The 57,011-nt window shown below is 71.4% G+C and carries 51 protein-coding genes and 2 rRNA genes; 13 read left to right on the forward strand and 40 right to left on the reverse strand.

Going from position 1 to position 57,011, the window contains the following annotated elements; all coding sequences use genetic code 11:
• Positions 1-266: 266 nt before the first annotated feature.
• From LE548_RS20725 to LE548_RS20745, 5 genes are read right to left on the reverse strand one after another with little or no spacing between them, the layout of a single operon-like run.
• A complete protein-coding gene (locus LE548_RS20725; RefSeq protein WP_225098390.1) occupies positions 267-1,061 on the reverse strand; it encodes a DUF1684 domain-containing protein in 795 nt (264 codons plus the stop codon).
• Positions 1,062-1,101: 40 nt separating this feature from the next.
• Positions 1,102-1,938 (reverse strand): LLM class flavin-dependent oxidoreductase, encoded by an 837-nt coding sequence (locus tag LE548_RS20730; RefSeq protein ID WP_225098391.1) that lies wholly within the window; start codon positions 1,936-1,938, stop codon positions 1,102-1,104.
• 7 nt (positions 1,939-1,945) lie between these two features.
• A complete protein-coding gene (locus tag LE548_RS20735) occupies positions 1,946-2,707 on the reverse strand; it encodes an amino acid ABC transporter ATP-binding protein (protein ID WP_308030329.1) in 762 nt (253 codons plus the stop codon).
• Entirely contained in the window at positions 2,704-4,464 is a 1,761-nt protein-coding gene (locus LE548_RS20740; RefSeq protein ID WP_225098392.1) for an FAD/NAD(P)-binding domain-containing protein, read from the reverse strand. The genes LE548_RS20735 and LE548_RS20740 overlap by 4 nt, the downstream gene beginning before the upstream one ends.
• A complete protein-coding gene (locus LE548_RS20745) occupies positions 4,461-5,318 on the reverse strand; it encodes an amino acid ABC transporter permease (protein ID WP_225098393.1) in 858 nt (285 codons plus the stop codon). The genes LE548_RS20740 and LE548_RS20745 overlap by 4 nt, the downstream gene beginning before the upstream one ends.
• A gap of 426 nt (positions 5,319-5,744) precedes the next feature.
• On the opposite strand from LE548_RS20745, the gene LE548_RS20750 reads away from it, so the two are divergent.
• Positions 5,745-6,650 (forward strand): ABC transporter substrate-binding protein, encoded by a 906-nt coding sequence (locus LE548_RS20750; RefSeq protein ID WP_225098394.1) that lies wholly within the window; start codon positions 5,745-5,747, stop codon positions 6,648-6,650.
• A 33-nt stretch (positions 6,651-6,683) separates the two neighbouring features.
• Here the strand turns inward: LE548_RS20750 and LE548_RS20755 are convergent, their stop codons facing one another.
• Entirely contained in the window at positions 6,684-7,859 is a 1,176-nt protein-coding gene (locus LE548_RS20755) for a DUF5685 family protein (RefSeq protein ID WP_225098395.1), read from the reverse strand.
• A gap of 268 nt (positions 7,860-8,127) precedes the next feature.
• Between LE548_RS20755 and LE548_RS20760 the strand changes: the two genes are divergently transcribed.
• Positions 8,128-8,565 carry a cell division protein SepF gene (locus tag LE548_RS20760; RefSeq protein WP_225098396.1) on the forward strand — a complete coding sequence of 146 codons (438 nt, stop codon included), beginning with the start codon at positions 8,128-8,130 and terminating at the stop codon, positions 8,563-8,565.
• A 34-nt stretch (positions 8,566-8,599) separates the two neighbouring features.
• Here LE548_RS20760 and LE548_RS20765 read toward each other — a convergent pair whose 3' ends face one another.
• Positions 8,600-9,790, reverse strand: coding sequence for an acyl-CoA dehydrogenase family protein (locus tag LE548_RS20765; protein ID WP_225098397.1), 1,191 nt, complete (start codon positions 9,788-9,790; stop codon positions 8,600-8,602).
• A gap of 86 nt (positions 9,791-9,876) precedes the next feature.
• The gene (locus LE548_RS20770) at positions 9,877-11,517 is read right to left on the reverse strand and encodes an MFS transporter (protein ID WP_225098398.1); all 1,641 of its coding nucleotides are present in this window, start codon (positions 11,515-11,517) and stop codon (positions 9,877-9,879) included.
• A 260-nt stretch (positions 11,518-11,777) separates the two neighbouring features.
• Between LE548_RS20770 and LE548_RS20775 the strand changes: the two genes are divergently transcribed.
• The gene (locus LE548_RS20775) at positions 11,778-12,941 is read left to right on the forward strand and encodes a glycosyltransferase family 39 protein (protein WP_225098399.1); all 1,164 of its coding nucleotides are present in this window, start codon (positions 11,778-11,780) and stop codon (positions 12,939-12,941) included.
• Positions 12,942-13,178: 237 nt separating this feature from the next.
• A complete protein-coding gene (locus LE548_RS20780) occupies positions 13,179-14,210 on the forward strand; it encodes a phosphatase PAP2 family protein (protein ID WP_225098400.1) in 1,032 nt (343 codons plus the stop codon).
• 118 nt (positions 14,211-14,328) lie between these two features.
• Here the strand turns inward: LE548_RS20780 and LE548_RS20785 are convergent, their stop codons facing one another.
• Together LE548_RS20785 and LE548_RS20790 are read right to left on the reverse strand one after the other, a co-directional pair.
• Positions 14,329-14,544 carry an I78 family peptidase inhibitor gene (locus LE548_RS20785; protein ID WP_225098401.1) on the reverse strand — a complete coding sequence of 72 codons (216 nt, stop codon included), beginning with the start codon at positions 14,542-14,544 and terminating at the stop codon, positions 14,329-14,331.
• Between the two features lie 349 nt (positions 14,545-14,893).
• On the reverse strand, positions 14,894-15,586 hold the full coding sequence (locus LE548_RS20790; protein WP_225098402.1) for a transglycosylase family protein: 693 nt from the start codon (positions 15,584-15,586) through the stop codon (positions 14,894-14,896).
• 540 nt (positions 15,587-16,126) lie between these two features.
• On the opposite strand from LE548_RS20790, the gene LE548_RS20795 reads away from it, so the two are divergent.
• Both LE548_RS20795 and LE548_RS20800 read left to right on the forward strand, forming a co-directional pair.
• Entirely contained in the window at positions 16,127-16,921 is a 795-nt protein-coding gene (locus LE548_RS20795; protein ID WP_225098403.1) for a hypothetical protein, read from the forward strand.
• Positions 16,922-16,989: 68 nt separating this feature from the next.
• Complete coding sequence (locus LE548_RS20800; RefSeq protein ID WP_225098404.1) at positions 16,990-17,394, forward strand: hypothetical protein; 405 nt, start codon at positions 16,990-16,992, stop codon at positions 17,392-17,394.
• A gap of 60 nt (positions 17,395-17,454) precedes the next feature.
• On the opposite strand, the gene der is transcribed toward LE548_RS20800, so the two are convergent.
• The 5 genes from der to aroH all read right to left on the reverse strand — a co-directional run bounded on the left by der (position 17,455) and on the right by aroH (position 22,001).
• On the reverse strand, positions 17,455-18,939 hold the full coding sequence (der, locus tag LE548_RS20805; RefSeq protein WP_225098405.1) for a ribosome biogenesis GTPase Der: 1,485 nt from the start codon (positions 18,937-18,939) through the stop codon (positions 17,455-17,457).
• A 155-nt stretch (positions 18,940-19,094) separates the two neighbouring features.
• Positions 19,095-19,682 (reverse strand): 1-acyl-sn-glycerol-3-phosphate acyltransferase, encoded by a 588-nt coding sequence (locus LE548_RS20810; RefSeq protein WP_225098448.1) that lies wholly within the window; start codon positions 19,680-19,682, stop codon positions 19,095-19,097.
• Positions 19,683-19,744: 62 nt separating this feature from the next.
• The gene (gene cmk, locus LE548_RS20815) at positions 19,745-20,440 is read right to left on the reverse strand and encodes a (d)CMP kinase (RefSeq protein WP_225098406.1); all 696 of its coding nucleotides are present in this window, start codon (positions 20,438-20,440) and stop codon (positions 19,745-19,747) included.
• 116 nt (positions 20,441-20,556) lie between these two features.
• Entirely contained in the window at positions 20,557-21,642 is a 1,086-nt protein-coding gene (locus tag LE548_RS20820) for a prephenate dehydrogenase (RefSeq protein ID WP_225098407.1), read from the reverse strand.
• A complete protein-coding gene (gene aroH / locus LE548_RS20825; RefSeq protein ID WP_225098408.1) occupies positions 21,639-22,001 on the reverse strand; it encodes a chorismate mutase in 363 nt (120 codons plus the stop codon). Before aroH ends, LE548_RS20820 begins: the two co-directional genes overlap by 4 nt.
• Before the next feature lie 145 nt (positions 22,002-22,146).
• Here aroH and LE548_RS20830 point away from each other — a divergent pair, with 145 nt between their 5' ends.
• Both LE548_RS20830 and LE548_RS20835 read left to right on the forward strand, forming a co-directional pair.
• Entirely contained in the window at positions 22,147-22,608 is a 462-nt protein-coding gene (locus LE548_RS20830; RefSeq protein ID WP_225098409.1) for a Rieske (2Fe-2S) protein, read from the forward strand.
• Positions 22,609-22,629: 21 nt separating this feature from the next.
• Complete coding sequence (locus tag LE548_RS20835) at positions 22,630-23,373, forward strand: DNA polymerase beta superfamily protein (RefSeq protein ID WP_225098410.1); 744 nt, start codon at positions 22,630-22,632, stop codon at positions 23,371-23,373.
• Here LE548_RS20835 and LE548_RS20840 read toward each other — a convergent pair.
• The 11 genes from LE548_RS20840 to LE548_RS20890 all read right to left on the reverse strand — a co-directional run bounded on the left by LE548_RS20840 (position 23,299) and on the right by LE548_RS20890 (position 35,920).
• The gene (locus LE548_RS20840) at positions 23,299-24,042 is read right to left on the reverse strand and encodes a DNA polymerase beta superfamily protein (protein ID WP_225098411.1); all 744 of its coding nucleotides are present in this window, start codon (positions 24,040-24,042) and stop codon (positions 23,299-23,301) included. The two genes, LE548_RS20835 and LE548_RS20840, sit on opposite strands and share 75 nt — an antisense overlap.
• Positions 24,043-24,046: 4 nt before the next feature.
• Positions 24,047-25,054, reverse strand: coding sequence for an ADP-ribosylglycohydrolase family protein (locus LE548_RS20845; protein WP_225098412.1), 1,008 nt, complete (start codon positions 25,052-25,054; stop codon positions 24,047-24,049).
• Positions 25,055-25,119: 65 nt separating this feature from the next.
• Entirely contained in the window at positions 25,120-26,184 is a 1,065-nt protein-coding gene (locus LE548_RS20850) for a pseudouridine synthase (RefSeq protein WP_225098413.1), read from the reverse strand.
• Positions 26,185-26,196: 12 nt separating this feature from the next.
• On the reverse strand, positions 26,197-26,844 hold the full coding sequence (gene scpB, locus LE548_RS20855) for an SMC-Scp complex subunit ScpB (RefSeq protein WP_225098414.1): 648 nt from the start codon (positions 26,842-26,844) through the stop codon (positions 26,197-26,199).
• Positions 26,841-28,001, reverse strand: coding sequence for a ScpA family protein (locus LE548_RS20860; protein WP_225098415.1), 1,161 nt, complete (start codon positions 27,999-28,001; stop codon positions 26,841-26,843). Before LE548_RS20860 ends, scpB begins: the two co-directional genes overlap by 4 nt.
• 18 nt (positions 28,002-28,019) lie before the next feature.
• The gene (locus tag LE548_RS20865) at positions 28,020-28,571 is read right to left on the reverse strand and encodes a hypothetical protein (protein WP_225098416.1); all 552 of its coding nucleotides are present in this window, start codon (positions 28,569-28,571) and stop codon (positions 28,020-28,022) included.
• Complete coding sequence (locus LE548_RS20870) at positions 28,556-29,689, reverse strand: ParA family protein (RefSeq protein WP_225098417.1); 1,134 nt, start codon at positions 29,687-29,689, stop codon at positions 28,556-28,558. The genes LE548_RS20865 and LE548_RS20870 overlap by 16 nt, the downstream gene beginning before the upstream one ends.
• A gap of 379 nt (positions 29,690-30,068) precedes the next feature.
• Complete coding sequence (gene ald / locus LE548_RS20875) at positions 30,069-31,184, reverse strand: alanine dehydrogenase (protein ID WP_225098449.1); 1,116 nt, start codon at positions 31,182-31,184, stop codon at positions 30,069-30,071.
• A 147-nt stretch (positions 31,185-31,331) separates the two neighbouring features.
• Positions 31,332-33,398: a tetratricopeptide repeat protein gene (locus tag LE548_RS20880; protein ID WP_225098418.1), complete on the reverse strand. Its 2,067-nt coding sequence runs from the start codon at positions 33,396-33,398 to the stop codon at positions 31,332-31,334.
• Positions 33,399-33,560: 162 nt separating this feature from the next.
• Positions 33,561-34,187, reverse strand: a complete 627-nt coding sequence (locus tag LE548_RS20885; protein ID WP_225098419.1) for an NUDIX hydrolase — start codon at positions 34,185-34,187, stop codon at positions 33,561-33,563.
• 83 nt (positions 34,188-34,270) lie between these two features.
• Positions 34,271-35,920 (reverse strand): CTP synthase, encoded by a 1,650-nt coding sequence (locus LE548_RS20890; RefSeq protein ID WP_225098420.1) that lies wholly within the window; start codon positions 35,918-35,920, stop codon positions 34,271-34,273.
• Between the two features lie 575 nt (positions 35,921-36,495).
• Between LE548_RS20890 and LE548_RS20895 the strand changes: the two genes are divergently transcribed.
• Genes LE548_RS20895 through LE548_RS20905 form a run of 3 tightly spaced genes read left to right on the forward strand, consistent with a single transcriptional unit; the run spans position 36,496 to position 41,373 of the window.
• Complete coding sequence (locus tag LE548_RS20895; RefSeq protein WP_225098450.1) at positions 36,496-38,298, forward strand: glycoside hydrolase family 15 protein; 1,803 nt, start codon at positions 36,496-36,498, stop codon at positions 38,296-38,298.
• A gap of 49 nt (positions 38,299-38,347) precedes the next feature.
• Entirely contained in the window at positions 38,348-39,682 is a 1,335-nt protein-coding gene (locus LE548_RS20900; protein ID WP_225098421.1) for an FAD-binding oxidoreductase, read from the forward strand.
• Between the two features lie 44 nt (positions 39,683-39,726).
• On the forward strand, positions 39,727-41,373 hold the full coding sequence (locus LE548_RS20905) for a PucR family transcriptional regulator (RefSeq protein WP_225098422.1): 1,647 nt from the start codon (positions 39,727-39,729) through the stop codon (positions 41,371-41,373).
• A gap of 9 nt (positions 41,374-41,382) precedes the next feature.
• Here LE548_RS20905 and LE548_RS20910 read toward each other — a convergent pair whose 3' ends face one another.
• The 6 genes from LE548_RS20910 to LE548_RS20935 all read right to left on the reverse strand — a co-directional run bounded on the left by LE548_RS20910 (position 41,383) and on the right by LE548_RS20935 (position 47,443).
• Complete coding sequence (locus LE548_RS20910) at positions 41,383-42,519, reverse strand: glycosyltransferase family 4 protein (protein WP_225098423.1); 1,137 nt, start codon at positions 42,517-42,519, stop codon at positions 41,383-41,385.
• Between the two features lie 271 nt (positions 42,520-42,790).
• Positions 42,791-43,537: a hypothetical protein gene (locus LE548_RS20915; RefSeq protein ID WP_225098424.1), complete on the reverse strand. Its 747-nt coding sequence runs from the start codon at positions 43,535-43,537 to the stop codon at positions 42,791-42,793.
• Positions 43,538-43,579: 42 nt separating this feature from the next.
• Entirely contained in the window at positions 43,580-45,322 is a 1,743-nt protein-coding gene (gene recN / locus LE548_RS20920) for a DNA repair protein RecN (protein ID WP_225098425.1), read from the reverse strand.
• Between the two features lie 39 nt (positions 45,323-45,361).
• Positions 45,362-46,279, reverse strand: a complete 918-nt coding sequence (locus tag LE548_RS20925; protein WP_225098426.1) for an NAD kinase — start codon at positions 46,277-46,279, stop codon at positions 45,362-45,364.
• A complete protein-coding gene (locus tag LE548_RS20930) occupies positions 46,276-47,091 on the reverse strand; it encodes a TlyA family RNA methyltransferase (RefSeq protein WP_225098427.1) in 816 nt (271 codons plus the stop codon). Before LE548_RS20930 ends, LE548_RS20925 begins: the two co-directional genes overlap by 4 nt.
• A 64-nt stretch (positions 47,092-47,155) precedes the next feature.
• The gene (locus LE548_RS20935) at positions 47,156-47,443 is read right to left on the reverse strand and encodes a hypothetical protein (protein ID WP_225098428.1); all 288 of its coding nucleotides are present in this window, start codon (positions 47,441-47,443) and stop codon (positions 47,156-47,158) included.
• Positions 47,444-47,485: 42 nt separating this feature from the next.
• Here LE548_RS20935 and LE548_RS20940 point away from each other — a divergent pair, with 42 nt between their 5' ends.
• Positions 47,486-47,833 carry a sterol-binding protein gene (locus tag LE548_RS20940; protein ID WP_225098429.1) on the forward strand — a complete coding sequence of 116 codons (348 nt, stop codon included), beginning with the start codon at positions 47,486-47,488 and terminating at the stop codon, positions 47,831-47,833.
• 35 nt (positions 47,834-47,868) lie between these two features.
• Here the strand turns inward: LE548_RS20940 and LE548_RS20945 are convergent, their stop codons facing one another.
• The 4 genes from LE548_RS20945 to LE548_RS20960 all read right to left on the reverse strand — a co-directional run bounded on the left by LE548_RS20945 (position 47,869) and on the right by LE548_RS20960 (position 51,949).
• Entirely contained in the window at positions 47,869-48,726 is an 858-nt protein-coding gene (locus LE548_RS20945; protein ID WP_225098451.1) for an ABC transporter ATP-binding protein, read from the reverse strand.
• 5 nt (positions 48,727-48,731) lie between these two features.
• Positions 48,732-49,751, reverse strand: coding sequence for an iron chelate uptake ABC transporter family permease subunit (locus LE548_RS20950; protein WP_225098430.1), 1,020 nt, complete (start codon positions 49,749-49,751; stop codon positions 48,732-48,734).
• Positions 49,752-49,822: 71 nt separating this feature from the next.
• Positions 49,823-50,866, reverse strand: a complete 1,044-nt coding sequence (locus tag LE548_RS20955) for an iron ABC transporter permease (protein ID WP_225098431.1) — start codon at positions 50,864-50,866, stop codon at positions 49,823-49,825.
• Positions 50,867-50,920: 54 nt separating this feature from the next.
• Positions 50,921-51,949, reverse strand: coding sequence for an HAD-IIA family hydrolase (locus LE548_RS20960; protein WP_225098432.1), 1,029 nt, complete (start codon positions 51,947-51,949; stop codon positions 50,921-50,923).
• A gap of 73 nt (positions 51,950-52,022) precedes the next feature.
• On the opposite strand from LE548_RS20960, the gene LE548_RS20965 reads away from it, so the two are divergent.
• A complete protein-coding gene (locus LE548_RS20965) occupies positions 52,023-53,306 on the forward strand; it encodes a DUF1015 domain-containing protein (RefSeq protein WP_225098433.1) in 1,284 nt (427 codons plus the stop codon).
• An 82-nt stretch (positions 53,307-53,388) separates the two neighbouring features.
• Here LE548_RS20965 and LE548_RS20970 read toward each other — a convergent pair whose 3' ends face one another.
• From LE548_RS20970 to LE548_RS20985, 4 genes are all read right to left on the reverse strand, one after another.
• A complete protein-coding gene (locus LE548_RS20970; protein WP_225098452.1) occupies positions 53,389-54,168 on the reverse strand; it encodes a hypothetical protein in 780 nt (259 codons plus the stop codon).
• Entirely contained in the window at positions 54,060-55,130 is a 1,071-nt protein-coding gene (locus tag LE548_RS20975) for a hypothetical protein (RefSeq protein ID WP_225098453.1), read from the reverse strand. Before LE548_RS20975 ends, LE548_RS20970 begins: the two co-directional genes overlap by 109 nt.
• 189 nt (positions 55,131-55,319) lie before the next feature.
• A 5S ribosomal RNA gene (gene rrf / locus LE548_RS20980) occupies positions 55,320-55,436 on the reverse strand.
• A 183-nt stretch (positions 55,437-55,619) separates the two neighbouring features.
• Positions 55,620-57,011 (reverse strand): 23S ribosomal RNA (locus LE548_RS20985); the annotation flags it as partial.

The following is a 57,011-nucleotide window of genomic DNA, read 5'->3' on the forward strand; positions in this document are numbered from 1 at the left end:
CGCTTGATCCTCACTTTTCGTTCCCTCCCAGGGGAAGTCGGGGGCCCGCGTGGGGTCGGGGCCCGTGAGGCGCAGCCGGGGACAGGCACGGGAGCCCGAACACACATGCCCCTGACAAGCGCTGAGGGGGAGTATTCGGCCGAACGACCGGTTGCCACAAGGGCGCCTTTCGGCCGCGCAACTTTAACCCCCTTTTACCCAAACTTCCCTGACGCTGCGTCACACAACCTCTGGTCACACAACCTCTGCGTCACACAACCTCTGCGTCACACCACCGCACGCTCCCCCGCCTCCACGGCCGGCTCCAGCGTGTTGCCGGGCGGCGGGAAGGGGCAGAGGAAGTGCTCGGCGAAGGCGCACGGTGGAAGCTGGGCGCGATTGAAGTCGACGACCGTACGTCCCTCGGCGTCCGGCGCGGCCGGGTACAGAAAACGGAAACGGAAACTGCTGTCACCGCTGGTGGCGTCGGCGAACACGGCCCACAGCACCCCGTCACCCTGCTGAGCGACCTGAAGCGTCAGCTCCCGCCCGTCCAGGGTGAAGGCGAGCTCACCGGCGAGACCGAGCCCCCGCTCGCGCCCGTCGGCGTTGCCGACCCGCACGACCCGCGTGCCGTCGTACGGCGTGAACGTGCCCGGCACGGACCAGCGCGGATCATAAGAAGTAGCCTCGATCCCCCCGAAGGCACGCCGGCCCGCGGACTCGGGGTCGTAGACCCGCACCCCCCACACCCCTTCGCGCACCAGCACGACCAGCCGCTTCTCCCCGAACGCGACACGGGACTCGGCCTCCGGCCCGAGATCGGCGGTGAGCCGTACCTCACCCGCGAAGGCCCGGCCGTCCACGGTCAGACCGTCGGCGTCGGTCGCGGTGAGCACCACCCCGTCGGCATCCGCCACCCAGTCCCCGGGAATGTCCGGAAGTCGCCTCTCCGGATAGTCCTCGACCCAGTGCGTGCCGATCAGCGCGAGCGGCCCGTAGGGCGCCGAAACGGCCTCCACCCGGCGCTCGTGCCACTGCTTCCACGCATCGAAGGCGTCAGTCGAACCGCTGCCCGTCATACCCCTGTCCCTTTCACCACGTATCCCTCGGACACAGCACTCACAGCCGAGCCAGCCCCAGATGATCACGCAGGGTGCTGCCCGGATAGAACGTACGGAACAGCCCGCGATGCTGAAGCAACGCCACCGTTCCGTTGACGACCCGCTCCAGATCGCGCCGGGGCTCGACGGGAACGAGATGAAAACCGTCGGTGACCCCGTCGGCGTACCACCCGGCGACCAGCTCCGCCAGGTCGACCGGGCCGCCCCGGTACAGCGGACCCCGCGCGGTGGGCCGCGGCCCTCCCCCGCCGTATCCGGGCTCGGCCGCGTACTCCCCGTCGCCGAGGTCGATCAGCAGACTCACCAGGACCCGCAAGGCGTCCGGATCGCGCCCCGACTCGGCGGCCAGCGCCCGCAGTTCCTCGCGTACGGCGGCGGCCTCCCCCGGCCCGGCGGCACGCACCAGAGCCACATCGGCGCACCGGGCGGCGAGGATCCGGCCATGCCCCTCGGTGGCATCGACCACACGAACGGGCTGCCCCTGCGGCGAATCCCAGGCGTCCCCCGCCTCTCCGGACGCGTCGATCCGCCACCCGGCCCGCCCGCCACTGACCGAGTCCAGCGCCGCCACACCGGCCCGCGCCGGTAAGGACGTGACGTGGGCCTCGCCGACGGCCGGGACCAGGCCGATCCGCCGCGTGGCGGGCGCCACCTTGCACAACACCTCCAGGGCTCCGGGCCCGGCCCGGTCGAGCGAATCGTCCAGCGTCACGAAGTCCAGCCCGCCCCGCTCGGCGAGCAGCGCCAGCTCGATACAGAGATCGGCATCGCAGCCTCCCGCCTGATCGATGCCGGCGGCGAGATGCAGCAGCCCCCGCCGATACCGCCGGCTCATCCCCACCTCACAGCACCTTCGCCAGAAAGGCCCGCGTCCGCTCGTGCCGCGGCCGGTCCAGCACGTCACTCGGTGTCCCCTGCTCGACGATCCTGCCGTCGGCCATGAACACCACCGTGTCGGCGACCTCCCGGGCGAACGCGATCTCATGCGTGACGACGATCATCGTCGTGCCCCGGGCGGCCAAGTCCCGTATGACGTCGAGGACTTCACCGACGAGTTCGGGATCGAGCGCCGAGGTCGGTTCGTCGAACAGCAGCAGCTTCGGCTCCAGGGCGAGCGCCCGCGCGATGGCCACCCGCTGCTGCTGCCCGCCGGACAGCTGCCGCGGGTAGGCGTCGGCCTTCTCCCCGAGCCCCACCCGCTCCAGCAGCCGGCGTGCCTGTTCCACCGTCTCCTTCCGGGGCCGTCTCAGCGCGGACACCGGCGCCTCGACGACGTTGTCCAGCACTGTGAGATGCGGGAAGAGGTTGAAGTTCTGGAAGACGAACCCGATCCGGGTGCGCTGCCGGAGCACCTCGCGCTCGGGCAGCTCGTACAGCTTGTCCCCGGCGCGCCGGTACCCCATCAGCGAACCGTCGACACTGATCTCGCCCCGGTCGACCTTCTCCAGGTGGTTGATGGTGCGCAGCAGCGTGGACTTGCCGGAGCCGGAGGGGCCGAGCACGACGGTGACCTCACCGGCGCGCACCGTCAGGTCGATGCCTTTGAGGACGTCGAGCGAGCCGAAGCTCTTGTGCACGGAGCGGATGTCGACCATGACGGTCATCGTGTGAGTTCCTTTTCGAGTGAGGCGCTCAGAAAGCCCAGCACGGCACGGGCGGTGGCGTCGTTCTGCCGGAACGCGGGCCCGCCGGTGCGCGGCCGGGTGAAGGCGCCGGGCGTACGGGCATTCGTATACGGCCCGAGCGCGAAGCGCCGGGGATGCGGGCGCCCGGCGGCGTCGAGAACCCGACCGTCCTCGGGGTCGACCCGGAGCAGTCCCTCGGGGGTCTCGGCAGCGCCGTCGGCGTGCAGTTCGCGCAGCAGGCTGTCACGGGCCCGCCCGACGGTGGGCTCGGGCAGCCGGGCCTCGACCAGGGCCCGGGCCTCGACGGAGAATCCCGGCACGGTGGGACTGGTGGCCCGGAACACCCCGTCCTCGGCACGCACGGTCATGCCGGCGCCGACGAAGCGGAGCAGCCCGGCCCGGGACAGCGCGAGCATCTGCCGCAGCCGGGGTCCGGGCGGCCCGGACGCCAGATAGCTGAAGAACCCGTGCCACCAGGACCCGACGTTCCCGAGCCGCACGATCTGCCCGTACACGGAGAGCAGCCCGAGAAAGACGCCCAGATCCGCGCTGTGCGAAGGATCATGACGGCGCTTCAGGTCGCCCTCGACATACGCGCGCAGCCCCTCCTGGAACGCCTCGTGCGACGCGTACCGCGTCCCCTCCAGCGGATGGTCGAGCGCGGTGAGGTCGAGCCGGTCGGCCGGGTCCGGTACGGCGGCGGCGACCAGCGCCCGGAGCTCGTCGTGCCCGGCGGCCGCCGCGTACTTCTCCTCGAAGTCGGCCCAGGCCATCGCCGTACGCCCGGGGTGGGCGGTGAACAGCCGGTGGTAGTGGGCGAAGCCCAGCTCCTTCTCCACCAGCGGCCACACATCGCGCCGGAAGTCGAAGCCGGCCGGCCGGGCCAGCAGCCGCTCGACCTCGGCGGGACCGAAGAAGCGGGGCAGCGGGGGCCGGTCGCCGGTCCAGTCGTAGCCGATCTTCGAGTGGTACGGCACCCCGCGCCGCGAGCCGACGTACAGCACCGGCTCCCGTCCCGAGGGAACGTAGGTGTCCCCCTCGTACCGTCCGCCGCGCCCCTCGGTGAGGAGCACCATCAGGTCGACGAAGGCCAGCCCGAAGCCGCGCACGAGCACGGGTTCGCCGGGCCGCAGCGCGGTCAGGTCGGTGTCGGCGGTGAAGTCGGGCGGCAGGTGCGTCAGCTTGTGCTCGCGGGCATATGCGGCCAACTCGCCTTGTTCCTCGTCGAGTTCGGCGTCGAGATGGCCCAGGGCGAGGACCACCAGGTCGGCGAGGAGAGGCCGGGGCCGCCCCTCCAGCCACACCTCCTGGCGCCCCTCCCGCGGTCCGCTGACCCGCAGCGCACGCCGGGCGTGATGGTGAACGGTGACGCCCTCGGGCAGCTCCGCCAGCGCCTGCTCGTACACCCACCGCAGATACCGTCCCTGAAGCTGCCGGTCGGCGAAGGTGCTGCCGGCCAGCCCGGCCCACTCGTGCAGCGTGGGCCCCGCACGCACCGGGCCGTCCATGGTCACGGTGTCGTCGGTGAACATGGTGACGTCCTCGGCGTGCGAGTTCATCCACAGCAGCGGTGACTGCGCCTGCCGCCAGATCCGTCCGCCGCCCGGCGGATGGGGGTCGACGAGATGGATGTCGAGGCCTGAATCGCCGTACAGCTCGGGTGCGTTGGCGGCGATGCGTTCGAGCAGTCCGGTCCCCCGCGGCCCGGCTCCCACGATCACCAGCTGCGGCCTCATCGGGCGCTCTCCGTGCCGCGCGCGTAGTGCTTCTCCACGTAGTACTGGCCGATGCCGAGGAGCGAGGTGACAACGGCGTACCAGAGGGTCGCGACCATCAGCAGCGGGATGACCTGGTAGGTGCGGTGGTAGATCAACTGGGCCGAGAACAGCAGGTCGTTGACGGCGATGACGCTGACGATCGAGGTGCCTTTGAGGGTGCCGATCAGCATGTTGCCGGCGGGCGGCACGATGGCGCGCATCGCCTGCGGCAGCACGATCCGGCGCCAGCGCCGCCACCGGCTCAGACCGAGCGCCTGGGCGGCCTCGATCTGTCCGCGCTCCACGGAGAGGATGCCGGCCCGGACGACCTCGGCGGCGAAGGCGGCCTCGTGCAGGGTGAGTCCGACGATGGCGACGGCGGCCGGGGTGAGCAGGTCGACGGTCTTCACGCCGAACACCTGCGGGTACAGGGCGCCGATGTTGAACCACAGCAGCAGCTGCACCAGGATCGGGATCGACCGGAAGAGCCAGACGTACCCCCAGCTGACCGCGCGCAGCACGGGGTTGGCGGAGAGCCGGAAGGCGGCGAGCAGGGTGCCGAGGGCGAAGCCGAGGACCATCACCACGGCGGTCAGCCACAGCGTGAGCCACAGCCCGTGCAGGATGGCGGCCGAGGTGAAGGAGGAGGCGACGACGTCCCACTGGAACGCCTGGTTGTGCGCCACGGAGTTCACCGCGAGGCCGAGCAGGGCGAGGATGGCGACGGCGGCGGCCCACTGTCCGTACCGGCGTCGCGGGACGATGCGGGGGGCGTCCGCGGGCCCGGGTATCTCCGGCGCGGAGGGGGCTTTGGCGAGGGTTTCGGAAGACATGCGAAGGCTCCCTGACGTGGTGATCGTCAGAACGGGGTGATGCCTTCACACGGCCGAGCCCCTCAGCAGGGCCGTCCACCGAGAGTACGCGGGCGTTTCGGTGCACTGTCAAGGCTGTCCGAACTGTGAGCCGTACGTCTCAAGTCAGTTGACGCGGAACCGGATGCCTGTTCCACTTGGCCTATGCATCCACAGCAGTGGCTGGTCACCCGCTCCCACATCGACTTCGGTCGCGTGTGGTCCTGTTCCTGTTGAGCTGACCCCCTGCGCGCGCCTGCCCCGAGCAGGCGTCCACGCGTTCTCCCGCTCTTTTCTCGCTGCTCGGCCACGCCTTCACACGCGCACCCCTCCCCTCGCGCCTTCGCACCTTCTGCTCACAGGAGACCGCTACCGATGCGTTCGCGTCTTTTGCTACCTTTCGTCACGATGACGACGGCCACTTTGTTCCTCACCGCCTGCGGCTCCGGCTCCGGCGGCTCGGGCGGTACGGACGCCTCCGGAGTGGCGGCGAAATCCGACGAGGTGCCCACCACCGATGTCGTCTCCGCCGAGAAGAAGGACGACGCGGCGGCCGGGCTGCTGCCCGCCGGCACGACGCACCTCACCGTCGCGATCAGCGTCGGCGGCACCCCGCCCGGCACCACCTATCTCTCCGACGGCACGACGGTGACCGGCCAGGACGTCGACTTCACCAAGGCGGTCGCCAAGGTGCTCGGCATCAAGCTGACGGTCGAGCAGGCGAGTTTCGAGGCGATCCTGCCCGCCCTGGACAGCGGAAAGTACGACTTCGGCGCGAGCAACTTCGGCGTCACGGACGAGCGCCGCAAGATCATCGACTTCGTCACCTACATCAACGACGGCCAGGGCTTCGCCGTCCGCAAGGACAGCAAGCTGGCCAAGGTCACCGATCTGACGCAGTTGTGCGGCCTGAACGTCGCGACCGGTGCCGGCACGACCTTCGAGGCCACGCTGGAGAAGAACAAGCACCTGTGCACCGACGCGGGCAAGAAGGCGTACCAGGTGCAGACGTACGGCGAGTCGAGCGCGATCTGGTCCTCGGTGCAGCAGGGCCGCAGCGATGTCGTGATGTCCACGATCAACGGCCTGCGCTACGCCGTGGCCCACCAGCCCGGCCTGAAGTTCCTGGGCGAGTACCACCGCCTGGACGTGGGCTTCGCCTTCAAGAAGGGCACCAAGCTGGCCCCCGCTTTCCAGGCGGCGGTCAACAGGCTCATCGCCGACGGCACGTACGACAAGATCCTGAAGAAGTGGGGCACGACGGGCTCGGCGATCAAGAAGTCCCAGATCAGCCCGCCCGAGCTGAAGAACTGAGCGACGCCGAAGAGCGGAGCGACGCGGTCACCGTCAGCAGTCGCAGCCCGAGCAGCATTCACAGCACTCGCAGCATTCGCAGACCTCGCAGCACGACGAGTCGCAGTCGCAGTCGCAATTGGCGCAGCAGCCCTCGCGCCGCTTCCGCGACCAGGGTCCCTCGAACTCGTCGGCGCAGCACACCTTGCACGTGCAGCACAGGCCGAGGGCGGCCGCACAGCCGGCCCAGAAGCCCCGCTTGTCCGGGCGCGGCGGCTGCCCGCCGAAGGGGTCACCGTACGGGTGCCCCGGGGCTCCCGGCGCGTAGGGGCCCTGGGGCGGTCCGAAGGAGGCCTCCGGCCCGTGGCCGCACGCCTTCGTGCCGAACGCCCGGTCCACGGAGCGCTCCAGCTCGTGCACGAGCAGCCGGTGCGCCAGCGCGCCGTCGGCAAACTCCGCGTCCCTCAAGGCGAGCTGGATGCCGTGCAGGGCGTCGTCGGCGAGCCGGCGGGCCTCGGCGCGGGACGTGCCCGTGGCGGTGAGGGGGTTCCAGGCACCCGACGCGGCGTCGGCTTCCTGGTCCTCCACGGCGTCCAGCAGGTGGGCGAGCCGGCCGAAGAGGCGGCCGGCCTCCGTCAGGGGGCGTGCGTTGCCCGGCCGTCCGGCCAGCACCGCGGTGTGGGCGAAGGCGGCGGCCGTCGCGGTCTCGGTCGGCTCGGTGACCGTCAGGATCGGCGTGCCGTACCCGGCGAGGCTCTCCAGGCCGAGCTGCCGGTCGACGGCCTCGACGAGGACACCGGTGTCGAAGCCGACCGCCGCCCCGCTGCGGGCACCGGCCCGGCCCCAGCCCGCGGCGACCCGGCGGGCCGCGGCGGCCACGGGCCGGCGAGCCAGCAGCCCGTCCTGGTCGGCGACATGGTCGCGGACCTTCGCCGCGGCGAGCACCAGCGAGACGGCGGCGGCGAGCCGCGCACCCTCGCCCTGGGCGACCGACGCCGTGCGCATCCCGCGCAGCGCGCACGGCCCCGCCGTACGCCGGGCACCCGGGGCCGACCCGGCCTGAGCCTCCGTCAGAACCGATATGAGCAGCCCGTCGTAGTTCGTCACGACACGCGCGAGCTGCCCGTGGTCGCGGCGCAGCGCGAGGCACAGCCCGCACAAGTGCGCCATCCACTCGGCTTTGAGACGTTCACCGAGCCGGTGAGAGCAGGGCCTGACGATTCCGAACACTTCGATCCCCCGTGATGTGGTACGACGTTGGCAGTTCACCCGTACGCAGTGACGATCACCCGTCCGCCGCCGACGATCATATTTCACTCTCAGTCAGCAGCCATATGAGGCGGGACCCTTGGGACACAAGGGCTCTCGACGGATCGGCTGTGCACCAGTACCGTCACAAACCCCCCGCGCGGCGTCTATCCACTTGGCGCGCTGTCCGCATCATGGATGACCATAGGGGTGCTGAAAGCACGAAAGACCGCTGTGAGAGGAGGCGTCCATGGGATCGGTACGCAAGGCGAGTGCGTGGCTCGGCCTCGTCGACGACAACGATGACGAGCGTTACTACGACGACGAGTACTCCGAGGCCCCGGAGTCGCGAGACGCCTGGGTCACGGATCCCCGGGTCCAGGTGGCCACGGACACGGCCGAGGAGAAGGGCCGCCGGATCGGCACGGTCACCCCGGACAGCTTCCGGGACGCCCGGGCCATCGGCGAACTGTTCCGGGACGGCATCCCGGTCATCATGAACCTCACGGCGATGGAGCCCGCCGACGCCAAGCGCGTGGTGGACTTCGCGGCAGGGCTGACCTTCGGTCTGCACGGCACGATCGAGCGGGTGGCGACCCGGGTCTTCCTGCTGACGCCGGCCAACACCGAGATCGTCAGCGGTGAGCCGGCGGCGCGTCGCGAGGACGGCTTCTACAACCAGAGCTGAGGCAGGGCCGCACGCCGGCCCTGCCTCCTGGGACTCACCGGAAGGCGTCGAGCCCGGTGAGCGCCTTGCCCAGCACGAGCTGGTGCATCTCGACGGTGCCCTCGTAGGTGAGCACCGATTCCAGGTTGGTCGCGTGCCGCATCACGGGGTATTCGAGGGAGATCCCGTTGGCACCGAGGATCGTCCGCGCCGTACGGCAGATCTCGATGGCCTCGCGGACGTTGTTGAGCTTGCCGAAGCTGACCTGCTCGGGGCGCAGGCGGCCGGCGTCCATCCGCCGCCCGAGATGGTGGGCGAGCAGGATTCCCTTGTGCAGTTCGACCGCCATGTCGGCGAGTTTGGCCTGGGTGAGCTGGAAGCCGCCGATGGGCCGCCCGAACTGCTCGCGCGACCTGGCGTAGTCGAGGGCCGCCTCGAAACTGCTGCGCGCCGCGCCCATCGCGCCCCAGACGATGCCGTAGCGGGCATGGGACAGACAGCTGAGCGGGCCGCGCAGTCCGGTGACCTCCGGGAGTACGGCGTTTGCGGGCAGCCGTACGTCGTCCAGGACGAGTTCACTGGTGACGGAGGCGCGCAGCGACCACTTGTGCTTGATCTCCGGCGCCGAGAAGCCGGGGGTGTCGGTGGGGACGACGAAGCCGCGGATGCCGTCCTCGGTCTGCGCCCAGACGACGGCCACCCCGGCGACCGAGCCGTTGGTGATCCACATCTTGCGGCCGTTGAGGATCCAGTCGGCGCCGTCACGCTTGGCACGGGTACGCATGGCGGCGGGGTCGGAGCCATGGTCGGGCTCGGTCAGTCCGAAGCAGCCGATGACCTCGCCGGACGCCATGCGGGGCAGCCACTGGAGCTTCTGCTCCTCGCTGCCGAACCGGTGGATCGCGTACATGGCGAGCGAGCCTTGCACGGAGACCAGGGAGCGGATGCCGGAGTCGGCGGCCTCCAGCTCCAGACAGGCCAGGCCGTACTGCACGGCCGTCGCGCCGGCGCAGCCGTAGCCGGTCAGGGACATGCCGAGGGCGCCGATCCCGCCGAGTTCCTTCGCCAGCTCGCGAATGCCGGGCAGCTCCCCTGCCTCGTACCACTCGGCGATGTGCGGCAGCACACGGTCCGCCGCCCAGGCCCGCACGGTGTCCCGCACGGCCAGGTCTTCCGGTTCCAGCAGGTCGTCGATCCCGAGCGGGTCGGCGGGATCGAAGGGGGGCAACTTCGAGGACGCGGACATGGGACACCCTCCGGCACAGAAAACTAGCACTGCTAGTCACTTTTTGCGGCCGACGTTACGGTGCCGTGTCCCGCACGTCCAGTACGTCAGGCCGAGACGCGGGACTGCACCTCTTCCCTGGGCATCTCTTCCCTCGGCACCTCTTCCCTCGGCGCGGGCAGCTCCACCGGCGCCGCGGGCTCCCCGCACTGCATGATCCGCGGCAGCCGCAGCGCGATCACCGATCCCAGCAGCAACAGCCCAGCGCTGACCAGCAGCGTCACATGCAGGCCGTGCACGAAGGAGTCCCGTGCGGCCAGGCGCAGCGCGGCCCCGGTGTCGCCGCCGAGCCGCCCGGCGACGTCGTAGGCCTCGCCGATCGAGTGCCCGGCCGCGCGCGAGGCGTGCCGCGGAACACCCGGAACCGACCGCAGCCCGGGGGCGTAGGCCGCGTTCATCACGCTGCCGAGCAGCGCGATGCCGATGCCGGCGCCGAGTTGGTACGACGTCTCGCCGATCGCGGCCGCGCCGCCGGCCTGGTCCGCCGGAGCCTCGCTGAGCATCGACTCGTACGCCCCGAAGAGCGTGGTCTCCAGGCCGAAGCCGAGCAGCACGAAACCGGACAGCAGCAGCGGGGCGTTGTCGCCGCCGCCCATCGCGGTGAGCGTCAGCACCGCGGCGGCGGTCAGCAGGAAGCCGGCGCACACCATCCGGCGCGGCCCGAAGCGGCGCAGCATCCGTGCGCCCGCGAGGCCCGCTGCCATCGCCGCGACGGTCAGCGGCAGCAGCCTGAGGCCCGTCCGCAGCGGCGACAGGCCGAGCACCAGCTGCAGATACTGCGCGGCGATCAGCTCCAGGCCGACCAGCGCGAGCATCGCCAGCACGATGCAGCCCACCGAGGTGCTGAACGCGGGCCGGCGGAACATCCGCAGGTCCACCAGCGGATGCGGCAGCCGCCGCTGCCGCCGTACGAAGAAGAAGAGGAGGGCCGCGCCGATCAGCAGCGGCAGCACGGTGAAGGGGCTCGCCGGTGCCTCTCCGCCGCCCAGCCGCTTCACCCCGAGGACGACACCGAACAGACCGCCGGCCGCCATCAGGGCGCCGGACACGTCCCAGGGACCGGTGCGCTCGCCCCGGGACTCGGGCAGCAGGATCCGGCCGACCGGCAGACTGACCAGCATCAGCGGGATGTTGACGAGGAAGACCGCGCCCCACCAGAAGTGCTCCAGCAGAAAGCCGCCGAGCAGCGGGCCGACCGCCGCGCCGACGGCCGCGACCGCGCTCCAGACGCCGATGGCGAGCGCGCGCTCGCGCCGGTCGGGGAAGACCTGGCGGAGGATCGACAGCGTGGCCGGCATGATCATGGCGCCGCCGACGCCGAGCAGCGCGCGGGCCAGGATGAGTGTCTCGGCGGTCGGCGCGAAGGCGGCCACGGCGGAGGCGACACCGAAGAGGCCGTAGCCGAGCAGCAGGACGCGTCTGCGGCCGATCCGGTCGCCGAGCGTGCCGAAGAGGATCAGCAGCGAGGCGCAGACCAGTGGATAGACGTCGACGATCCAGAGCAGTTCTATGGCGCCGGGCCTGAGGTCCGCGGTGACGGCGGGGACCGCCACGTGCAGCACGGTCGCGTCGAGGGCGACGAGCAGCAGGCTGACGCAGAGGACGACGAGGACGACCCAGCGGTTGGCGCCGGCCCCGGCCGCCGCCCGGTGGCGCGGCCGCATGGCGGCCGTGGTCGTCCCGGACATGTGCGTACCTCCCAGCTGATCCCTCGCGTGCGGCGGACGACGGGGTGGGGACTTCCCTGTCGTACGGCCGGAGAGGAGCGGCGTCTCCGGCCCGCTCGAACCCACGCGGGTGACTCGTCAGCGTACGCGAGTCCGCCGCGCGCACACGTGGCGGACCTCTCACACGCTCGACGGAACCCGTGTGGCGTACGCCACTTCATCTCCCCTTGACCACGCCCCGGGGACGGTTCCGGTTCCCCGGCCGTTCGATAATCGAGCCCGTGACCGTTCTTGACCTGCGCGCGGCCGAGCTCCGCGCCCCTCTGCTGCGCCGGGCGACCCCGGCCCTGCTGGGCTATGCGGCGGTGCGCGCCCTGGGGCTGGTGGTGCTGGCGGTGTGGAGCGCCGCGCGCGGCACGAGCGCGTACACCTTGCTGACCGCGCGCTGGGACGCCCTCTGGTACACCCGGGTCGCCGAGCTGGGGTACGGCTACGAGGTACGGCTGCCGAACGGCGACGTCCACTCCAACCTGGCGTTCTTCCCGCTGCTGCCCTGGCTGGAGCGGCTGCTGCACGCGGTCACACCGCTGTCGTACGCGGACGCGGGTTTCACGGTCAGCCTGCTCGCGTCACTGGCCGCGGCGGCAGGGATCTTCGCGGTCGCGGACCGGGTGTACGGCACGCGGGCGGGGCTCTGCGCGGTACTGCTGTGGGCCGTGTTGCCCGTGGGGATCGTGCAGTCGATGGCGTACAGCGAGTCACTGTTCACGGCGCTCGCGGCCTGGGCGCTGTACGCGCTGCTGACCGGGCGGTGGGTGAGCGCCGGAGTGCTCACGGCGCTGGCCGGGCTGACCCGGCCGGTGGGGGCGGCGGTGGTCGCGGCGGTGTGGGTCACGGGCGCGCTCTCCTTCGTACGGGACCGCCGCACGCCCGGCGCGCGGGCGCCGGCCGGGCGCCGCGTCCTCGGCATGCTGCTCGCTCCGCTCGGGGCCGCCGGTTACGTCCTCTGGGTCGGGCACCGCACCGGCAAGGGTCCGCTCGGCTATCTGGACGTCCAGGCCGGCTGGCGCAACGGGTTCGACGGCGGCTATGCCTTCGCGCGTTTCGTGGCCGACAAGTTCACGTCATTTCCGTCCGCGCTCGCCGGTGCCGGCCTGATCGTCGGAGTCGCCCTGCTGCTGTGGCTCTATGTCACCGGCATCCGGCAGCGTCAGCCGGTCGCGCTGCTGGTGTACACGGGTGTCGTCCTCGCACTCGCCCTGTGCGCGTCGAGTTACTTCGGCTCCAAGCCCCGGCTGCTGCTGCCCGCCTTCCCGGTGCTGCTGCCGCTCGCCCGCGCCCTGGCCCGGTCGCGCACGCCGAAGTCCGTGCTGGTCACGGTGGTTCTGGCGGTCGTCGCGGCGGTCTACGGGGCGTTCTGGCTGAACGGCTCCGGTCCACCATGATCAACTTCTCCGGCCGGTGACGCCGTGGAGAATTCCGCGTCAGTACCGGGTTAACGCATTCATAAGCGCTATATAAACAACACCCGGCATGATCAAAGGAATTGATGGCGGCAAGGTCACAAGATTGCGGAATCCCCGGAATTCGAGCGATCCTTGAGAGCTTTGCCACATCACATCGTCATCACAAAGCCGCTGTTTCGACGGGGTTCACAGCTCACTCGCTGTAACGTCGATTGGGTGCGTACCGAACGAAACCTCACCCGTCGGCTGGACCGGGTGTTCGCCAGACTCGACCGTGAGCCGGAACGACCGGCCCACATCGATGTCCCGAGGATGAGCCGGCACCGGGTCGTTCTGTTCACGGCGACCCTGGCTTTCTACCTGGCGATCGTGTGGGCCGTCGTGATCACGTCCTGGCTGGTCCGGCTCGACTGGCAGGTCATGTTCTTCCGGCCGTACCAGCAGTGGCCGCAGATCCACGCCTTCCTCGACTACTACGTGGTGCTCGGCCAGCGCGGCCCCACCGCCGTGATGGTCGCGGCCTGGCTCGGCTGGCGCTCCTGGCGGCAGCACACGCTCCGCCCGCTGCTGACCCTGGCCGCCTCGCTGCTGCTGCTCAACATCACGGTCGGCGCCGCCAAGTACGGGATGGGGCGCCTCGGTCCGCACTACGCGACCGTGATCGGCTCGAACGAGATGGGCCTGGGCGGCGATATATTCCCCAGCGGCCACACCGCCAACGCGGTGGTGACCTGGGGAATCCTGGCGTATCTGGCCTCCACTCCGCGGGCGCGCCGCTGGCTGTCGGCGCTGTCGGCGATCACCGCGCTCGGCGTCGGCCTCACCACCGTCTACCTCGGTACGCACTGGCTGAGCGACGTGCTGCTGGGCTGGGCCGCGGGTCTGCTGATCCTGCTCGCGCTGCCGTGGTGCGAGCCGCTGATCGCCCGGACCGAGGACTGGCTGTTCGACCTGCGCGACCGCTGGCGGGCCCGCCGCGGCCGGCCCGTGGCCGAACCGGTCGTCCCGGTCACCCCGGTGGTGCTCAAGCCGCGCAGCGCAGCGCCGGCCGGGCAGCCGTCCCCGGAGCGCGAGCCGGTCGCCTCGACCCGGGCCTCGCGGGGGCTGGCGCACCTGGCTCCCGGACCGCACACGACCCGCTCGGAGCGCAGCCCGGTCACCCCGGTGGGCAGCCGCCGCCCGCCGCACACCGACCACCGCGTCCCACGCGGCACCTCCCAGCCGGCCCGCCCCCTGACGGGCGGCTGACACCCCCTCTCCCCGGCGACAGCGGGCCCCGGTACGCACCACCGCCCCGCAGTACGACGAAGGCCCCGTCTCCCGTTCAGGAGCGGGGCCTTCACCTTCTGTGCCGTCGGTGGGGCGTTCAGCCCTTCCAGGCGCGGGCCACCCGGCCGTCGCGCACCTCGAAGTTCAGCCGTCCCACCCGGTACTCCATGGTGATGATCGCGCCCGGCGGCAGCGACCGTACCGTCGACCAGCCCCGCTGCCGAGCGAGCCGCTCGGCGTCGGCGGCGTCGAGGCCGACGTAACCGTCCGGACTGTCCTGGGGCTCCGCCGGCGGAGTGGGGATCGATGCCATGCCACCAAGCTAGCAAGGTAAGAGGAACTTACGCACCGGGTCACACTTCTGTCACAGCTTCCCGGCCGGTGTTTCCGGCGAAACGGTTCACACGTACGAGGGTTTCCGCCGGGCTTGTCAGCGCAATCGAACGGAATTCACGCCCCCCGCGGAGCCGCTTCGAAATGCCCGGCGGAAAGCCGCCGCGGCGGGGATCGAGGCGCTTCCGGGACAGGATTCCCCCAGCAATCCGGCACGATGTCACGGCAGCTGACAGCGCATAGGAATATTCACGGATTCAGCACAACGGCACCGACGCGGACAGCCGCCGCCCTCGACGGGCGGCGGCTGTCCTGCGGGTGCTCGGCGCTCAGAGTGCCAGGCGCTGGCCCGGCAGGATCAGGTTCGGGTCGTCGCCGATGACCTTCTTGTTGGCGGCGTAGATCCGCTGCCAGGTGGTGCCGTGCCGTTCGGCGATGGCGCTCAGGGTGTCCCCCTCGCGGACGGTGTAGTCACCGCGCGCGGCGCTGCGGCCCTGGTGGTTCTCCGCGCGTTCCGGCGTCTTCGCCGGGGCGGGCCGCTCGGCCGGGGCGGACTTCGTCGTCACGCCCTTCGAGTCGGCTGTGGCGGACGCCGTACCGGAGGAGCCGGTGTGGTCGGCCGCCGGAGCCGCGCCATAGGCTCCGGCGCGGCCCGAACAGACGGGCCAGGCGCCCCAGCCCTGGGCCTGCTGGACCTTGGTGGCGACGGCGATCTGCGCGCTCCTGGAGGCCTGGTCGGCCGTCGGGGCGTAGGCGGTGCCGCCGTACGCGCGCCAGGTCGAGGCGGAGAACTGGAGTCCGCCGTAGTAGCCGTTGCCGGTGTTGATGTGCCAGTTGCCGCCGCTCTCGCACTGGGCGATGCGGTCCCACACCCCGTTGTCCGCCGCGGCCGCGTTGCCGGTCGCGGCCAGCAGCCCCAGTGGGGCCAGCAGCGCGGCTCCGGCGAGCGCGGCTGTCGTACGGCCCTTGCGGGCGCCGTCCTGACGGGCGGTGCTACGGGTGGTATCGGCACACTCGGACATGTAATTCCCTCTCCACGAACCCGGGATCCCCCAGGCGAGGCACGCCTCGCCGCGCATGAACGCGGTTCCTCGCGCCCGCCCCGTCCGCCGTGGACCGGTGCCGGCGTATCTGCTGCCGGTGCCGGGCGGTGGACGTACCCGAGCGGTGCTCGCTGCACACGGCGGAGGAATCTAGGGAGAGTGACCCGTCGGAATCAACCAACTCCCCGTCGGTCCAGGCCAGTTGGCGGTTACCGCAGGTAGCGGTGATTTTCGGCCACCCACTACATCCGCTGATTTCCTGATTTGTCGACCAGCCTCCACAGCAATCTGTGATTCTCTTCACCCGTCCAAGCTCCTTGACTGGACGGGGAGTTGACGATGAGTGGCCGATTCCGCACGACCGGTGACCGTGCGCGGCGGTTGGTGCGAACCGGTCCGCGTCGGGGCGTGACTCCCACCACAGGACGTCCGTTGTCTTCTTCATGAGCCCGGACACCCCGGGGCTCATCGGCCGGGAGCCACCCTGCCGACCCAGCACCACATCCCGAGGGAGCCACCGTGCCGCGCATGCTCGACGTGAGTGACGCCGTACGCGCCGAGATCGGCGACGAAGAAGCCGACCGGCTGCTCGCCGGAGAGAACGCCCCGGGCAGTTACGACTGCACCTCCTGCCGCACCCCGGGCGACTCCGAGCAGGAGCGCACCAGCACCGTTCTGTTCGTCGGCGACGAGACCGCCGTCCTCGCCTTCGCCCACGCCAGTTGCCTGCCCTCGCAGGTCGTCCAGGTCACCGAGGAGCAGTTGCAGGGTGCCGTGCGGTCCATCGGCGGTGTCGCCGGCGGGGCCGCAGCCGCCGGCGAGCCGCAGAAGTCCGTGCCCGAGCAGGCGGTGCTCGGCGTGACCAGCGGACTCGTCCTGATCGAGGGCGAGTTGCACCCCGCGCTCGTCGTCGAGCCGACCACGCCGATCGTGCGCCCGGGCACCAGCGGGCCCGGTGACGACTTCCTTCCGTTGCTCATCGAGCAGGGATACACGCCGATGACCGAGCTGACGTCCGTGCCGCCGGTGCTGCACGGCTGGTCGGTGCTGCTCGCCGTGGGCCAGCTGCACGCGGTGCTCCAGCCTTCGGCGAACGGCGGGCAGCCCGTGGCCTGGTGGCAGGCGCATCAGCCGCTGCAGGTGACCGACAGCTGGCGGGCCGCCGCCAACAAGCACCAGCAGGTGCTGATGTTCGCGGCACCTGTGGGGTCGATCGGGCGGCAGCCGAGGGAGGATCTGCTGCGGGAGTCTCTCGACAAGGCCGCGGCGGCCGGGAAGCTGGTGGCTGCGGCACTGCCTCTTGCGGGTACGTGACAGCCCCGCGCCCCCAAAAGCGGTTGCAGTGACCGCATCCCTTCAAAGGCGCCGTCGTTGGGACATACGTGCACGCATACGACACTCCCCCTCCACGCCGGTCCGCCTTCGCCTCCGTGCCGTCCGCCAGGGCCGCTCATGAGCCGTCGGGTGGGCTGTCGGCCACGCCGATCTACGACACGCTCTACGCGGAGTGGGTCAGGACCTTCCGTACGCTGCCGGGTGACCGCAGTGGTGAGGAGGAGCTGAGGTTCAGCGCCTTCGGGAATCTGCCGGGTGCGGGCTCCTACGGGGGCCCTCGCTCGGGGTCGTTCAGCAGCTCGTACAGCGCCTACAGCGCCGGGGCCTACAGCGCGCGGCAGCAGTCGCAGTGGCAGCGGGTCGGCACGGTCGGCCGGCCGCAGCCGCAGGAGACCGGGATGCACTACGTGGCCCCGGCAGCACTGCCGCCGGGGCCACGCCGGGGCGTGTGAGATGCGACAGGGCTGCCCCCGGCCTTTCGGTCGGGGGCAGCCCTGCGCGTCGTAGCAGTACTACTTCTTCTTCGCGCCGCGCTTCTCGCGCACCCGCACCGAGATGTGGATCGGGGTGCCCTCGAAACCGAACTCCTCGCGCAGCCGGCGCTCGATGAAGCGGCGGTAGCCCGCCTCGATGAAGCCGGAGGCGAAGAGGACGAAGCGCGGGGGCTTGGTGCCGGCCTGGGTGCCGAACAGGATGCGCGGCTGCTTGCCACCGCGGACCGGGTGCGGGTGGGCCGAGACCAGCTCGCCGAGGAAGGCGTTGAGGCGGCCGGTGGGAACGCGCGTCTCCCAGCCGGCCAGGGCGGTCTCGATCGCCGGGACCAGCTTCTCCATGTGGCGGCCGGTGCGCGCCGAGACGTTCACCCGGGGCGCCCAGGCGACCTGGCCGAGCTCGGTCTCGATCTCCCGCTCCAGGTAGTAGCGGCGCTCCTCGTCGAGGGTGTCCCACTTGTTGTAGGCGAGGACCAGGGCGCGGCCCGCCTCGACGGCCATCGTGACGATCCGCTGGTCCTGCACCGAGATGCTGTCGGCGGCGTCGATGAGGACGACCGCGACCTCGGCCTTCTCCACGGCCGCCGCGGTGCGCAGGGAGGCGTAGTAGTCGGCGCCCTGCTGGAGGTGGACGCGCTTGCGGATACCGGCGGTGTCCACGAACTTCCAGGTCTTGCCGCCGAGTTCGATCATCTCGTCGACCGGGTCGCGGGTGGTGCCCGCCAGTTCGTTGACGACGACGCGCTCCTCGCCGGCCACCTTGTTCAGCAGGGAGGACTTGCCGACGTTGGGGCGGCCGATGAGCGCGACACGGCGGGGGCCGCCGATGGCGCCGGCGCCGAAGGTCTGCTCGGGTGCCTCGGGCAGCGCCTCCAGGACGGCGTCCAGCATGTCGCCAGTGCCGCGGCCGTGCAGGGCGGAGACGGGGTGCGGCTCGCCGAGGCCCAGGTTCCACAGGTACGCCGCGTCGGCCTCGCCGCTCGGGCCGTCGACCTTGTTGGCGCACAGCACGACGGGCTTGCCGGCCTTGCGCAGCAGCCGGACGACCGCCTCGTCGGTGTCGGTCGCGCCGACCTTGGCGTCCACGACGAAGACGACCGCGTCGGCCGCCTCGATCGCGTACTCGGCCTGGGCGGCGACGGAGGCGTCGATGCCGAGGACGTCCTGCTCCCAGCCGCCGGTGTCGACGACCTTGAAGCGGCGGCCCGCCCACTCGGCCTCGTAGGTCACGCGGTCGCGGGTGACGCCCGGCTTGTCCTCGACGACCGCCTCGCGGCGGCCGATGATCCGGTTCACCAGGGTCGACTTGCCGACATTGGGGCGGCCGACGACGGCGAGCACGGGCAGCGGGCCGTGACCCGCCGCCTCGATGGCGCCCTCGACGTCCTCGATGTCGAAGCCCTCTTCCGCGGCGAGCTCCATGAACTCCGCGTACTCGGCGTCGCCGAGAGCCCCGTGGTCGTACTCGTGCTCAGCCGAGTCGCCGGGCTGGATGTCGTCGTTCATGTAGTCCGTACCTCGTCGTTCATCGTGGTGATCGGTGGATCGTCCCGGTTCGTACCGGCAGATCCACTACTCAAGTGTCGCTCGGGCCTGTCCGACGGATCAGGCCGGAGGAAATCAACGGTATCCGCTCAGCGGCATGATCCGCTGGGCAGGCCCTAACGCCCGGTCAGGCGCCTGGCGTTTTCCAGGTGGCTGGTGAGCTGCTTCTGGATGCGCTCGGTCGCCTCGTCCAGCGCCTTGCGCGTACGCCGCCCACTGCCGTCGCCCGCGTCGAAGGGGTCGCCGAAGACGACGTCGACCCGGGAGCGCAGCGGGGGCAGCGCCTTTATCAACCGCCCGGGCTGCTCCGCGCTTCCCAGCACCGCGATGGGCACGATCGGCGCCCCGCTGCGTACGGCGAAGTAGGCGAGCCCGGCCCGCAGCGCGGCGAAGTCGCCCTCGCCGCGGGTGCCCTCCGGGAAGATGCCCAGCACGCCGCCGGCCTCAAGGACGCCGAGGGCCTGGCTGATGGCGGTGCGGTCGGCGGAGGCGCGGTCCACCTTCAGCTGGCCGATGCCGGTCAGGAAGGAGCCCAGCGGGCCGACGAACGCCTCCTGCTTGATCAGGAAGTGCGTCGGCCGGGGTGCCACGCCCATGACCATCGGGCCGTCGATGTTGTGGGAGTGGTTCACCGCGAAGATCGCCGGGCCGGTGGCCGGCACCTTCCAGGCGCCGAGCACCCTCGGCTGCCACAGGCCGTACATCAGGCCGACGCCGATGCGCCGCCCGACCTCGGCGCCCTTCGCGGAGGGCACGGACGGCTGGGTCACTTCCCCGCCCGCTTCTCCTCGACCAGGGTGACGACGCACTCGATGACCTGGGCGAGGGTGAGCTCGGTGGTGTCCACCTCGACCGCGTCGTCCGCCTTGGCGAGCGGCGAGGTCGTGCGGGAGGAGTCGGCCGCGTCCCGCTTGATCAGGGCCTCGCGGGTGGCGTTGATGTCGGCGCCCTTCAGCTCGCCGTTGCGGCGGGCCGCGCGGGCCTCCGGGGAGGCGGTGAGGAAGATCTTCAGGTCGGCGTCCGGCAGGACGGTCGTACCGATGTCCCGGCCCTCGACCACGATGCCGTGCTCCGCGCCGGCGGCGATCGAGCGCTGCAGCTCGGTGATCAGCGCGCGCACCTCGGGCACCGCGCTGACCGCGCTGACCTTGGAGGTGACCTCCTGGGTGCGGATCGGGCCGGCCACGTCCACGCCGTCGACCGTGATGGTCGGCTTGTCGGGGTCGGTGCCGGAGACGATCTCCGGCTTGCCCGCGACGGCGGCGACGGCGGTCGGGTCCTCCAGGTCGATGCCGTTGGTCACCATCCACCAGGTGATCGCCCGGTACTGGGCGCCGGTGTCCAGGTAGCTCAGGCCGAGCTGCGCGGCCACGGCCTTCGACGTGCTCGACTTGCCCGTGCCGGAGGGGCCGTCGATCGCGACGATCACGGGCTTGGCGGTCGGGGCGGCGCCGTTTTCCACGGAGGGACACCTTCCTGGTGCGGTGTGGGCGGGGTGCGGGGAGCGAGAGCGCCCTGCACAAGGTTACTGGGTGCGGGTGACCCGAACGGACGACCGCCGTTCGGCGCAGGGTGCCCCTACTGCCGCAGCGCCCAGCCCCGCTCCCGCAGCGCCTCCTGCAGCACCGCCGCCGCCTTCGGCTCGACGGAGAGCTGGACCAGACCGGCCTGCTGCCCGGTGGCGTGCTCGATGCGGACGTCCTCGATGTTGACCCCGGCCCGCCCCGCGTCGGCGAAGATGCGGGCCAGCTGGCCGGGCTGGTCGTCGATGAGGACGACGACGGTCTCGTACACGCGTGGGGCGCTGCCGTGCTTGCCGGGTACCCGCACCTGGCCCGCGTTGCCGCGGCGCAGCATGTCCTCGATGCCGGTGCTGCCCTTGTGCCGCTCGGTCTCGTCGGCGGACTGCAGGGCGCGCAGGGCCCGTACGGTCTCGTCCAGGTCGGCTGCGACGTCGGAGAGCAGGTCGGCGACCGGGCCGGGGTTCGCGGACAGGATGTCGATCCACATGCGCGGGTCGGAGGCGGCGATCCGGGTCACGTCCCGGATGCCCTGCCCGCACAGCCGTACGGCGGCCTCCTCGGCGTGCTCCAGGCGCGCGGCGACCATGCTGGACACCAGGTGGGGCATGTGGGAGACGAGGGCCACGGCGCGGTCGTGGGCGTCGGCGTCCATGACGACCGGTACGGCCCGGCAGTGCGAGACCAGCTCCAGAGCGAGGTTCAGCACCTCGGTGTCGGTGTCCCGGGTCGGGGTCAGCACCCAGGGGCGGCCCTCGAAGAGGTCACCGGTCGCGGCCAGCGGGCCGGACTTCTCCCGGCCGGACATGGGGTGCGTGCCGATGTACGCCGACAGGTCCAGGCCGAGCGCCTCCAGCTCGCGGCGCGGGCCGCCCTTGACGCTGGCCACGTCCAGGTAGCCGCGGGCCACACCCCGGCGCATGGCGTCGGCGAGCACGCCGGCCACGAGCGCGGGCGGAGCGGCCACGAGCGCGAGGTCGACCGGTCCGTCGGGGGCCTCGTCGGTGCCGGCGCCCAGCGCGGCCGCCGTACGGGCCTGCTGGGGGTCGTGGTCGGCGAGGTGGACGGTGACGCCGCGCTGGACGAGGGCCAGGGCGGCGGAGGTGCCGATGAGGCCGGTGCCGATGACGAGTGCGGTTCTCACTGGGCGATGTCCTTGCGCAGGGCGGCCGCGGCGCCGAGGTAGACGTGGTTGATGTCGGCGCGGGGCCTGTCGGACTCGATGTGGGCGAGGATCCGTACGACCCGGGGCATGGCGCCCTCGATGTCGAGTTCCTGGGCGCAGATCAGCGGGACGTCCACGATGCCGAGCTTGCGGGCGGCGGCGGCCGGGAAGTCGCTGTGCAGGTCGGGGGTGGCCGTGAACCAGATACTGATGAGGTCGTCGGCGGTCAGTCCGTTGCGCTCCAGGACGGCGGTGAGCAGAGTGCCGACCTGCTCGTCCATGTGCCCGGCCTCGTCCCGCTCCAGTTGGACGGCCCCACGGACCGCTCGTACCGCCACGGTGCTGCTCCTCGCTGACATCCGGATCTGTCGTTGGTCCGTCCAGCGTAGTCAGCCCGTGCGGGCCGGGCGCACGGCGCCCGATCGCTGAGACGATGCCAAAAGTCCGGTATCGACCGATTGAGGCATCTGTACGGAGGCTGGCATGGCCGAGGACGTGAAGCGGCGGGCGGTTCTGGTGACGGGCGCGGCGGTGGCACTCGCCGTACCCGTGACGGCGTGCGGGAGCGGCAACAAGAGCGGCGGCAGCGTCAAGAGCCCCAGCAGCGCAGAGAGTGGAAACACGGTGAGCGGAAGCGGCGTCAAGACCGCCGGCACCGGAACGGACCTGGGCAAGACCAGCGACATCCCGGAGGGCGGCGGCAAGGTCTTCAAGGCCCAGAAGGTCGTCGTCACGCAGCCGTCCAAGGGCGACTTCAAGGCCTTCTCGGCGATCTGCACCCACCTGGGCTGCACGGTGAGCAGGGTCGCGGACGGCACGATCGACTGCCCGTGTCACGGCAGCAAGTTCCACATCGCCGACGGCACGGTGGCGCACGGTCCCGCGAAACGGCCGCTGCCCGGGAAGTCGATCAAGGTGCAGGGAAATTCGATCAAACTCGTGTGAGGGTCCGCGTACGCTCCGGGCATGGAGCCCGAAGCCCTGGTGCGCGACCACACGATCTACGCCTGTGTCATGGGCTCCCGTGCCTTCGGCCTGGCCACGGACGCGAGCGACACCGACCGGCGGGGCGTGTTCCTCGCCCCCACTCCCCTGTTCTGGCGGTTCGAGAAGCCGCCGACGCATGTGGAGGGGCCGGGCGAGGAGCAGTTCTCCTGGGAGCTGGAGCGGTTCTGCGAGCTGGCGCTACGCGGCAATCCGAACATCCTGGAATGCCTGCACTCGCCGCTGGTGGAGCACGTGGACGACACCGGCCGGGAGCTGCTGTCCCTGCGCGACGCCTTCCTCTCCCGGAAGGTCTACGACACCTTCACCCGCTACGCCGTCGGCCAGCGCCGCAAGCTGGACGCCGACGTACGCAGGACCGGCGCGCCGCGCTGGAAGCACGCCATGCATCTGCTGCGCCTGCTGCTGACCGCCCGCGATCTGCTGCGCACCGGCGAGCTGCGGATCGACGTCGGCGACCGGCGCGAGTGGCTGCTGGCGGTGAAGCGCGGCGAGGTCTCCTGGGCGGAGATCGAGTCCCGCATGGCCCGGCTGGCGGCACAGGCGGAGCAGGCCCTGCACCGCACCCCGCTGCCGGCGGAGCCGGACCACGCGCGCGTGGCGGGCTTTCTGTTCCGGGTGCGCCGGGACTCAGCCCTGCAGACGCACGCGGACCACGAGGTCGTGCAGGGCGTCGTACGCGGTGGGCGCGTCGGGGAGGGCTGAGGCGGCCTGGGCCTCGTCGAGCAGGGCGTGCAGCCGCTCCACATCGGCCTCCACGCGCGCGTGGGCGATCTCGGCGGTGCCGTGCTCCCGCTCCGCCTTGGCGGCTATCAGCTCGGGCAGATAGCCGGGGGCGTCGATCTCGCCCAGCAGCGTGGGCAGATGGGCCTGGATCTCGCCGCTGCGCATGAGGTGGATGCCGGTGAGCAGCACCCGGAACGTGTAGAGCAGCGGCTTGAGTTCGCCGGTCTTCTCGAACAGCCGCCACTGCGTCACCGCGAACCCGCGGTAGTGGTGGGCGTGGTGGCCGGTGAGGACACCGGGCGCCAGCGCGGCCAGCTCCTGGTGCGTGTCGCCGGTGTGCACGACCAGGGGCGACAGCAGCTGCTCCAGCACATAGCCGTTGCGCCGGAGCATCAGCCGGACGAACTTGCGCAGGTCGTGGGTGACGAGGTCCAGCTCGACACCGAACCGCACCCAGGCCCGTGAGCGGGTCTCCTCCGGCTCGCGCAGGCCGACGAGGTCGGCGGCGGGGAGCAGATGGACGCCGCGCAGGTCCACGTCGGAGTCCTGCGAGGGGAAGCCGTAGAGGTGGGCTCCGGAGACGGTCGCGAACAGCAGCGGGTCGGGCTGTTCGGCGACCACGGGCGCGAGGTCGAGGTCTTCGATCATGGACCTAAGCGTCCCAGAGCGCTCCGAGCGTCAACAGGTCCCCTCGGTACTCGATCCGCCCGGCCCAGTCGGCGGGCCAGGCGTCCGCGCCCAGCCAGGCTCCCGCGAAGGCGCCGGTGAGGCAGGCGATGGAGTCGGAGTCGCCGGAGGAGCAGGCGGCCCGGCGCAGGGCGGTGACGGGCTCGTCGGGGAAGAGCAGGAAGCACAGCAGCCCGGTGGCGAGGGCCTCCTCGGCGATCCAGCCGGCCCCGGTGGCCAGGCACGGGTCGGTCTCCGGGGAGGCGGTCCGCACGGCCTCCTGGAGCCGGTCGAGGACCGCGAGGCACTCGTCCCAGCCGCGCGCGATGAAGTGTTCGGCGCTGGGGTCCTGGGCGCGGGTCCACAGGTCGCCGAGCCAGGTGTGGTCGTAGTGGGTGCGGTGGTCGAGCGCGTACGAGCGCAGCTGTCCGACGAGCCCCGCCGGATCCGTCCCCCGGGCGAGCAGGTGGACGGCGTGGGCGGTGAGGTCGGAGGCGGCGAGCGCGGTGGGGTGGCCGTGGGTGAGCGCGGACTGCAACTGGGCGGCGCCGGAGCGCTGGGCGTCGCTCAGGCCGGGGGCGAGCCCGACCGGGGCGACGCGCATGTTGGCCCCGCAGCCCTTGGAGCCGGTCTGGCTGGCGTCCTGCCACGGCCGCCGCTCCTCGACGAGCAGGTTGCACGCGGTCAGGCAGGTGTTGCCCGGGGCCCGGTTGTTCTCGGGCGAGTGGAACCAGTCCACGAACTCCTCGCGCAGCGGCCGCTCCAGCCGCTTGGGCGCGAGGTAGCCGCGTTCCGTGGCCGTGCGCAGGGCCCGCCCGACGGCGAGGGTCATCTGGGTGTCGTCGGAGACGAAGGCCCGCTTCGGCAGCTCCATCTCCCGCCAGGGCCCGCACTTGGCGAGGATCGAGGGCACGTCGTTGAATTCGGTCGGGAAGCCGAGGGCGTCCCCGAGAGCGAGGCCGATCAGCGCCCCGGTGGCCGCGCGCTTGGACATAGAAACACCATCCCCCTTTATCGTCACGTTGACAGTAAAGGGGGATGGTGAGCAGGCGCAAGCGATCAGAGGTCGACTTCCTTCATCAGCATGCCGACCTCGGTGTTGGACAGCCGGCGCAGCCAGCCCGACTTCTGGTCGCCCAGGGTGATCGGACCGAAGGCGGTGCGCACCAGCTTCTCGACCGGGAAGCCGGCCTCGGCCAGCATGCGGCGGACGATGTGCTTGCGGCCCTCATGGAGGGTCACCTCGACCAGATAGTTCTTGCCGGTCTGCTCGACGACCCGGAAGTGGTCCGCGCGCGCGTACCCGTCCTCCAGCTGGATGCCGTCCTTGAGCTTCTTGCCCAGGTCGCGCGGGATCGGGCCGACGATCGCGGCGAGGTAGGTCTTCTTCACGCCGTACTTCGGGTGCGTGAGGCGATGCGCCAGCTCGCCGTGGTTGGTCAGCAGGATGACACCCTCGGTCTCGGTGTCCAGCCGGCCGACGTGGAAGAGCCGCGTCTCACGGTTGGTGACGTAGTCACCGAGGCACTGGCGCCCCTCCGGGTCCTCCATGGTGGAGACGACACCGGCGGGCTTGTTCAGCGAGAAGAACTGGTACGACTGCGTCGCGACCGTCAGGCCGTCGACCTTGACCTCGTCCTTCTCCGGGTCGACGCGGCGGCCCTGCTCGGTGACGATCTCGCCGTTCACCTCGACCCTGGCCTGCTCGATCAGCTCCTCGCAGGCCCGCCGGGAGCCGTAGCCCGCACGCGCGAGGACCTTCTGCAGCCGCTCGCCCTCCTGCTCGGCGCCCGGGAAGGTCTTGGGCAGCTTGATGTCCTTCTTGCCGGCGTAGCGCTCGCGGTTGCGCTCCTCGGCCCGCGCCTCGTACTCACGGGAGCGGCCGGGCGCCGTGCGGCCGCGCTGGGGCTGGGCCTGCTTGGGGCCGCCCTTGGCACCGCCGCGGGCCGCGCCGCCGCGCCCGGACTTGGGGCCGTCCTGGGAGGCGCCGGGGCCCACGTCGTAGCGGCGCTCCTCGGGGCGGGGCTTGCGGGGACGGCCCTGCCCCTGCCGCTCGTCCCGGTTGTTGCCGGCGCCGCGGTAGTTCCCGCGTCCGCCACTCTTGCCGCTGCCGCTGCTTCGCATCAAAGTTCCGTCTTAGTCGTCTGCGTCCTCTACGCCGGGCGCGTCGGGCGCGTCCGGGTCGAACGACGGGACTCCTTCCTGGGTCTCGGCCTCGATCGCCTCCGCCTCCGGGAGGAAGGGCGCGAGCTCCGGAAGCTCGTCCAGGCCGCGCAGGCCCATCCGCTCCAGGAAGTAGTTCGTCGTCGTGTACAGGATCGCACCTGTTTCGGGTTCCGTGCCCGCCTCCTCGACCAGACCGCGCTGGAGCAGGGTGCGCATCACACCGTCACAGTTGACCCCGCGTACGGCGGAGACGCGGCTGCGGCTGACCGGCTGGCGGTAGGCGACCACCGCGAGGGTCTCCAGCGCGGCCTGGGTGAGCCGGGCGGTCTGGCCGTCCAGGACGAGCCGTTCGACGGCGGGCGCGTAGGCGGCGCGGGTGTAGTAGCGCCAGCCGCCCGCGACGAACCGCAGCTCGAAGCCGCGGCCCTGTACGGCGTACTCGTCGGCCAGTTCCCGCAGCGCGTCCGCGACCTGCCGTCTGGGCCGCTCCAGCAGCTTCGCCAGATGCTCCTCGGTCGCGGGCTCGTCGACGACCATGAGCATGGCCTCCAGGGCGGGCTTGAGGCCGAGGTCGGCGACGGTCGCCGGTCCGGCCGGAAGCTCGGTGGTCTCACTCACGGCTTCTTCTCCTCTTTCGGCGTCTCGGGCGGCCGGTCGAACTCGTCGGTGACCATCGGCGCCGCGTCCGTGTCCCCGCCGGTCCAGCGCACCAGCAGCTCCCCGAGCGCGGCCTCCTGCTCCAGGGCGACGGCCTTCTCGCGGTACAGCTCCAGCAGCGCGAGGAACCGGGCGACGACGGTGAGGGTGTCGTCGGTGTCCTCGACCAGCGCCCGGAAGCTGGCCTCGCCCAGCTCCTTCAGCCTGGCGACCACGATCCCGGCCTGTTCCTGCACGCTGACCAGCGGGGCGTGGATGTGGTCGATGTAGACCTGCGGTTTGGGCTTGGGCTGCATGGCCTTGACCGCGAGCCGGGCGAAGCCCTCGGGGCCGATGCTGATGACGACTTCGGGCAGCAGCTCGGCGTGCTGGGGTTCCAGACCGACGGTACGGGGCCACCGGCGGGCTTCCTCGTCGAGCCGCTGGTTGAAGATGTCCGCGATCTGCTTGTACGCGCGGTACTGCAGCAGCCGCGCGAACAGCAGGTCCCGGGCCTCCAGCAGGGCAAGATCGGCCTCGTCCTCGACCTCGGCGGCGGGCAGCAGCCGGGCCGCCTTCAGATCGAGCAGCGTGGCGGCCACGACGAGGAACTCCGTCGTCTGGTCCAGGTCCCAGTCCGGCCCCATGGCCCGGATGTGCGCCATGAACTCGTCGGTGACCTTCGACAGGGCGACCTCGGTGACGTCCAGCTTGTGCTTGGAGATCAGCTGGAGGAGGAGGTCGAAGGGGCCCTCGAAGTTGGCAAGGCGGACCTTGAAGACACCGTCGCGGGGTTCTTCGGGTTCGGCGGCCGCGGCTTCTCCGGGTACGGCGGCCCCAGGCGCCTCGGACACCGCGGCCACGGGCTCTTCCGAAGCGACAGCCACAGACGCCTCAAGGCGGGCGGCTGCGAGCGTTTCCGGCTCGGCGGCCGTGGGGGCTTCGGGTGGGACGGCTCCGGCTCGCTCTTCCGGCACCCCGGCGTTGTGCCCAGCGGGCTCGGCACGAGCCACGGCCTCGGCCACCGGCTCGCTCGTCGGCGGGGCCGGCGTAGCCCCCGGCCCCCGCCCCAGCGCACGTCGGCGTCCGGCAGCAGGGCCGGAGGCGGGCGCGGAGGCGGGAACGTCGGACGAGGTCATGGCCCCCGCAGGCTACCGCTACCGCCCTCGCAGGCGTCGTACGAGGATGCTCGCGTCCCCGCGGGACTCCAGGTCGGCGAGGACCACGGCCACCGCCTCGCGGACGATGCGCCCGCGGTCCACCGCCAGCCCGTGCTCACCCCGGAGCACCAGGCGGGCGTGCTCCAGGTCCATCAGTTCCTCGGCGGAGACGTACACGGTGATCTTCTCGTCGTGCCGCTCGCGCCCGCTGGGCCGACGGGCCGCCGCCCGCCCCTTCTTGCGCGGCTGAGCGGCCGCGGCGGAGCCGTCCTGTGCCGCCTGCCGACGCGCCGGGCGGGTGCGGGACTCGCCGGCCCCGTCCTGCTCGGCCTCCGCGGCGACATGCTCCGCGCCCTCGCCGTCGCCGCCCTGGACGGGCACCGACTGCGGTGCGTCCTCGGCGGCGGCCACGTCGTCGCTCTCCCCCGCGGGAGACGGCACCCGGGCCTCACCGTTGGCCCCGCGGCGGGGAGTCGACGGCTGCAGCGCCGTCCCCCCTGTCGTACGGAAGAGTTCGTCGGCCCCGGGCAGACTCACTCGGCGTGACACCGGGCGAGCACCTCCCTGGCGAGCTGGCGATAGGCGGCGGCACCGACGGAGTTGGAGGCGTAGGTGGTGATGGGCTCACCGGCGACCGTGGTCTCCGGGAAGCGGACCGTGCGGCCGATGACCGTGTGGTAGACGTGGTCGTCGAACGCCTCGACGACACGGGCCAGGACCTCGCGGCTGTGGACCGTGCGCGAGTCGTACATCGTGGCGAGGATGCCGTCCAGCTCCAGCTCGGGGTTGAGCCGCTCCTGGACCTTCTCGATGGTCTCGGTCAGCAGCGCCACACCGCGCAGCGCGAAGAACTCGCACTCCAGCGGCACGATCACCTTGTGCGCGGCCGTGAGGGCGTTGACGGTGAGCAGGCCGAGCGAGGGCTGGCAGTCGATGACGATGTAGTCGTAGTCGTCCATCAGCGGCTTCAGGGCGCGCTGGAGGGTCGACTCGCGGGCGACCTCGGAGACCAGCTGGACCTCGGCGGCCGACAGGTCGATGTTGGAGGGCAGCAGGTCCATGTTGGGGACCGCCGTCTTCAGCAGGACCTCGTCCGCCGACATGCCCCGCTCCATGAGCAGGTTGTAGACGGTCAGGTCCAGCTCCATCGGGTTGACGCCGAGGCCCACCGACAGCGCGCCCTGCGGGTCGAAGTCCACGAGCAGCACGCGCCGGCCGTACTCCGCGAGCGCGGCACCCAGGTTGATGGTCGACGTCGTCTTGCCGACGCCGCCCTTCTGGTTGCACATCGCGATGATCTTCGCGGGGCCGTGGTCGGTCAGCGGGCCAGGGATCGGGAAGTACGGCAGCGGGCGTCCGGTCGGGCCGATGCGCTCGCGGCGCTGGCGGGCCGCGTCGGGTGCGAGCGTGGCCGCGTACTCCGGATCGGGCTCGTACTCGGCGTCGGGGTCGTAGAAGTGCCCCTCGGGCAGTTCGTCGTAGTCGGCGAAGTGGTTGTGGGGCGCGCCACTTCCGTCGCCGGCCATGGCGTTCACGTGATGGCCATCCATGCTCTGGTGTGCTGTCCGGGCGGTCTGCGGACCCGGACTCTGGTGGGCTGCGAAGGTGCGCACAGCTACGGAGCCGACAGCCTCGAATCCCGCGGAGCCCTGGCCCCGTACAGGCATTCCTGGTTGACCACCCCCGGGAGAAAATGTCGACTCATTCACAAGTCGTCTTACCTCCTTGGTGACCAGGAAACTTCTAGACAAGGTCAGCGTGGCACCATGCCGACGGTTGGCGACTCTATGGCGTGTCGGCGGTTCGCAGCAACACAATCCGCCGGACCCGGCACGATGTGTCGGCAATGAAACATCTCGCTGTCAAGGGCGTACGGCCGTCGCACAGCAGGTTTCACCGGTGTGCGAATCGGTCGAAGGGTTACGTTCGAGGCGAGTTGACCGAGAGCCGCAAAGTGACCATACACACATCCGGCCGGACCTTGTCGGGCAAGGTCCGGCCGGGTGCGCGCAGTTGACGAGCCGTGTTGACGAATCGCCTTTTGGGTCAGCCGAGCAGGGACTCCAGCTCGACGTGCTCCAGGCCGTGCGCCTCGGCGACCTCCTTGTAAACGACCTTGCCGTCATGGGTGTTGAGACCCTTGGCGAGCGCGGCGTCGCGGCGCAGCGCCTCGACCCAGCCGTTGTTGGCCAGGGAGACGATGTACGGCAGCGTCGCGTTGGTGAGGGCGTTGGTGGAGGTGTTGGGCACCGCGCCCGGCATGTTGGCGACGCAGTAGAAGACCGAGTTGTGCACCGTGAAGGTCGGCTCGGCGTGCGTGGTGGGGCGGGAGTCCTCGAAGCAGCCGCCCTGGTCGATCGCGATGTCGACAAGGACACTTCCGGGCTTCATGCGGGCCACCAGCTCGTTGGTGACGAGCTTCGGGGCCTTGGCGCCCGGGATGAGGACGGCGCCGATGACGAGGTCGGCCTCCAGGACGGCCTTCTCCAGCTCGAAGGAGTTGGACATGATCGCCTTGACCTTCGTACCGAAGATCTTGTCGGCCTCGCGCAGCTTGTTGATGTCGCGGTCGAGCAGGGTGACGTCGAAGCCCATGCCGACGGCGACCTGGGTGGCGTTCCAGCCGGAGACACCGCCACCGATGACGACGGCCTTGGCCGGGGTCACGCCCGGGACACCGCCCGGCAGCACGCCACGGCCGCCGGCCGCGCGCATCAGATGGTAGGCGCCGACCTGCGGGGCCAGCCGGCCCGCGACCTCGGACATCGGGGCGAGCAGCGGCAGGGCGCGGTTCGGCAGCTCGACGGTCTCGTAGGCGATGGCCGTGGTGCCGGACTCGATGAGCGCGTCCGTGCACTCCTTGGAGGCGGCCAGGTGCAGGTAGGTGAAGAGGATCTGGTCCTTGCGCAGGCGGTGGTACTCCTCCGCGATGGGCTCCTTGACCTTCAGCAGCAGGTCGGCGGTGGCCCAGACCTCGTCGGCGGTGCCGAGGATCGCGGCGCCGGCGGAGACGTACTCCTCGTCCGTGATCGAGGAACCGAGGCCGGCGCCCCGCTCGATGACGACCTGGTGGCCGTTGCGCACCAGCTCGTGCACACCGGCGGGGGTGATGGCCACCCGGAACTCGTTGTTCTTGACCTCGCGGGGGATGCCGACCTTCACGTCGATCACGGTCCTTGGCTCAGAGGGTATGGGGGGTGCATTACAAGACATACCCAGGCATGCAGGGCACACCGGGAGACACCGCAGGAGAACGTGCGGCAGAGCCAGTCTAATGAAGGCGTTCCGCGTGTCTAGCCTTTCATTGCATCAATCTTCACTGGATGTACTGCGGATTTCGCAGGCGTTCCTGTCCTGTTCCGCCCTTGTGTCGCCCTCCAGGGCCTCCGCACCCAGCATGCGCTCGGCCGCCGTGCGGTGCAGTCGAGCGGTGGTGGAGTCACCGAGGTGCTCCAGGGTGTCGGCGAGCCGGAGGTGCAGCGCGGCCTGCAGCCGGACGTCCTCCGCGCGCCGCGCGCACTCCACCGCCTCCTGACACGTACGCAGCGACTCCTCGAACCGTCCCGCGTACTCCTGCACCCGGGCCAGCTCGCTCAACGCCCGCGCGTGGGCGGCCACATCACCGCCCTTGCGGTAGCCGGCGACGGCCGCCCGCCAGTTCCTGACGGCCTCGCCGTAGCGGCCCGCGTAGGTGTGCGCGGTGGCGATCCGGCCGTACAGCCGGGCGGCCTGCTCACGCTCGCCCCGGGCCAGCCGGTCGGCCAGGGCCCGGCCGAACCAGTCGGCGGCCCGGTCGTGGTCCCCCAGCTCCTGGTACGCGCCGCCTACGGATTCCATCGCGCGGCCGGCCGCGTACGGGTCGTTCGCCTCGCGTCCGGCGTCCAGCGCCGCGCGATACCGGGCCAGCGCGTCCCGGGTGCGGCCGGTCTGGGCGTCCACGTCGCCCAGGTTCAGCAGGGCGGCGGCCTTCTCCCGGGGCAGCCCGCGCCGCTCGGCGACATCGAGGACGAGGCTGTGCACGCCGTACAGGTCGGCCGCGGCCGCCTGGGTGCCCTCGTGCGCCACCAGGGCCCTGACCAGCTGGGACATCAGCCGGCGGGCGAGCGTGTCCAGCTCGCCGTCGGCCACCGCGAGCCGCGCGGACGCCAGCAGGGCGGGCCGGCGGATGCGCAGCCAGTCGACGGCCGCCCGGGGGCTGGGGAAGCGTACCTCGCGGGGCATGGCGTTCAGCTTCTGGCGGGCCTCGGGGCTGTCGGTCTCGGTGATCGCCCGGCAGGCCTGCAGCAGCCGTACCGTCCGCTCCAGCATCCGGGCCCGCGCCAGCTGGCGCTCCGCGGGCCGCTCCTGGCTCTCCGCGAGGGCGCGCACCAGCGGGTGCAGACAGCCGGGGATCTCGTACTGGGGCAGCGGAGAGTCCACCGCGTGCAGCAGGCCGAGGGCGACGAGGTCGTCCAGGATCGTGCGGGCCGAGCCGACCGAGCAGCCCGCGAGGGCCGAGGCGGTGTGCGGGTCGGCCGGCCCGGCCGGGGCGAGCGCGAGCAGCCGCAGGATCCGGGCGGCCGTGGCGGGCAGCTCGTCGTACACCTGCCGGAAGACCCGGGCGAGCGGGCTGCCGTCCGTGCCGTCGTCGGCGGCCGCGTGCAGCCGTTTGGCGAGGTCGGAGACGGCGGCCTGGGGGCGGGCGGCGAGCCAGCCGCCTGCCAGGACCAGCGCGGCCGGATGGCCCTGGCAGGCCTCGGCCAGGCTCTCGGCGGAGCGCGGGTCGACGGTGATGCGGACCGAGCCGGTGTAGCGGGTGAGCAGCTCCACCGCGGACTTGGTGTCGAGGCCGCCGACGGTGCAGGGGCGGACGTCCGCGATGCCGGTGAGCGGGCCCGTGGAGACGGCCACCACCAGGCAGTCCGGGGTGTCCGGCAGCAGCGCGTCGACCTGCTCGGCGCCGGCCGCGTCGTCGAGCAGCAGCAGGGCACGCCGACCGGCGAGGGCGGTGCGCAGCGCCTCGGTCAGGTCGTCCTCGCCGGCTCCGGCCGGGGCGGGCAGGTCCAGCGCGGCGAGCAGCTCGCGGGCGGTGCGCTCGACCGGTACGGGGGTGCCGTCGGGCTCGGCGAGCCGGGCGCGCAGCACCCCGTCGGGGTAGCGGCCGGCGACCTGGCGTACGAGTTCCCCGGCGAGCGTGGTCCGGCCGGAGCCGGGGCGGCCCGCGATCAGCAGCACGCGCGCGCGGGGTGCCTTGCGGCCGGCGATCGTGTCCAGGCCCGCGCGCTCGATGTCGGCGCGGAGCTCCTTCAACTCCCTTGCACGGCCCAGGAAATGGTCTTCCACGGCCTCGCGCCCGGACAGCCCCGCGCCGTCTGTGTCCACCGCCTGATCCGTCACGGGCCACACTCCCGTCCCACCGCACGCGCAAGCCCGCCGGGTCTTCCGGTACGGGCGCTGAAGAGCCTAGTTCACGCTCTGCGACGTTCCGTGACGAGCGTGGCGGACAGATCCCCTGATCGGATCAGGCGATCGTCACACCACTGGGACGTACGGGTGAGCTCAGGACGCGAAGGGGCGGGCGGGCCACGGCGCGTCGGCCGGGCGCAGCGCGTCGAGGCCGTCCCCGGTCCGGGCCGCCACCAGCGAGAGCACGCCGACGACCAGGCAGTTGTTGTGCACGTCGCCGGCCAGGACGCGGCGCACCAGCTCGTCGACCGGCACGCGCGCGTACTCCATGTCGGTCTCCTCGTGCTCGGCCTCGAACCGCTCGCCCTCGGCCTCCGCCAGATCGCGGGCGAGGAAGATCCGTACGGCCTCGTCGCAGCCGCCGGGGGTGGTGTACACGTCGGTCAGCACCCGCCAGTCCTCGGCCTTGACGTGCGCCTCCTCGTACAGCTCGCGCTGGGCCGCGTGCAGCGGGTTCTCGCCGGGGACGTCGAGCAGGCCGGCCGGGATCTCCCACAGCTTCTGCCGGACGGGGTGGCGGTACTGGTTGATCAGCAGGACCCGGTCCTCCTCGTCCAGCGCGAGGACGGCGACCGAGCCGGGGTGGACCTGGTAGTCGCGGCGGACCACCGAGCCGTCGGGCATGACCACGTCATCGGTGCGCACGGAGGTCTTGTTGCCCACGAAGGGGGTGTCCGTGCCCCGGATCTCCCACTCCTGCGGGGTGTCCTTGATCGTCATGCCCTGTCCTTCCCCATGTGCACGAACGGCCGGGGCACGATCGTTGTGAACACGCGCGCCCCGGCCACCGTACAGCTCCTGTGTTACTTCGCGATCTTCCGCTCGACCGCGGCCTTCACCAGCCCGGCGAAGAGCGGGTGCGGGCGGGTCGGGCGGGAGCGCAGCTCCGGATGCGCCTGGGTGGCGACCAGATAGGGGTGGACGTCACGCGGGTACTCCACGTACTCCACGAGCTTGCCGTCGGGCGAGGTGCCGGAGAAGAGGATGCCGGCCTTCTTCTCCAGTTCCGCGCGGTAGGCGTTGTTGACCTCGTAGCGGTGGCGGTGGCGCTCCTCGATGTACTCCTTGCCGTCGTACACCTCGCGCACGATCGAGTCCTCGGCGAGCTTGGCCGGGTACATGCCCAGCCGCATGGTGCCGCCCATGTCGCCCTCGCCGGCGACGATGTCCATCTGCTCGGCCATGGTGGAGATGACCGGGTGGGCGGTGGCCGGGTCGAACTCGGTGGAGTTGGCGTCCGGGATGTCCGCGAGGTTGCGCGCGGCCTCGATCACGATGCACTGCAGGCCCAGGCACAGGCCGAGCAGCGGGATCTTGTTCTCGCGGGCGTAGCGGATCGCGCCGACCTTGCCGAGCACACCGCGGTCGCCGAAGCCGCCGGGGATGCAGATGCCGTCGACGTCCGCGAGCTGGGCCTTGGCGCCGGCCGGGGTCTTGCAGTCGTCGGAGGTGACCCACTTGATCTTCACGCGGGCCCGGTTGGCGAAGCCGCCGGCGCGCAGCGCCTCGGTGACCGACAGGTAGGCGTCGGGCAGGTCGATGTACTTGCCGACCAGCGCGAGGGTGATCTCGTGGTCGGGGTTGTGGACGCGGTCCAGCAGGTCGTCCCAGGTCGTCCAGTCCACGTCGCGGAACGGCAGGTCCAGCTTGCGGACGACATAGGCGTCCAGGCCCTCGGCGTGCACGACCTTCGGGATGTCGTAGATCGAGCGGGCGTCGGGGCAGGCGACGACGGCGGCCTCGTCCACGTCGCACATCAGGGAGATCTTGCGCTTGATGGCGGTGGGGACCTCACGGTCGCAGCGCAGCACGATCGCGTCGGGCTGGATACCGATGTTGCGCAGGGCGGCCACGGAGTGCTGGGTCGGCTTGGTCTTCAGCTCGCCGGAGGGGCCGATGTAGGGCAGCAGCGAGATGTGCACGACGAAGACGTTGTCCCGGCCGACCTCGTGGCGGACCTGGCGGACGGTCTCCAGGAACGGCAGCGACTCGATGTCGCCGACGGTACCGCCGACCTCGGTGATGACGACATCCACCTCGTCGGTGGCCATGCGCCGGATGCGGTGCTTGATCTCGTTGGTGATGTGCGGAATGACCTGCACGGTGTCGCCCAGGTACTCGCCGCGCCGCTCCTTGGCGATCACCGTGGAGTACACCTGACCTGTAGTGACATTGGCGGTGCCGTCCAAGTCACGGTCGAGGAAGCGCTCGTAGTGTCCGATGTCGAGGTCGGTCTCGGCGCCGTCGTTGGTGACGAAGACCTCACCGTGCTGGAAGGGGTTCATCGTGCCCGGATCGACGTTCAGATACGGATCCAGCTTCTGCATCACGACGCGCAGGCCGCGGGCCTTGAGCAGCATGCCCAGGCTGGAGGCGGTGAGGCCCTTGCCGAGCGAGGAGGCGACACCCCCGGTGACGAAGATGTGCTTGGTCGTCGTAGATTTCGGCGGCATGGCCAAGAGGGGGCTCCCGTGGTCGCTGGCTGTCGTGCTGTGCGGCTGCCGGCCCGAAAGCTTCGGGGGTGCCGTCGCTGCGGTTCGGAGGCTCCCTTCGTCTTACTCTGGGGCCCACCGGTCCACGGGCTACCAGGGTATCAGCGCGCGGACGAGATGGCTTACGGCCACGCTCCGCACCGGCGCGGACACCGTACGGTTCGCCACGCGCGTCACGATGGCCCTGTTCGCCACACGTGTCACCACAGATTCGCGCCGATCACATGGTCATCACCCGGTGATCACTCGTTCGGCCCACACGGGTTGCCGGGAGCGGCACGCAGATCATCGGGGTGCGTCGTATCCTGCTCGGACATTCGCTGCCGAGCCCGGCCGGAACGACGGCACACCCCCGCCGGTGACACCCGGAACAACGAGAGCGCGGCAGTTCGTTGAGCATGGACTGTCGTTTTGCCTCAGGGCTCGGCGGGCTGCTTTGCTTCACCGCTCAACAACGCACAACATCGACCCCTTGACCGCATCAGCGACAGCCCCCTGCGCGGGGGTGTGACGTGGCCGTTCGACTGGAGTTGCACGTGGCCGGGCGCATCGAAGACTACGCACTCATCGGAGACATGCAGACCGCCGCACTGGTCTGCCGGGACGGCACGGTGGACTGGCTGTGCCTGCCCCGCTTCGACTCGCATGCCGTCTTCGCCGGCCTGCTGGGCACCGAGGAGCACGGCTTCTGGCGGCTCGGCCCGGCGCACGCGGCCGACGCCAAGCCGCCGACGGCCTCCCGACGCGGCTACCGCGGCGACTCGCTGATCCTGGAGTCGGAGTGGGACACCCCGCGCGGCACGGTCCGGGTGACCGACTTCATGCCCCCGCGTGACGGCGCGCCGCAGCTGATCCGGATCGTCGAGGGTGTCACCGGCCGGGTCCCGATGCGCTCCGCGCTGCGGATGCGGTTCTCCTACGGCCGGGTGGTGCCCTGGGTGCACAAGCACGAGGGCCGTACGGTGGCCGTCGCCGGACCGGACTCGGTGTGGTTCGACACGGACACCGAGACCTACGGAAAGTCGCTGACGACGTACTCCGACTTCACGGTCGCCCCGGGTGACCGGATCGCGTTCACCATCTCGTGGCAGCCCTCGCACAAGGAGCCCCCGCCGCTGCCGGAGCCGGAGGCCTCGCTGGAGGCGACGGAGGAGTTCTGGCACGAATGGGTGGAGCACTGTACGTACCACGGGCCGTACCGCGAAGCGGTGATCCGCTCGCTGATCACCCTGAAGGCGCTGACGTACGCCCCCACCGGCGGCATCGTCGCCGCGCCCACGACCTCCCTGCCGGAGGACATCGGCGGCGTCCGTAACTGGGACTACCGCTACACCTGGCTGCGCGACGCCGCGATCACCCTGTCGTCGCTGCTGCGCACCGGCTACCGCGAGGAAGCCCGCGCCTGGCGCGAATGGCTGCTGCGCGCGGTCGCCGGCGACCCGGAGAACCTGCAGATCATGTACGGCATCGCCGGTGAGCGCGAGCTGGGCGAGGCCGAGCTGGACTGGCTGCCGGGCTACGAGAACTCGGCCCCGGTCCGGGTCGGCAACGGCGCCGCGCACCAGCTCCAGCTGGACGTGTACGGCGAGGTCACCGAGGCCCTGCACCTGGGGCACATGACGGGCCTGGCCCGCAGCGACTACGCCTCGCTGCTCCAGCTGAAGCTGATCCGCTATCTGGAGGACCACTGGCAGGAGCCGGACGAGGGCATCTGGGAGGTGCGCGGCCCGCGCCGGCACTTCGTGCACTCCAAGGTGATGGCCTGGGTCGCCGTCGACCGCACGATCAAGCTGATCGAGTCCGGGGACGCGGACGGCCCGCTGGAGCGCTGGAAGGAGCTGCGCGACGACATCCACCGGGACGTGTGCGAGAAGGGCTACGACAAGGAGCGCAACACCTTCACCCAGTCCTACGGCTCCCAGGAGCTGGACGCCTCGCTGCTGCTGATCCCCCAGATGGGCTTCCTGCCGCCGGACGACAAGCGGGTGATCGGCACGATCGAGGCCATCCAGCGCGAGCTGTCCACCGCGGACGGGTTCATCCTGCGCTACCCCACGGAGGGCGACAACGAGGGCGTCGACGGCCTGCCGGGCGACGAGGGCGCCTTCCTGGCCTGCTCGTTCTGGATGGCGGACGACCTGGCGATGATCGGCCGCGTGGACGAGGCGCGCAAGCTCTTCGAGAAGCTCCTCGACCTGCGCAACGACCTCGGCCTGCTCGCCGAGGAGTGGGACCCGCGCCTGCAGCGCCAGGTCGGCAACTTCCCGCAGGCGTTCAGCCACGTGCCACTGATCGACACGGCACTGCGGCTGACGGCTTCGGGAGCCTACGGCGGCTGAGCGATCCGCCTAGGCTGAACAGCAGCACCCTGCTCGGAAGGGGGCTGCCATGGCTTCCCGTTCCACAGCCCACAGAGCCCTCGCCGCGCTCCGCGAGGATCTGGCCGGCGAGGTGTTCGCCCCGGGCGACCCGGGCTACGACGAGGCCCGGGCCGTCGTCAACGCGAGGATCGACCGGCGTCCGGCCGTGATCGCGCAGTGCGCGGACGCGGCCGACGTGGTCCGGGCGGTGCGCTTCGCCCGTGGCCTGGACCTGCACATCGCGGTCCGCGGCGGCGGGCACGGGCTGGCGGGCACCCTGGTCGACGGCGCGCTGGTGGTGGATCTGCGCAGGATGCGCGCGGTCGTCGTCGACCCGGCGGCCGAGGCGGTCCGGGTCGAGGGCGGGGCCACGATGAGCGACCTGGACCGGGCGCTGCGGCCCTACGGCCTCGCGGCCTCCGGATGCCACGCCCCGGGCGCGGGAGTCGCCGGCTCCGTCCTCGGCGGCGGCACCGGCCGGCTGGACCGCGTCTTCGGGCTCGCCGTCGACGACCTCATCGGTGTGGAGCTGGTGACCGCCGACGCCGAGCGGGTGCACGCGAACGCCGACGAGAACCCGGAGCTGTTCTGGGCGCTGCACGGCGCGGGCGGCAACTTCGGGGTGGCGACGGCGCTCACCCTGGAGGTGCACGAACTGCCCGAGTTCTCGGTCGCGCTGCCGCTGTACCCGCTGGAGTCCGGCCCGGACGTGGTCCGCACCTTCCGCGAGCTGATCCGCACCGGTCCACACGAGCTGGGCGGGGCCGTGCTGTACCTGGCCGGTCCGCCGGCGCGGTGCGGTGCCCTGCTGACGTACGCGGGCGGTGAGCGCGGCCTGCGTGAGCTCGCCGCGCCCCTGCTGGCCCTGCCGCACGAGACGGAGCTGTGCGGTGCCCAGGCGCTGGAGCTGCCGTACCCGCCTGCCGGACTGCGCGGCGACGGGTCGGCGGAGTGCCTGGACGGTCTGCCCGACGCGGCCGTGGACGTCCTCTGCGCCCGCGCGGCGGACATGCCGGTGCCGAGCGCGGGCCGGCTCACGCTCCTTCCGCTCGGCGGCGCGATCGCCACCGGCCCCCGCGCCTACCCGGTGCCGTACCGGGACGCGCTGTGGACCGTGCACCCCTTCGCCTGCTGGGCGGACCCCGCCGCCGACGAACCGAACCGGGCCTGGGTGCGGGACGTGTGCGCCGGCGTACGGCCCTGGAGCACCGGGGACGTCTGCCTCACCCTCATCGGTGACGAGGGCCCCGAGCGGGTCCGGGCGGGCCTCGGCGCCGGGAACACGCTGCGCCTGGAGAAGGTCAAGCGGGCGTACGACCCCGACAACGTCTTCCGGTTCAACCACACCGTCAAGCCGGTGTGACCCGGAGCTGTCCTGAGAACGTTCCCGCAGGTAGCGTCCGCTGCATGGACAGCCGTACGGACCACCGACTCGACACCCAGGGCGCCGGTATCACCGTGCAGCGGGCCCTTGAGCTGCCCGGACTGCGCAGCGGACTGCCGGAGATCATGGCGGGTGCCGACCGGCTGGGGCGGACCGTGCGCTGGGTGCACGCGGGCGAAGTGCCGAACATCGCCTCGCTGCTCAAGGGCGGCGAACTGCTGCTCACCACGGGCTACGGCCTCGGCACCCGCCCGGCCGAGCAGCGGGCGTTCGTGCGCACGCTCGCCGAGCGCGGGATCGCCGCCCTGGTGGTGGAGCTGGGCCCGCGCTTCACCCGGCTGCCCGCGGCCCTCGTGGACACCGCCCGCGCCGCCGGGCTGCCGCTGGTCCAGCTGCACCGCGAAGTGCCGTTCGTGACGGTGACCGAGGAGATCCACACCGAGATCGTCAACGGCCACTACGCGCTTCTCCAGCGCGCCGAGGAGGTGCACCGCCGCTGCACCGAGGCCCTGCTGGGCGGTGGCGGGGTGCCGCAGGTGCTGGGCATTCTGGCGGACTTCAGCGGCAACCCGGTGTTCCTGGAGACCGCCGACGCCCGGCTGCTGTACGCCGCCGGGGAAGGGCCCGAGGGCGCGGATCCGCTCCAGGTGTGGGAGGGGCTGCGCGGCCCGCACAAGGAGGCACCGCCGCCCGCCGGTTCAGTGCTCGTGGACGTGCCCGGCGGCGGCCTGGGTACGGCGGGCTCGGTGCGCGCCCGGCTCGTGCTGCTGCCGGTGCGCTCACCGCTGGCGCCGGTGCACCGGATCGCCGCCGAGCGGGCCGCGGGCATCCTGGCCGTGGTGCTGATGCAGGCCCGGCAGGAGGAGGAGCTCGCGGCGCGCGGACGCGGTGACTTCCTCACCGATCTCGCCGAGGGCCGCATCTCGGCGCAGGACGCCCCGGCGCAGGCCCGGGTGCTCGGCTTCAAGCCCGGCGACAGCCCGCTGCTGCCGGTGGTGATGCGGATGGGCGACTCCCTTTCCCCGGGCGGGGGCTGGGCGGTGCTGGCGCGGGCGGTCTCGGAGGAGCTGGCCGCAGTGGGGGTGCCGGTGCTGTTGGGTGTGCGGCCGGTGGAGGGCCGGGTGCTGGTGCTGCTGGGGCTGCGCGCGGAGCCGGAGCGGGCGGCGGTCGCGGACCGGGTGGCGGCGGCGCTCCGGGCAGGGGTGGAGCGGGCCGGGATGCGCCGGCCGGGCTCGCCGCCGCCGGTCGTGGTGGTCGGCGTGGCGGGCGGCTGGGCGGCCGCGTCGGCGGGCCTGCGGCACGCGGCGGAGACGGCGACGGCGGCCCAGGGGCTCACGGACCGCCCCTGGTACGACGCCCGGCGCCTCGACATCGACCTCCTCCTGTGGCGGCTGCGCGACCACCCGGACCTCGCCGCGTTCGTGGACCGCGCGATCGGCCCGCTGCGCGACCACGACCGCCGCTCCAGGCCGCCGCTGCTGCCGACCCTGGAGACGTACCTGGCACACGCAGGGCGCAAGGCGGAGACGGCCCGCGAGCTGCATCTGAACCGGCAGACCCTCTACAACCGCCTCGCCCGCATCGGCGAGTTGCTCGGCACCGACCTCGACGACCCGCAGACGGTCCTGGCGTTGAGCCTCGCGCTGCGCGCCCGCCGCCACGTGCCGTAGGGGACCCGCTCAGGCCAGCGGCCGGGGCTGCGTCAACTCGTCGTAGACGCTGAGCACTTGGGCGACCGTCTCGTCCTCGGTCGGCCAGCCGGCCGCCTGCCGCACCCCCGCCTCCCGCAGCTCCTGGCACCGCTCCGGGTCGGCGAGGAGGTGGACGACGGTGCCGGCGAGCGCCTCCGGGTCGCCGTACGGAACGAGTGCGGCCGCGTCGCCGACGAGGTCGGGGATGCCGCCGACCCGGGTCGCGACGAGCGGCACGCGCGCGTAGAGCGCCTCCTGGGCGAGGACGGAGCGCGACTCCCAACTGCTCGTCAGCAGCGCCAGATCGGCGGCGGCGAGCAGTTCGGGCACGTCCTCGCGGCGGCCGATGAGCCGCACCGGAAGCTCCTCGTCCTCGATCCGCCGCGTCAGCTGCGGGCGCAGCGGCCCCTCCCCCGCGATCACGACCTGCGGGACGGGATCCAGCTGCCGCCAGGCGCGGGCGGCGTCGAGCAGGACGTCGTAGCCGCGGTGCCGGTCGAGGGAGCCGACCGCGATGAGCAACGGGCGTCCGGTGGCACCGAGTTCGGCCCGGATCTTGGCACGCAGCCGGTCGGGGTCGTCGCGGTCGGCGGGCGTGCTCGGTCCGGGCAGGCCGGCGGCGGCCAGCCGGGCGTCCCGCGCCCCCGTCCGCCGGGCCCGGTCCACCAGATCGGAGCTGGTGCCGAGGACGACGGCCGCGGTGCGCACCACGCGCCGTTCCAGCAGCCGCAGCATGTGCGCCCGCGGGCCCTCCGCGCGGGCCCGGTCGTGCCAGGTGACCACCAGCGGGGTGCGCCGGCCGCTGAGCGCGAGCACCGCCCGGAAGGAGGCGTGCAGCCCGTGCGCGTGCACCAGGTCGGCGCCCGCGCAGGCGGCCCGGAGCGCGGCCACCGAGACGGGGTCGCTGCTGCGCGGCACGTGCACGTGCTCGGCTCCGGCGCCGGTGAAGTCGTAGATGCGGTCGGCCTCGACGGGGGCGCACACCGTGACCCGCACGCCCCGCGCGACCAGCCCCTCGGCCAGGGAGCGCACGTGCGCGCTGCTGCCGGCGTTGCCTCCGCCCAGCACCTGCACGGTGCGCAGCGGCGACTGGCCGTGCGGCGCGTTGCTGCTCAGGGGGCTCACGGGGCCGGGGCTCCTGGTTCGACGTGGGCGGTCACGAGGAAACGTACAGAAGGTAGCGGGCTCAGGGGGGTGGAAGGACGTACTCCCCGCACCCCTCCCGCACGGACCGGGTGCCCTCAAGCATGCCAGGCGGAACGGCCGTTACGGGAAATCCGGCGGGCGCACAGCGCGGTGAGCCGGGGGCAATACGCCGGAGCACGTCACCCACAAGGGTGAAGGAAACCCCGGCACGGCCGAGCCCCGTGCGAGCGCATACGGGGAGGTCAGACGCTCACAGCGCCCGCGCCCAAGCGCTCACCCGGTCCCCGTGCACGGCGGCGGCCACGACCGCGACGGCGTGCGCGAGCAGCCCCGCGCGCCGGTTGCCCGCCACGACGGCCGCCCCCAGCGCGGCACCGAGGGCGTGCGCCCCCGTGTCCCCGATCATGGCGCGCTCGCCGAGGTCGTCGGGCAGCACGGCCGCAGCGCCGCCCATCGCGACGGCGGCCAGCTCACCGCCCGGCCCCTCGCGCAGCAGCCCCGGCGCCCCGAGCGCCAGCACCGCGCCGAGCGCCCGTCCCGGCCGTACATCGACCAGGTTGACGAAGTGGGCGGTCCCCGCGATCACGATCCCGGCGAGCACCTTGTCCGGCGGCCGCTCCTTCAGCAGCGCGCCCGCGACGAGCCCGGCGGCCGATATCCCGAACAACTTGACGGCACCGCTGGTGACTTCGCCGTCCCGCAGGGCCTTCAGGTGCGCCCGGAACCCACGCCGATGATCCCCCGCGACATCGTCGTACGCCCCGCACACCCCGGCGGCCAGCACGGCGAGCCCGGCCCCGGGATGCACCCGCGCGGCAGCGACGGCCGTACCCAGCGCCGAGGCGGGCCCGGCATACAGGTCGACCGTCCGCCCGGCGTAGTTCTTCCGCTCCCAACGCACGGCTCTCCCGGGCAGGCCGGTGCGCAGGAACGCGAAACCGGCCCGGGTGAGCGCGGCGGACAGCAGGAAGGAGCGGGACTTTCGGGTGCCGGTCATCCCGCCACCCTAGTTCCCGTCAGAGATCCGCCCGTGTTCCCGTCAGAGATCCGCCCGTGCCGTCGCCAGCAGTTCCTCGGCGTGGGCGCGGGCCGTCTCGGAGTCCTCCTGGCCGGCCAGCATGCGGGACAGTTCCCGGATCCGTTCCTCGCCCTCCAGGACCTTCACGCCGGACCGGGTGACGGACCCGTCGTTGGTCTTCTCGACCAGCAGCTGCCGGTCGGCGAACGCGGCGACCTGGGGCAGGTGGGTGACGACGACGACCTGCGCGGACTTGGCGAGCTTCGCCAGCCGCCGCCCGATCTCGACCGCGGCCTTGCCGCCGACACCGGCGTCGACCTCGTCGAAGAGGTACGTCGGCACCGGGTCGGTGCCCGCGAAGACGACCTCCACCGCCAGCATCACGCGGGACAGCTCACCACCGGAGGCGCCCTTGGCGATGGGCCGCGGCGGGGCACCCGGGTGCGGGGCGAGGAGCAGTTCGACCTCGTCCGCGCCCGACGGACCGTAGGCGACCGGCCGGCCGCCGACCTCGACGCCGTCGGGGTCCTCGGTCTGCCGGATGTCGAAGGACACGCGCGCGTGGGGCATCGCCAGCGAGGCCAGCTCGGCGGTCACCGCGGCGGCGAACCGCTCGGCCGCCTCCGTCCGCGCGTCCGTCAGCGCCTGTGCGAGACCGCCCAGTTCGGTACGGAGCGCGTCCCGCTCGGCGGCCAGCTCCCCGATCCGCTCGTCGTCGCCGTCCAGCTCGGTCAGCCGCGCGGCGCTCCGCTCGGCCCACGCCAGCACGGCGTCGATGTCGTCGCCGTACTTGCGCGTGAGGGCGTTGAGAGCCGCCCGGCGCTCCTCCACGACCGCCAGCCGCAGCGGGTCGGCGTCGAGATCGTCGGCGTACCCCGCCAGCTCACCGGCGACGTCCCCGAGCAGGATCCCGATCTCCCCGATCCGGTCGGCCAGCGCGGCCAGCGCGGGATCGTGGGCGCGTACGGCCTCCAGGGCCCGGTGCGCGCCCGCGACGAGGGTCGAGGCGTCGATTCCCTCGGGGTCCTCGGGATTGCCCGCGAGAGCGGCGTGCGCGGCCGTCGCGGCGGACGACAGCGCCTCGGCGTGCCCCAGCCGCTCGGCCTCCTCGGCCAGCTCCACGTCCTCCCCGGCCCGCGGCTCGACGCCGGCGATCTCATCGAGGCCGTAGCGCAGCATGTCGGCTTCCTGCGCCCGCTCACGCGCGCGCGTGGTGATCTCCTCCAGCTCGGCGGCAACGGCCCGCAGCCGCCGGTAGGCCTCGGCATACTTCGCCAGCGGTACGGCGACGGCGTCCCCCGCGTACCGGTCCAGCGCCTGCCGCTGCCGGGACAGCTTCAGCAGCCCCTGCTGATCGGTCTGCCCGTGCACGGCCACCAGCTCGTCGGCCAGCTCGGCGAGCAGCCCCACGGGCACGCTGCGCCCGCCGACGTGCGCCCGCGAGCGGCCCTCGGCGGAAACGGTACGGCTGATCAGCAGCGCCCCGTCGTCGAGCTCGGCGCCGGCCTCCTCGGCCCGTACGACGACCGGCGCGCCCGAGGGGACGGTGATCCGCCCCTCCACGACCGCCTTCCCGGCCCCGATCCGCACGAGCGCCGGATCCGCCCGCCCGCCGAGCAGCAGCCCCAGGCTGGTGACCACCATGGTCTTGCCCGCACCCGTCTCACCGGTGACGGCGGTGAACCCGGGCGACAGCTCGACGACGGCGTCGTCGATGACCCCGAGCGACCGTATCCGCATCTCCTCCAACACGGAACAGACCATACGAGGTCCGGGGCGGGGAGTGCACACAGGCTGCCTGTCTCACTCCGTCGAGTGGTGAGGCGCCCCCCGCCATCCCGTCGTCGGCAACGCGAATTTCGCCACCAACCGGTCCGTGAACGACGAGTGGTGCAGCCGGGCCAGCCGCACCGGCACCGCCCCCCGCCGCACCTCCACCCGCGCCCCGGGCGGCAGCTCCACGGTCCGCCGCCCGTCGCACCACAGCACCCCCGGCGGGATGTGCGGCAGAACCTCCACGGCCAGCACGGAGTCCGGCGAGGTCACCAGCGGCTTGGCGAACAGCGCGTGCGCGCTGATCGGCACCATCAGCAGCGCCTCCACCTCCGGCCACACCACCGGCCCGCCGGCGGAGAAGGCGTACGCCGTGGACCCGGTCGGCGTGGACAGCACGACACCGTCGCAGCCGAACCCCGTCACCGGGCGCCCGTCGATCTCCAGCACGACTTCCAGCAGCTTCTCGGCGCCGGCCTTCTGCACGGCCGCCTCGTTCAGCGCCCAGTCGGTGTGCACGATGTCCCCGTTGCGGTGCACCACGACGTCGACGGTCATCCGCTCCTCGACCTCGTACGACCGCGCCACCACCCGGTCGACCACCCGATCGAGGTCGTCGCGCTCGGCCTCCGCGAGGAATCCCACCCGTCCGAGGTTGACGCCGAGCATCGGCACCCCGGACGCCCGGGCGAACTCGGCGCCCCGCAGCAGCGTTCCGTCGCCGCCGAGGACGATCAGCAGCTCGCACCCGTCGAGGCAGTCCGGTGTCGCCTCCTTGACCAGCCCCACCTCCTCGGGCAGCGGCAGGTCGCGCGCCTCCTCCTCCAGCACCCGCACCCCGATGCCATGCCGGAGCAGCCCCTTGACGACGAGTTCCGCACTGCGGATCGCCGCGGGCCGCCCGGTGTGGGCGAGCAGGAAAACAGTACGCGCCAGGTTCTGTGTCAACGCGGCCCCTCCGCCACTGCACGGTCGACGTCGGCCGGGTCCAGGCGGGGAGCCCCGGACCGCAGCCAGAGAAAGTACTCGACATTGCCCGAGGGCCCGGGCAGCGGACTCGCGGTGACACCACGCACCCCGAGCCCCAGCTCCCAGGCCTTCTCGGCCACTGCCCGCACGGCCTCCGCCCGCAGCTGCGGACTCCGTACGACACCCCCGCTACCGAGCCGTTCCTTGCCCACTTCGAACTGCGGCTTGACCATCATCACCAGGTCGGCGTCCGGCTTCACGCACCGCTTGAGGGCCGGCAGCACCAGCCCGAGCGGGATGAAGGACAGATCACCCACGACAAGATCCACAGCTTCCCCATCGATCGCGTCGAGCGTCAACTCCCTTACGTTCGTACGATCCTTGACGGTGACGCGTTCATCGTTCTGCAGAGACCAGGCGAGCTGGCCGTAGCCGACGTCCACGGCGACGACGTGCGCGGCGCCCGCGCGCAGCAGCACGTCGGTGAAGCCGCCGGTGGACGCACCGGCGTCCAGCGCGCGCCGGCCCTCGACCACGAGCCCCTGCGGGACGAAGGCCTTGAACGCGCCGGCGAGCTTGTGGCCGCCCCGGGAAACGTAGTCGGGGTCGCTGTCGTCGGCCTGGACGACGATCGCCGCGGCCGTCTCCACCTGCGTGGCCGGCTTGGTCGCCACGGTCCTGCCGACGGTGACCCGCCCGGCGGCGATCAGCTGGCTGGCGTGCTCGCGCGAGCGCGCGAGCTTCCGGCGGACCAGCTCCGCGTCCAGACGACGGCGTGCGACTCCTGCCACGTTCGGTTCAGCTCCTGCTTTTGTTCTCTGTTACGGCCATTCAAAAGGTGTGACCCGAAGGGTCTCATTGGGGGGCGGCGGTCGGGTGACGGGTGGGAGCCGGAGGTCCCGGGCGGGCGTCGAGCGCGGTGAGCGCGTCGCGCAGCCCCCCATGTACATCCTCGTACACCTCGACGTGTCCGTCGGTGGCGAGGTGGTCGGTGTCGGCGAGCCGGTCGAGCTGGGCGTCGACCTCGGCGTTGCCGGTGGGGGCGCGCGGGACGTTCAGGGGGGCGGGCGCGGCCGGATCGTACGCCTCCGCCGCTTCCCGCGCCTCCGCGGGGATCTCCGTCTCCGGTACCGAGTCGCTCATGCCCCGACGCTATCGCGAACCGCTGGGGTACCGTCGGGGGCGATGGCCACGATCGAGGAGTGCCGCGCCGCACTGGGCAAGCTTTCGGACAACATGCAGGGCGCCGAGGGCGACGTCCGGGCGGCCGCCGCCCTGGACCGCTCGGTGACCTGTCACATCACCGACCTGGACGTCACCTTCGTCGGCCGGATGACCAACGGCCGGATCGAGGTGGACGACACCCACCCCGGCCCGCCGCACGACAAGGCGCAGATCAGGCTCGCCATGGCCGGGGACGACCTGGTGGCCCTGGTGGGCGGCGAGCTGAACTTCGCGACCGCCTGGGGCAGAGGCCGGGTGCGGCTGGAGGCGAGCCTGCTGGACCTGTTCCGGCTCAGGAAGCTGCTGTGACCTTCCGGCTCAAGTAGCTGCTGTGACCTTCCGGCTCAGGTAGCTGCTGTGACCCGCGCCTTCCTGGCCGCCGGGACGACGAGCGGGGTGCCCGTCTCCGGGTCGTCGATGATCTGGCAGCGCAGTCCGAAGACCTCCTCGACCAGCTCGGCCGTGACGATGTCGTTCGGGGCACCCTCGGCGACGACCTCGCCGCCGCGCAGGGCGATCAGGTGGGTGGCGTAGCGGGCCGCGTGGTTGAGGTCGTGCAGCACGGCCACCAGCGTGCGCCCCTGCTCCTCGTGCAGCTCGGCGCACAGGTCGAGGACGTCGATCTGGTGCTGGATGTCGAGGTAGGTGGTCGGCTCGTCCAGGAGCAGCAGCGGGGTCTGCTGGGCCAGCGCCATGGCGATCCACACCCGCTGGCGCTGCCCGCCGGACAGCTCGTCGACGTACCGGTCGGCCAGCCCGTCGACCCCGGTCTGCCGCATGGACTCCTGTACGACCCGCTCGTCCTCGGCCGACCACTGGCGCAGCAGGCCCTGGCGCGGGTAGCGGCCGCGGCCCACGAGGTCGGCGACGGTGATGCCGTCGGGCGCGATGGACGACTGCGGCAGCAGGCCGAGGGTCCGGGCGACTTTCTTCGCGGGCATCGACTGGATGACCTGCCCGTCGAGCAGTACCCGGCCCTCGCTGGGCCTGAGCATCCGCGACAGCGCCCGCAGCAGCGTCGACTTGCCGCATGCGTTCGGGCCGACGATCACCGTGAAGGAGTTGTCGGGGATCTCCACCGACAGCTGTTCGGCGATGACGCGCTGGTCGTAGGCGAGGGTGACGTTCTCGGCGGACAGGCGGTTCACAGTGCTCCTCGGGGTGTTCGGGTTCGTGCCGCGCGCATCCGACCCGCCGTGCATGCGCTTCATATCCGGCCCGCCCTGCGCTCGGTGACCAGCAGCCACAGCAGATAGCCGCCGCCGAGGACGCCGGTGACCACGCCGACGGGCAGCTGGTCGGCGCCGAAGAGGCGCTGGGAGGCCCAGTCGGCGGCGACCAGCAGGGCGGCGCCCATGCAGAGGGAGGGCACGAGGTTCGGGCCCGGCGAGCGGGTCAGGCGCCGGGCGAGCTGCGGTGCGGTGAGCGCGACGAAACTGACGGGGCCGGCGGCCGCGGTGGCGGCGGCGGTGAGCAGCACGGCGGAGACCATCAGCACCAGCCGGACGCGCTGCACACGCACCCCGAGGGCGTTCGCGACGTCGTCGCCCATCTCCATCATCCGAAGGCCGCGCGCGTTGGCGAGGACCAGCGGGACGAGGACCGCGCACAGGGCGAGCAGTGGCCAGACCTGGTCCCAGTCCCGGCCGTTGAGGGAGCCTGTCATCCACACGACCGCGCGGGCCGCGTCGACCAGGTCGGCCTTGGTGAGCAGATAGCCGTTGACCGCGGTCGCGATCGTGGAGACACCGATACCGACCAGGACCAGTCGGTATCCGTGCACGCCCTGCTTCCAGGCGAGCAGATAGATGGCGCACCCGGTCACCAGGCCGCCGACCAGCGCACCGAAGGTGACCTGAGCGGAGGTGCCGGACATCAGCACGATCACGACCAGCGCACCGGCCGTCGACCCCTGTGACAGACCGAGGACGTCCGGACTGCCCAGCGGATTGCGGGAGACGGACTGGAACAGCGCACCGCCGAGACCGAGCGAGGCGCCGACCAGCAGACCGACCAGCACGCGCGGCAGCCGCAGCTCGTTCACGATGAAGTCCTGGTACGCGGTGCCGCTCCCGGCGAGGGTCTTCAGCACGTCGGCCGCCGGAATCCCCGCGTCGCCGGTGCCGATCAGCGCGACACCGGCCGCGCAGGCGGCGGCCAGCAGCAGGACGACGACGATCAGGGCACGCGGGTCCACGCGAAGGGAGAACCCGCCGGGAGTGCGCACGGCACGGCTCGCGGTCCGGCTTGTGGACCGGCTCGTGGACCGGCTCGTGGACCGGCTCGTGGAGTGGGTCTTCACAGCTGGGCCGTCCTCCGCCGTCGTACGAGAAAGATGAAGACCGGGCCACCGATCAGAGCGGTGACGATGCCGACCTGGAGCTCCGAGGGACGGGCCACGACCCGGCCGAGGACATCGGCGCCGAGCAGCAGAACGGGCGACAGAACCGTGGCGTACGGCAGGATCCAGCGCAGGTCGGGGCCGGTGAAGGAGCGCACGACGTGCGGCACCATCAGGCCGACGAACACGATCGGGCCGCAGGCGGCGGTCGCGGCACCGCAGAGCACGGTGGCGGCCAGCATGGCGAGCGCACGGGTGCGGCCCAGGTGGGCGCCGAGGGCGCGGGCCGTGTCGTCGCCCATCGCCACGGCGTTCAGCGGCCGGGCCAGCCCGAGCGCGAGGAGCATGCCGGCCGCGAGGAAGGGCAGCACCTGCAGGATGGTGGAGTTCGTGGCCGAGGCCAGCGAACCCACCGTCCAGAAGCGCATCTTGCCCAGGGCCGCGTCGTCCATGATCATCACGGCCTGGAGATAGCCGTACAGGGCCGCGCTGATGGCCGTACCGGCGAGCGCCAGCCGGACCGGGGTGGCGCCCCGGCTGCCGCCGAGGAACCACACCAGCGCGCCGACCGCCGCCGCGCCGAGGAAGGCGAACCACACGTAGCCGGTCAGGCTGGTGACGCCGAGATAGGTGATGGCGGTGACGACGGCGGCCGAGGCACCGGCGTTGATCCCGAGCAGCCCGGGATCGGCCAGCGGATTACGGGTGAGCGCCTGGAGCACGGCACCGGACAGACCGAGCGCGGCACCGGCCAGCAGACCGAGCACCGTGCGCGAGAGCCGCTCGTCCACGACGACGTCGCCGTACGTCCCCCTGTCATGGAACAGGCCGTGCCAGACCTGGTCCGGCGAGAGCGCCTTCGCCCCGATCGCGATGCTCGCCAGGGCGACGAGCACCAGGACCGCGACGGAGAGCAGGAGCCCAAGGGCCCGTACCGCCTTGCGACTTGGGGGCGCGGGGGCGGTCTCCGCGCGCTGTTCCGGAGGACTGTCGACCAACACGAGGTTAGGTTAGCCTACCCTCGCTACCGATCTCGATCCCTGGGTGCGTAAGCGTCACAGTCCGAGACGTGCCAGCGCCTTCCCCCCGTCCAGCTCGCAGGAACCCTCGCCCGCCGCCGTCCAGGCCGCCGCGCACAGCGCCCGCAGGCCGTCCAGCGGCTCGCCGTCACCCTCCAGCTCCAGTCGGTCCGCGCCGGCCGTCGCCGTCCAGCCACCGCAGTGGAAGCCCGCCGTGAGCGGGCCGACCTCCGGCTGCCCGGTGAGCAGCCCGCGCAGATCCGCGTCCACGTACGTCGGCCGGTGCTGCGGCGGCGCGGCCAGCAGCTGGGCGCCGTCGGTGACGCCGGTCAGCACGAGCAGCGAATCGACCCCGCCGTTGAACGCCCCCTCGATGTCCGTGTCCAGCCGGTCCCCGACCACCAGCGGCCGCTTCGCACCGGTACGGATGATCGTCTCCTTGTGCATCGGCGGCAGCGGCTTGCCCGCGACCTGCGGCTCCTTGCCCGTCGCGATCCGCACGACCTCCACCGCCGCCCCGTTGCCCGGCGCGATGCCCCGCCCGCTCGGAATCGTCAGATCCGTGTTGGACGCGAACCACGGCACCCCGCGCGCCACCGCGTACGACGCCTCCGCGAACCGCCCCCAGGTCAGCTCGGGCCCGCCGAACCCCTGCACCACTGCCGCCGGATCGTCGTCCGCCGACTCCACGGGCGTGAGCCCCCGCTCGCGCAGCGCCACCCGCAGCCCCTCACCGCCGATCACCAGCACCCGCGCCCCGGCCGGCACCTGTTCGCTGATCAGGCGCGCCACCGCCTGCGCGGACGTGATGACATCGTCAGCGCCTGTCGGTATGCCCAGCTCCGTGAGGTGCTCGGCCACCGTGTCCGGCGTCCGCAGCGCGTTGTTCGTGATGTACGCCAGATGCATCCCGCCCGCACGCGCCACCGTCAGCGAGTCGACCGCGTGCACGATCGCGTTCCCGCCCGCGTACACCACCCCGTCCAGATCGAGCAGCGCCGTGTCGTACGCCTCGCTCAGGGGCTGCCCACTGCCCTCGGGCCTCGTCCTGACCGCCTGGCTCATTCCACATCGCTCCTCGTTCGATCGCCTTTCCCCCGATCATCCCGCACGCCACTGACACACGTACGATGCCGGGATGAATACCGCAGGTCACTCGGAAGCAAGGGCGCCCCGAGGCCTGGAACTCACGCCGTTCCGAGGCCTTCGCTACGACCCCGAACGGGTCGGCAGCCTCGCCGCCGTCACCTCCCCGCCGTACGACGTCGTCGTACGGCCCGACGGGGTGCACCACCTCCAGTCCGCCGACCCGCACAACATCGTCCGGCTGATCCTGCCCCAGGCCGGCACCCCGAGCGCCGGCACCGAACAGGCGGCCGACACCCTGCGCCGCTGGCTGGCCGAGGGCATCCTCACCGCGGACCCCGAACCCTGCCTGTACGTCTACGAACAGCGGGACGGAGGCGGCATGCTCCAGCGCGGTGTCATCGGCACCCTGCGGATCTCGGAGCCGGCCGAGGGCGTGGTGCTGCCGCACGAGGACGTCATGCCCCCCGTGGTCGCCGACCGCGCGGCTCTGATGCGCGCCACGCGCGCGAACCTGGAACCGCTGCTGCTGACCTACCGCGGCAACGGCACCACCGCCGAGGTGATCGAGCGTACGGCGGAGAAGCCTCCGCTGCTCTCGACGACCACCGAGGACGGCTTCCACCACAGCCTGTGGTCGGTCACCGACCCGGCCGACCTGAGCCGTATCCAGACGGACCTCGCCCGGCACCAGGCCCTCATCGCCGACGGCCACCACCGCTGGGCCACCTACCGGCTCCTCCGCGCGGAACAGCCCTCCCCCGGCCCCTGGGACTACGGCCTGGTGCTCCTCGTCGACACCGCCCGCTACCCGCTGCGCGTCCGCGCCATCCACCGCCTGCTGCACCGCCTGCCGGTCGCGGACGCGCTGACCGCCGTGGAGGGCCTGTTCCGGATACGCCGCCTCGACGTGCCTCTGGCCGACGCCCTGGAGGTGCTCGCGGACGCGACCTGCACGGGCAACGCCTTCCTGCTCGCCGGCGACGGCGCCTTCCACCTGCTCGACCGCCCGGACCCGGACCTGCTGGCCCGCACGATCCCGGCCGACCGCCCCACCGCCTGGCGCTCCCTGGACGCCACGGTCCTGCACGCCACGCTCCTCGACCACGTCTGGCACATCCCCGAGGACTCACCCGCCGACATCGCCTACATCCACGACACGGCCGCGACGGTCACCAAGGCGGAACGCGACGGCGGAACGGCCGTCCTGATGCACCCCGTCCGCGAGGAGGTCGTACGCGACCTGGCCCGCCAGGGCGTGACCATGCCCCGCAAATCGACGTCGTTCGGCCCCAAGCCGGCGTCGGGACTGGTGCTTCGGGCGCTGGAGATCTGAGCCGACGGCATACAGGCATGCAGCGGCATACAAAAAGAGGGCAGGCTCCGTGAGGAGCCTGCCCTCTTCTCAGTGACGGACGTCAGTCCTTGTCGTCGTCCTTGTCAGCGTCGTCAGCGTCGTTGTCGTCGTCCTCCTCGGAGACGTGCGCGGACGACTCGGTGCCACCCTCGGTCCCGGTCTCGTCCAGGGCGTCGACGAACTCCACGCCGTCCAGCTCGGCAAGCCGGTCCGAGGCGTCCGTACTGCCGTCCCGGTCGGCCTCGACGGCCTTGGCGAACCAGTCCCGCGCCTCGCCTTCCCGGCCGGCGGCCAGCAGAGCGTCGGCGTACGCGTAGCGCAGGCGCGCGGTCCACGGCTGCACCGAGTTGGACGCCAGCTCGGGGCTCTGCAGGGTCACGATGGCCGCGTCCAGCTGGTCCATGTCACGCCGGGCGCCGGCCGCGACGAGCCGCATCTCGACCTGACCGGCCTTGTCCAGCTTGTGCACCTCCGGGGCGCCGGCCATGTCCAGCGCCTTCTCCGGCCGCCCGAGCCCACGCTCGCAGTCGGCCATCACCGGCCACAGCTCCACGCTGCCGGTCATCCGGCGCGCGGCACGGAACTCGGCCAGGGCCTCGCTGTACTTCTGGTTGGCGTACGCGGCGAACCCGGCCGCCTCGCGTACGGCGGCCACGCGGGACGCCAGGCGCAGGGCCACCCTGGAGTAGCCGTACGCGCCCTCGGGGTCCTCGTCGATGAGCCGCGCGACCATCACCAGGTTCCTGGCGACATCGTCGGCGAGCGTCTTGGGCAGGCTCTGCAGCTCCTGACGAACGTCCTTGTCGATCTCGTCGCCGGTGACGTCCTCCGGGATCGGCAGCCGCTTGATCGGCTCGCGGTCGCGGTCCCGGTCACGGTCGCGCTCATCGCGGAAGCGGCCACCGCCACGGCGGTCGTCACGGCGCCCGTAGCCACCGCGGTCGTCGTCACGCCGGAAACCACCGGGCCGCCCACCGCGGTCGTCCCGCCGCGGCCCACGGCCACCACGCTCGTCCCGGCCCCGGAACCCGCCGCGGTCACCACGCTCACCGCGCTCAGCGCGGTCGCCTTCCCGCCGGAAGCCGCCACGGTCCTCACCACGCCGGTCGTCCCGACGGTCGTCCCTCCGGTCATCGCGTCGCACGTAACTGCCACGCTCGTCGTCGCGGCGGAAGGCCGGCCGGTCGCCACCGCGGTCGTCACGACGGAAGCCCCGGTCGTCGCGGCGGTCGTCACGACGCGGCCCACGGTCACGGTCGTCCCGCTGGAACGCCGGACGCGGACCCCGGTCACGACGCTCACCATAACCACCACCACGACGGTCGTCGCGGCGGTCATCGCGCCGGTCGTCACGGCGGCCGTAGCCACCGCGGTCGCCGTAGCCGCCGCCACGGCTGTCATCGCGGCGCCCATAGCCGCCACGGTCGGTACCACGACGGTCGTCGTCGCGGCGGAAGGCCGGCCGGTCGCCACCGCGGTCGTCACGACGGAAGCCCCGGTCGTCGCGGCGGTCGTCACGACGCGGCCCACGGTCACGGTCGTCCCGCTGGAACGCCGGACGCGGACCCCGGTCACGACGCTCACCATAACCACCACCACGGCGGTCATCGCGCCGGTCGTCACGGCGGTCATCGCGCCGGTCGTCACGGCGGTCATCGCGCCGGTCGTCACGGCGGTCATCGCGCCGATCGTCACGACGGTCATCACGGCGGCCGTAGCCACCGCGGTCGCCGTACCCGCCGCCACGGCTGTCATCACGCCGACCGTAGCCACCACGGTCACTGCCACGGCGGTCGCTGTCACGGCGGTCCCCGCGGTAGCCGCCACGGTCGCCGCGGTCACCACTGTCCCGTCGCCGCTGGTCGCGCTCCGGTCGGTCGTCGGGAGAGTTGGTGGACATGGTGACTCCTGTCTTCGGTACCGCAAGCATTGTAAAAACAAAAGGACCCCTGGTCCCAGCTGAACGCTGGGACCAGGGGTCCTCCAAAGATTGTTCGGCGGCGTCCTACTCTCCCACAGGGTCCCCCCTGCAGTACCATCGGCGCTGTGAGGCTTAGCTTCCGGGTTCGGAATGTAACCGGGCGTTTCCCTCACGCTATGACCACCGAAACCCTAATGGTTTCGAGCGAACAAGCACACTTTTCTGTTATGCGTTCTACTCAAAGCCGGCAACGGTCGTTGCCTCAGAACTAACACAGTGGACGCGAGCAACTGAGGACAAGCCCTCGGCCTATTAGTACCGGTCACCTCCACCAGTTACCNTCAGAACCAACACAGTGGACGCGAGCAACTGAGGACAAGCCCTCGGCCTATTAGTACCGGTCACCTCCACCAGTTACCTGGCTTCCAGATCCGGCCTATCAACCCAGTCGTCTACTGGGAGCCTTACCCCATCAAGTGGGTGGGAGTCCTCATCTCGAAGCAGGCTTCCCGCTTAGATGCTTTCAGCGGTTATCCCTCCCGAACGTAGCCAACCAGCCATGCCCTTGGCAGAACAACTGGCACACCAGAGGTTCGTCCGTCCCGGTCCTCTCGTACTAGGGACAGCCCTTCTCAAGACTCCTACGCGCACAGCGGATAGGGACCGAACTGTCTCACGACGTTCTAAACCCAGCTCGCGTACCGCTTTAATGGGCGAACAGCCCAACCCTTGGGACCGACTCCAGCCCCAGGATGCGACGAGCCGACATCGAGGTGCCAAACCATCCCGTCGATATGGACTCTTGGGGAAGATCAGCCTGTTATCCCCGGGGTACCTTTTATCCGTTGAGCGACGGCGCTTCCACAAGCCACCGCCGGATCACTAGTCCCGACTTTCGTCCCTGCTCGACCCGTCGGTCTCACAGTCAAGCTCCCTTGTGCACTTACACTCAACACCTGATTGCCAACCAGGCTGAGGGAACCTTTGGGCGCCTCCGTTACCCTTTAGGAGGCAACCGCCCCAGTTAAACTACCCATCAGACACTGTCCCTGATCCGGATCACGGACCCAGGTTAGACATCCAGCACGACCAGACTGGTATTTCAACGACGACTCCACAAACACTGGCGTGCCTGCTTCAAAGTCTCCCAGCTATCCTACACAAGCCGAACCGAACACCAATATCAAACTGTAGTAAAGGTCCCGGGGTCTTTCCGTCCTGCTGCGCGAAACGAGCATCTTTACTCGTAGTGCAATTTCACCGGGCCTATGGTTGAGACAGTCGAGAAGTCGTTACGCCATTCGTGCAGGTCGGAACTTACCCGACAAGGAATTTCGCTACCTTAGGATGGTTATAGTTACCACCGCCGTTTACTGGCGCTTAAGTTCTCAGCTTCGCCCACCCGAAAGTGAGCTAACCGGTCCCCTTAACGTTCCAGCACCGGGCAGGCGTCAGTCCGTATACATCGCCTTACGGCTTCGCACGGACCTGTGTTTTTAGTAAACAGTCGCTTCTCGCTGGTCTCTGCGGCCACCCCCAGCTCACCGAGTAAATCGGATCACCAGGTGTGGCCCCCCTTCTCCCGAAGTTACGGGGGCATTTTGCCGAGTTCCTTAACCATAGTTCACCCGAACGCCTCGGTATTCTCTACCTGACCACCTGAGTCGGTTTAGGGTACGGGCCGCCATGAAACTCGCTAGAGGCTTTTCTCGACAGCATAGGATCATCCACTTCACCACAATCGGCTCGGCATCAGGTCTCAG

Origin of the sequence: Streptomyces sp. CoH27 (assembly GCF_020181035.1) — a bacterium.
GTDB classification, from domain to species: Bacteria; Actinomycetota; Actinomycetes; order Streptomycetales; family Streptomycetaceae; genus Streptomyces; species Streptomyces camelliae.

Excerpts from the sequence above, each read along its gene's own strand:
- LE548_RS20935 (WP_225098428.1), bottom strand. The coding sequence starts at position 47,443 with ATGAGCGACTCGGTACCGGAGACGGAGATCCCCGCGGAGGCGCGGGAA.
- LE548_RS20830 (WP_225098409.1), top strand. The coding sequence starts at position 22,147 with ATGGCCGAGGACGTGAAGCGGCGGGCGGTTCTGGTGACGGGCGCGGCG.
- LE548_RS20835 (WP_225098410.1), top strand. The coding sequence starts at position 22,630 with ATGGAGCCCGAAGCCCTGGTGCGCGACCACACGATCTACGCCTGTGTC.
- LE548_RS20765 (WP_225098397.1), bottom strand. The coding sequence starts at position 9,790 with ATGTCCGCGTCCTCGAAGTTGCCCCCCTTCGATCCCGCCGACCCGCTC.
- LE548_RS20760 (WP_225098396.1), top strand. The coding sequence starts at position 8,128 with ATGGGATCGGTACGCAAGGCGAGTGCGTGGCTCGGCCTCGTCGACGAC.
- LE548_RS20730 (WP_225098391.1), bottom strand. The coding sequence starts at position 1,938 with ATGAGCCGGCGGTATCGGCGGGGGCTGCTGCATCTCGCCGCCGGCATC.
- LE548_RS20860 (WP_225098415.1), bottom strand. The coding sequence starts at position 28,001 with ATGACCTCGTCCGACGTTCCCGCCTCCGCGCCCGCCTCCGGCCCTGCT.
- LE548_RS20940 (WP_225098429.1), top strand. The coding sequence starts at position 47,486 with ATGGCCACGATCGAGGAGTGCCGCGCCGCACTGGGCAAGCTTTCGGAC.
- LE548_RS20740 (WP_225098392.1), bottom strand. The coding sequence starts at position 4,464 with ATGAGGCCGCAGCTGGTGATCGTGGGAGCCGGGCCGCGGGGGACCGGA.
- LE548_RS20900 (WP_225098421.1), top strand. The coding sequence starts at position 38,348 with ATGGCTTCCCGTTCCACAGCCCACAGAGCCCTCGCCGCGCTCCGCGAG.
- LE548_RS20785 (WP_225098401.1), bottom strand. The coding sequence starts at position 14,544 with ATGGCATCGATCCCCACTCCGCCGGCGGAGCCCCAGGACAGTCCGGAC.
- LE548_RS20790 (WP_225098402.1), bottom strand. The coding sequence starts at position 15,586 with ATGTCCGAGTGTGCCGATACCACCCGTAGCACCGCCCGTCAGGACGGC.
- LE548_RS20735 (WP_308030329.1), bottom strand. The coding sequence starts at position 2,707 with ATGACCGTCATGGTCGACATCCGCTCCGTGCACAAGAGCTTCGGCTCG.
- LE548_RS20890 (WP_225098420.1), bottom strand. The coding sequence starts at position 35,920 with ATGCCGCCGAAATCTACGACGACCAAGCACATCTTCGTCACCGGGGGT.
- LE548_RS20810 (WP_225098448.1), bottom strand. The coding sequence starts at position 19,682 with ATGTACGGCCTGTGGCAGCCGAGGGTGCTCGGCGCCTGGAAGGTGCCG.
- LE548_RS20850 (WP_225098413.1), bottom strand. The coding sequence starts at position 26,184 with ATGCGAAGCAGCGGCAGCGGCAAGAGTGGCGGACGCGGGAACTACCGC.
- LE548_RS20770 (WP_225098398.1), bottom strand. The coding sequence starts at position 11,517 with ATGTCCGGGACGACCACGGCCGCCATGCGGCCGCGCCACCGGGCGGCG.
- LE548_RS20725 (WP_225098390.1), bottom strand. The coding sequence starts at position 1,061 with ATGACGGGCAGCGGTTCGACTGACGCCTTCGATGCGTGGAAGCAGTGG.
- LE548_RS20915 (WP_225098424.1), bottom strand. The coding sequence starts at position 43,537 with ATGACCGGCACCCGAAAGTCCCGCTCCTTCCTGCTGTCCGCCGCGCTC.
- LE548_RS20945 (WP_225098451.1), bottom strand. The coding sequence starts at position 48,726 with ATGCACGGCGGGTCGGATGCGCGCGGCACGAACCCGAACACCCCGAGG.
- LE548_RS20745 (WP_225098393.1), bottom strand. The coding sequence starts at position 5,318 with ATGTCTTCCGAAACCCTCGCCAAAGCCCCCTCCGCGCCGGAGATACCC.
- LE548_RS20960 (WP_225098432.1), bottom strand. The coding sequence starts at position 51,949 with ATGAGCCAGGCGGTCAGGACGAGGCCCGAGGGCAGTGGGCAGCCCCTG.
- LE548_RS20870 (WP_225098417.1), bottom strand. The coding sequence starts at position 29,689 with ATGCCTGTACGGGGCCAGGGCTCCGCGGGATTCGAGGCTGTCGGCTCC.
- LE548_RS20750 (WP_225098394.1), top strand. The coding sequence starts at position 5,745 with ATGACGACGGCCACTTTGTTCCTCACCGCCTGCGGCTCCGGCTCCGGC.
- LE548_RS20840 (WP_225098411.1), bottom strand. The coding sequence starts at position 24,042 with ATGATCGAAGACCTCGACCTCGCGCCCGTGGTCGCCGAACAGCCCGAC.
- LE548_RS20885 (WP_225098419.1), bottom strand. The coding sequence starts at position 34,187 with ATGACGATCAAGGACACCCCGCAGGAGTGGGAGATCCGGGGCACGGAC.
- LE548_RS20965 (WP_225098433.1), top strand. The coding sequence starts at position 52,023 with ATGAATACCGCAGGTCACTCGGAAGCAAGGGCGCCCCGAGGCCTGGAA.
- recN (WP_225098425.1), bottom strand. The coding sequence starts at position 45,322 with ATGGTCTGTTCCGTGTTGGAGGAGATGCGGATACGGTCGCTCGGGGTC.
- der (WP_225098405.1), bottom strand. The coding sequence starts at position 18,939 with ATGAACGACGACATCCAGCCCGGCGACTCGGCTGAGCACGAGTACGAC.
- LE548_RS20845 (WP_225098412.1), bottom strand. The coding sequence starts at position 25,054 with ATGTCCAAGCGCGCGGCCACCGGGGCGCTGATCGGCCTCGCTCTCGGG.
- LE548_RS20905 (WP_225098422.1), top strand. The coding sequence starts at position 39,727 with ATGGACAGCCGTACGGACCACCGACTCGACACCCAGGGCGCCGGTATC.